The organism is Sinorhizobium sp. NG07B (assembly GCF_002532005.1).
Taxonomy (GTDB): Bacteria; Pseudomonadota; Alphaproteobacteria; order Rhizobiales; family Rhizobiaceae; genus Sinorhizobium; species Sinorhizobium fredii_C.
This window is the reverse complement of the sequence record NZ_NWTD01000007.1, coordinates 171,911-228,617: the sequence shown is the minus strand read 5'-3', so window position 1 is coordinate 228,617 and position 56,707 is coordinate 171,911. Positions and strand designations below refer to the sequence as shown.

Annotated in this window: 52 protein-coding genes and 1 pseudogene (1 of these 53 only partly in view); 23 read left to right on the top strand and 30 right to left on the bottom strand. The window is 61.5% G+C overall.

Translation table 11 applies throughout. From position 1 onward, the window contains the following. Positions 1 to 60: 60 nt before the first annotated feature. Positions 61 to 519 carry a (2Fe-2S)-binding protein gene (locus CO664_RS22090; RefSeq protein ID WP_097527448.1) on the top strand — a complete coding sequence of 153 codons (459 nt, stop codon included), beginning with the start codon at positions 61 to 63 and terminating at the stop codon, positions 517 to 519. A 3-nt stretch (positions 520 to 522) separates the two neighbouring features. Further along, positions 523 to 2,739, top strand: a complete 2,217-nt coding sequence (locus CO664_RS22085) for a xanthine dehydrogenase family protein molybdopterin-binding subunit (protein ID WP_097539909.1) — start codon at positions 523 to 525, stop codon at positions 2,737 to 2,739. A gap of 73 nt (positions 2,740 to 2,812) precedes the next feature. Here CO664_RS22085 and CO664_RS30790 read toward each other — a convergent pair whose 3' ends face one another. The 3 genes from CO664_RS30790 to CO664_RS22070 form a co-directional block, all read right to left on the bottom strand. Beyond that, complete coding sequence (locus CO664_RS30790; protein ID WP_097539908.1) at positions 2,813 to 3,628, bottom strand: helicase; 816 nt, start codon at positions 3,626 to 3,628, stop codon at positions 2,813 to 2,815. 56 nt (positions 3,629 to 3,684) lie between these two features. Next, on the bottom strand, positions 3,685 to 5,898 hold the full coding sequence (locus CO664_RS22075; RefSeq protein ID WP_097539907.1) for a polysaccharide biosynthesis/export family protein: 2,214 nt from the start codon (positions 5,896 to 5,898) through the stop codon (positions 3,685 to 3,687). 253 nt (positions 5,899 to 6,151) lie between these two features. Then, on the bottom strand, positions 6,152 to 7,174 hold the full coding sequence (locus tag CO664_RS22070) for an AraC family transcriptional regulator (protein ID WP_037415937.1): 1,023 nt from the start codon (positions 7,172 to 7,174) through the stop codon (positions 6,152 to 6,154). 142 nt (positions 7,175 to 7,316) lie between these two features. On the opposite strand from CO664_RS22070, the gene CO664_RS22065 reads away from it, so the two are divergent. Continuing rightward, on the top strand, positions 7,317 to 8,384 hold the full coding sequence (locus CO664_RS22065) for a dienelactone hydrolase family protein (protein WP_097539906.1): 1,068 nt from the start codon (positions 7,317 to 7,319) through the stop codon (positions 8,382 to 8,384). A 2-nt stretch (positions 8,385 to 8,386) separates the two neighbouring features. Here the strand turns inward: CO664_RS22065 and CO664_RS22060 are convergent, their stop codons facing one another. Beyond that, positions 8,387 to 9,274 carry an SMP-30/gluconolactonase/LRE family protein gene (locus CO664_RS22060; protein WP_097539905.1) on the bottom strand — a complete coding sequence of 296 codons (888 nt, stop codon included), beginning with the start codon at positions 9,272 to 9,274 and terminating at the stop codon, positions 8,387 to 8,389. 162 nt (positions 9,275 to 9,436) lie between these two features. On the opposite strand from CO664_RS22060, the gene CO664_RS22055 reads away from it, so the two are divergent. After that, entirely contained in the window at positions 9,437 to 10,387 is a 951-nt protein-coding gene (locus CO664_RS22055; protein ID WP_097539904.1) for a dihydrodipicolinate synthase family protein, read from the top strand. A 235-nt stretch (positions 10,388 to 10,622) separates the two neighbouring features. Here the strand turns inward: CO664_RS22055 and CO664_RS22050 are convergent, their stop codons facing one another. Continuing rightward, a complete protein-coding gene (locus CO664_RS22050; RefSeq protein WP_037416018.1) occupies positions 10,623 to 11,345 on the bottom strand; it encodes a FadR/GntR family transcriptional regulator in 723 nt (240 codons plus the stop codon). A 77-nt stretch (positions 11,346 to 11,422) separates the two neighbouring features. Between CO664_RS22050 and araD the strand changes: the two genes are divergently transcribed. Further along, the gene (gene araD, locus CO664_RS22045; RefSeq protein ID WP_097527442.1) at positions 11,423 to 13,147 is read left to right on the top strand and encodes an L-arabinonate dehydratase; all 1,725 of its coding nucleotides are present in this window, start codon (positions 11,423 to 11,425) and stop codon (positions 13,145 to 13,147) included. Between the two features lie 10 nt (positions 13,148 to 13,157). Then, on the top strand, positions 13,158 to 13,949 hold the full coding sequence (locus tag CO664_RS22040) for an NAD(P)-dependent oxidoreductase (RefSeq protein WP_176536643.1): 792 nt from the start codon (positions 13,158 to 13,160) through the stop codon (positions 13,947 to 13,949). A gap of 51 nt (positions 13,950 to 14,000) precedes the next feature. Here CO664_RS22040 and CO664_RS22035 read toward each other — a convergent pair whose 3' ends face one another. The 9 genes from CO664_RS22035 to CO664_RS21995 form a co-directional block, all read right to left on the bottom strand. Beyond that, on the bottom strand, positions 14,001 to 14,381 hold the full coding sequence (locus CO664_RS22035) for a DUF3307 domain-containing protein (protein WP_097527440.1): 381 nt from the start codon (positions 14,379 to 14,381) through the stop codon (positions 14,001 to 14,003). Then, entirely contained in the window at positions 14,317 to 16,239 is a 1,923-nt protein-coding gene (locus CO664_RS22030; protein WP_097539902.1) for an adenylate/guanylate cyclase domain-containing protein, read from the bottom strand. Before CO664_RS22030 ends, CO664_RS22035 begins: the two co-directional genes overlap by 65 nt. A gap of 2 nt (positions 16,240 to 16,241) precedes the next feature. Then, positions 16,242 to 17,558, bottom strand: coding sequence for an NAD(P)/FAD-dependent oxidoreductase (locus CO664_RS22025; protein WP_097539901.1), 1,317 nt, complete (start codon positions 17,556 to 17,558; stop codon positions 16,242 to 16,244). Between the two features lie 3 nt (positions 17,559 to 17,561). Further along, a complete protein-coding gene (locus tag CO664_RS22020; RefSeq protein WP_037415906.1) occupies positions 17,562 to 18,035 on the bottom strand; it encodes a DoxX family membrane protein in 474 nt (157 codons plus the stop codon). Continuing rightward, positions 18,032 to 18,832 carry a putative DNA-binding domain-containing protein gene (locus CO664_RS22015; RefSeq protein WP_097539900.1) on the bottom strand — a complete coding sequence of 267 codons (801 nt, stop codon included), beginning with the start codon at positions 18,830 to 18,832 and terminating at the stop codon, positions 18,032 to 18,034. Before CO664_RS22015 ends, CO664_RS22020 begins: the two co-directional genes overlap by 4 nt. Beyond that, entirely contained in the window at positions 18,819 to 19,850 is a 1,032-nt protein-coding gene (locus tag CO664_RS22010; protein ID WP_037415899.1) for a DUF692 domain-containing protein, read from the bottom strand. Before CO664_RS22010 ends, CO664_RS22015 begins: the two co-directional genes overlap by 14 nt. 36 nt (positions 19,851 to 19,886) lie before the next feature. Continuing rightward, a complete protein-coding gene (locus CO664_RS22005; protein WP_018237578.1) occupies positions 19,887 to 20,156 on the bottom strand; it encodes a DUF2282 domain-containing protein in 270 nt (89 codons plus the stop codon). Positions 20,157 to 20,431: 275 nt separating this feature from the next. After that, positions 20,432 to 21,514 carry a patatin-like phospholipase family protein gene (locus CO664_RS22000; RefSeq protein WP_097539899.1) on the bottom strand — a complete coding sequence of 361 codons (1,083 nt, stop codon included), beginning with the start codon at positions 21,512 to 21,514 and terminating at the stop codon, positions 20,432 to 20,434. A gap of 28 nt (positions 21,515 to 21,542) precedes the next feature. Then, a complete protein-coding gene (locus tag CO664_RS21995) occupies positions 21,543 to 22,373 on the bottom strand; it encodes a 3-hydroxybutyrate dehydrogenase (protein WP_097539898.1) in 831 nt (276 codons plus the stop codon). 170 nt (positions 22,374 to 22,543) lie between these two features. On the opposite strand from CO664_RS21995, the gene CO664_RS21990 reads away from it, so the two are divergent. From CO664_RS21990 to CO664_RS21975, 4 genes are all read left to right on the top strand, one after another. After that, the gene (locus tag CO664_RS21990; RefSeq protein WP_097539897.1) at positions 22,544 to 23,479 is read left to right on the top strand and encodes a LysR family transcriptional regulator; all 936 of its coding nucleotides are present in this window, start codon (positions 22,544 to 22,546) and stop codon (positions 23,477 to 23,479) included. Between the two features lie 111 nt (positions 23,480 to 23,590). Beyond that, positions 23,591 to 24,085, top strand: a complete 495-nt coding sequence (locus CO664_RS21985) for a cupin domain-containing protein (protein WP_097539896.1) — start codon at positions 23,591 to 23,593, stop codon at positions 24,083 to 24,085. An 80-nt stretch (positions 24,086 to 24,165) separates the two neighbouring features. Beyond that, on the top strand, positions 24,166 to 25,437 hold the full coding sequence (locus CO664_RS21980; protein WP_097539895.1) for an MFS transporter: 1,272 nt from the start codon (positions 24,166 to 24,168) through the stop codon (positions 25,435 to 25,437). 31 nt (positions 25,438 to 25,468) lie between these two features. Continuing rightward, the gene (locus CO664_RS21975; protein ID WP_037416013.1) at positions 25,469 to 25,951 is read left to right on the top strand and encodes a DUF302 domain-containing protein; all 483 of its coding nucleotides are present in this window, start codon (positions 25,469 to 25,471) and stop codon (positions 25,949 to 25,951) included. 376 nt (positions 25,952 to 26,327) lie between these two features. On the opposite strand, the pseudogene CO664_RS21970 reads toward CO664_RS21975, so the two are convergent. After that, a pseudogene (locus tag CO664_RS21970) lies at positions 26,328 to 27,746 on the bottom strand (IS1182 family transposase). A gap of 278 nt (positions 27,747 to 28,024) precedes the next feature. Here CO664_RS21970 and CO664_RS21965 point away from each other — a divergent pair. Together CO664_RS21965 and CO664_RS31725 are read left to right on the top strand one after the other, a co-directional pair. Beyond that, a complete protein-coding gene (locus CO664_RS21965) occupies positions 28,025 to 31,246 on the top strand; it encodes an adenylate/guanylate cyclase domain-containing protein (RefSeq protein WP_097539894.1) in 3,222 nt (1,073 codons plus the stop codon). Between the two features lie 343 nt (positions 31,247 to 31,589). Beyond that, on the top strand, positions 31,590 to 32,216 hold the full coding sequence (locus CO664_RS31725; protein ID WP_337441825.1) for an NAD(P)/FAD-dependent oxidoreductase: 627 nt from the start codon (positions 31,590 to 31,592) through the stop codon (positions 32,214 to 32,216). 1,001 nt (positions 32,217 to 33,217) lie between these two features. Here the strand turns inward: CO664_RS31725 and CO664_RS21955 are convergent. The 10 genes from CO664_RS21955 to CO664_RS21910 are packed head-to-tail and all read right to left on the bottom strand — an operon-like array spanning position 33,218 to position 40,587. Next, positions 33,218 to 34,255: a Gfo/Idh/MocA family oxidoreductase gene (locus CO664_RS21955; RefSeq protein WP_097539927.1), complete on the bottom strand. Its 1,038-nt coding sequence runs from the start codon at positions 34,253 to 34,255 to the stop codon at positions 33,218 to 33,220. Positions 34,256 to 34,262: 7 nt separating this feature from the next. Beyond that, positions 34,263 to 34,712 (bottom strand): type II 3-dehydroquinate dehydratase, encoded by a 450-nt coding sequence (aroQ, locus tag CO664_RS21950; RefSeq protein WP_026617243.1) that lies wholly within the window; start codon positions 34,710 to 34,712, stop codon positions 34,263 to 34,265. Positions 34,713 to 34,745: 33 nt separating this feature from the next. Further along, positions 34,746 to 35,114: a 5-carboxymethyl-2-hydroxymuconate Delta-isomerase gene (locus CO664_RS21945; RefSeq protein WP_097539893.1), complete on the bottom strand. Its 369-nt coding sequence runs from the start codon at positions 35,112 to 35,114 to the stop codon at positions 34,746 to 34,748. A gap of 13 nt (positions 35,115 to 35,127) precedes the next feature. After that, positions 35,128 to 35,988 carry a shikimate dehydrogenase gene (locus CO664_RS21940; protein ID WP_176536642.1) on the bottom strand — a complete coding sequence of 287 codons (861 nt, stop codon included), beginning with the start codon at positions 35,986 to 35,988 and terminating at the stop codon, positions 35,128 to 35,130. 18 nt (positions 35,989 to 36,006) lie between these two features. After that, positions 36,007 to 36,780, bottom strand: coding sequence for an amino acid ABC transporter ATP-binding protein (locus CO664_RS21935; RefSeq protein WP_176536646.1), 774 nt, complete (start codon positions 36,778 to 36,780; stop codon positions 36,007 to 36,009). A gap of 7 nt (positions 36,781 to 36,787) precedes the next feature. Beyond that, entirely contained in the window at positions 36,788 to 37,612 is an 825-nt protein-coding gene (locus CO664_RS21930; protein ID WP_097539892.1) for a transporter substrate-binding domain-containing protein, read from the bottom strand. Positions 37,613 to 37,653: 41 nt separating this feature from the next. After that, on the bottom strand, positions 37,654 to 38,304 hold the full coding sequence (locus CO664_RS21925; RefSeq protein WP_037390103.1) for an amino acid ABC transporter permease: 651 nt from the start codon (positions 38,302 to 38,304) through the stop codon (positions 37,654 to 37,656). Between the two features lie 9 nt (positions 38,305 to 38,313). Next, entirely contained in the window at positions 38,314 to 38,982 is a 669-nt protein-coding gene (locus tag CO664_RS21920) for an amino acid ABC transporter permease (RefSeq protein WP_097539891.1), read from the bottom strand. 46 nt (positions 38,983 to 39,028) lie between these two features. Next, positions 39,029 to 39,850, bottom strand: coding sequence for a sugar phosphate isomerase/epimerase (locus tag CO664_RS21915; protein ID WP_097539890.1), 822 nt, complete (start codon positions 39,848 to 39,850; stop codon positions 39,029 to 39,031). Continuing rightward, entirely contained in the window at positions 39,850 to 40,587 is a 738-nt protein-coding gene (locus CO664_RS21910) for a GntR family transcriptional regulator (RefSeq protein WP_097539889.1), read from the bottom strand. The genes CO664_RS21915 and CO664_RS21910 overlap by 1 nt, the downstream gene beginning before the upstream one ends. Before the next feature lie 252 nt (positions 40,588 to 40,839). Here CO664_RS21910 and CO664_RS21905 point away from each other — a divergent pair, with 252 nt between their 5' ends. The 7 genes from CO664_RS21905 (at position 40,840) to CO664_RS21875 (ending at position 46,656) form a co-directional block, all read left to right on the top strand. After that, positions 40,840 to 41,733, top strand: a complete 894-nt coding sequence (locus CO664_RS21905; RefSeq protein ID WP_097539888.1) for an intradiol ring-cleavage dioxygenase — start codon at positions 40,840 to 40,842, stop codon at positions 41,731 to 41,733. A gap of 24 nt (positions 41,734 to 41,757) precedes the next feature. Next, the gene (hpaH, locus tag CO664_RS21900) at positions 41,758 to 42,540 is read left to right on the top strand and encodes a 2-oxo-hept-4-ene-1,7-dioate hydratase (protein WP_097539887.1); all 783 of its coding nucleotides are present in this window, start codon (positions 41,758 to 41,760) and stop codon (positions 42,538 to 42,540) included. Positions 42,541 to 42,548: 8 nt separating this feature from the next. After that, positions 42,549 to 43,340, top strand: a complete 792-nt coding sequence (gene hpaI, locus CO664_RS21895; RefSeq protein WP_097539886.1) for a 4-hydroxy-2-oxoheptanedioate aldolase — start codon at positions 42,549 to 42,551, stop codon at positions 43,338 to 43,340. Next, positions 43,327 to 44,010 carry a transporter substrate-binding domain-containing protein gene (locus CO664_RS21890; RefSeq protein ID WP_097539885.1) on the top strand — a complete coding sequence of 228 codons (684 nt, stop codon included), beginning with the start codon at positions 43,327 to 43,329 and terminating at the stop codon, positions 44,008 to 44,010. Before hpaI ends, CO664_RS21890 begins: the two co-directional genes overlap by 14 nt. Positions 44,011 to 44,854: 844 nt before the next feature. After that, positions 44,855 to 45,082 (top strand): hypothetical protein, encoded by a 228-nt coding sequence (locus tag CO664_RS21885; RefSeq protein WP_037415848.1) that lies wholly within the window; start codon positions 44,855 to 44,857, stop codon positions 45,080 to 45,082. Beyond that, the gene (locus CO664_RS21880) at positions 45,079 to 45,522 is read left to right on the top strand and encodes a TA system VapC family ribonuclease toxin (RefSeq protein WP_097539884.1); all 444 of its coding nucleotides are present in this window, start codon (positions 45,079 to 45,081) and stop codon (positions 45,520 to 45,522) included. Before CO664_RS21885 ends, CO664_RS21880 begins: the two co-directional genes overlap by 4 nt. Positions 45,523 to 46,251: 729 nt before the next feature. Further along, a complete protein-coding gene (locus tag CO664_RS21875; RefSeq protein ID WP_176536641.1) occupies positions 46,252 to 46,656 on the top strand; it encodes a TetR-like C-terminal domain-containing protein in 405 nt (134 codons plus the stop codon). A gap of 564 nt (positions 46,657 to 47,220) precedes the next feature. Here the strand turns inward: CO664_RS21875 and CO664_RS21870 are convergent. The 3 genes from CO664_RS21870 to CO664_RS21860 form a co-directional block, all read right to left on the bottom strand. After that, positions 47,221 to 47,631, bottom strand: a complete 411-nt coding sequence (locus CO664_RS21870; RefSeq protein ID WP_234820301.1) for a hypothetical protein — start codon at positions 47,629 to 47,631, stop codon at positions 47,221 to 47,223. Between the two features lie 217 nt (positions 47,632 to 47,848). Further along, entirely contained in the window at positions 47,849 to 48,970 is a 1,122-nt protein-coding gene (locus CO664_RS21865; protein WP_234820300.1) for an ATP-binding protein, read from the bottom strand. A gap of 272 nt (positions 48,971 to 49,242) precedes the next feature. Then, on the bottom strand, positions 49,243 to 49,980 hold the full coding sequence (locus tag CO664_RS21860; protein WP_050988190.1) for a response regulator transcription factor: 738 nt from the start codon (positions 49,978 to 49,980) through the stop codon (positions 49,243 to 49,245). 441 nt (positions 49,981 to 50,421) lie between these two features. Here CO664_RS21860 and CO664_RS21855 point away from each other — a divergent pair, with 441 nt between their 5' ends. Then, entirely contained in the window at positions 50,422 to 51,339 is a 918-nt protein-coding gene (locus CO664_RS21855; RefSeq protein ID WP_234820299.1) for a MipA/OmpV family protein, read from the top strand. On the opposite strand, the gene CO664_RS30990 is transcribed toward CO664_RS21855, so the two are convergent. Beyond that, on the bottom strand, positions 51,336 to 51,638 hold the full coding sequence (locus CO664_RS30990) for a hypothetical protein (protein WP_210201049.1): 303 nt from the start codon (positions 51,636 to 51,638) through the stop codon (positions 51,336 to 51,338). The genes CO664_RS21855 and CO664_RS30990 overlap by 4 nt on opposite strands. A 65-nt stretch (positions 51,639 to 51,703) precedes the next feature. Beyond that, positions 51,704 to 53,011 (bottom strand): patatin-like phospholipase family protein, encoded by a 1,308-nt coding sequence (locus CO664_RS21845; RefSeq protein WP_234820298.1) that lies wholly within the window; start codon positions 53,009 to 53,011, stop codon positions 51,704 to 51,706. Between the two features lie 264 nt (positions 53,012 to 53,275). Here CO664_RS21845 and CO664_RS21840 point away from each other — a divergent pair, with 264 nt between their 5' ends. The 3 genes in view from CO664_RS21840 to CO664_RS21830 are tightly spaced (each overlapping or abutting the next) and all read left to right on the top strand, a layout consistent with a single transcriptional unit that may run on beyond the window. Then, on the top strand, positions 53,276 to 54,721 hold the full coding sequence (locus CO664_RS21840; RefSeq protein ID WP_097539881.1) for an efflux transporter outer membrane subunit: 1,446 nt from the start codon (positions 53,276 to 53,278) through the stop codon (positions 54,719 to 54,721). Next, positions 54,721 to 55,821, top strand: a complete 1,101-nt coding sequence (locus CO664_RS21835; protein ID WP_097527408.1) for an efflux RND transporter periplasmic adaptor subunit — start codon at positions 54,721 to 54,723, stop codon at positions 55,819 to 55,821. The genes CO664_RS21840 and CO664_RS21835 overlap by 1 nt, the downstream gene beginning before the upstream one ends. Then, positions 55,818 to 56,707, top strand: partial view of an efflux RND transporter permease subunit gene (locus tag CO664_RS21830; RefSeq protein WP_097539880.1) — the start only. Its footprint extends 2,221 nt past the window's final position; only the first 890 of its 3,111 coding nucleotides appear in the window; its start codon is at positions 55,818 to 55,820; its stop codon lies beyond the right edge, outside the window. Before CO664_RS21835 ends, CO664_RS21830 begins: the two co-directional genes overlap by 4 nt.

Below are 56,707 nucleotides of genomic sequence, written 5' to 3'. Positions count from 1 at the left end.
GCGGGCAGGCATATCTGCACCTATTTTGAGGCCCCCGCGCCTCAACGCGAGGAGAACACCATGGCAATTGTGACTATCAACGGCGTCGAGCACTCGGTCGACGCCGCGGCGGATATGCCGCTTCTTTGGGTGATCCGTGATCTGGTCGGGCTGACGGGCACGAAATTCGGCTGCGGCATGGCTCAATGCGGTGCTTGCACCGTCTATGTCGATGGTTCGCCGGTCCGCTCCTGTCAGACATTCATCGGCGACATCGAAGGGGCTAAGGTCACCACCATCGAGGGCCTGAAGGGCAAGGTCGCCGAAACGGTCCAGTCCGTCTGGGCCGATCTCGACGTTCCGCAATGCGGCTACTGTCAGTCCGGCCAGATCATGTCGGCAACCGACCTGTTGGCCAACAACCCGAAGCCAAGCGACGAAGACATCGACGCCGCCATGTCGGGCAATCTCTGTCGTTGTGCCACCTACCATCGAATCCGTGCCGGCATTCACGAAGCCGCAAAGCGCCTGGAGGCCTGAGACATGATCCCCAAACTGATGCAATCGATCACCCTCCCTGCCGGACGGGTCGAGGCGTCCCGGCGGCAGTTCCTCATCGGTGCATTCGCAGCCGGCACCGGCATCGCCGTCGGCTTTCATCTCCTGCGCGCAACCCCGGCGACAGCGGGCGAGACGCCATCGGCAGAAGGCGCGCATTCCTTTTCGCCCTACCTGACCATCGACGGCGACGGAAAGGTGACCGTCCTCTCCTCCCAGTTCGAAATGGGACAAGGCTCCTATAACGGCATCGCCACGCTGGTGGCGGAAGAACTCGACGCCGACTGGTCGACCATCGACGTGAGGGGAGCTTCCGGCGATGTCAAGGCTTACGGCAATGTCGCCTTTGGTGGCACGATGCAGGGCACCGGAGGCTCGACCTCCATGGTAACCTCATGGGAGCGCTACCGTAAGGCCGGTGCCGCGGCCCGGGCGATGCTCGTCGCCGCCGCGGCGTCCGAGTGGGGCGTCGAGGCGGCGGAGATCACCGTCGAGAAGGGCGTTCTCTCCCATCCCTCCGGTAAGAGCGGCGGCTTCGGCACCTTCGCCGCCAAGGCGGCGACGCTGCCGGTTCCCGCCGACGTCAAGCTGAAGCAGCCGGGCGAGTGGAAGTTGATCGGCAATTCCGAGTTGAAGCGTTTCGACAGCGCCCGCAAGGCGAACGGCACGGAGCAGTACACGATCGACGTCAAGCTTCCCGGGCTGCTGACCGCGGTGATGATCCATCCGCCGCTGTTCGGCGCCAAGGCGAAGTCCTTCGATGCGTCGGCCGCACGCGCCGTCAAGGGCGTGGTCGATGTCGTCGAAACACCGCGTGGCGTCGCAGTGGTCGGCGAAAACATGTGGGCGGCGATCAAGGGGCGCGAGGCAGTCACCGTCGCCTGGGACGAGACGGCGGCGGAAAAGCGCGGTACCCAGCAGATTATGTCTGCCTACCGCGATCTGGCAAAGAAGGGCCCGGTAGCGCTCGCGCGCGAGGACGGCGACGCCGAAGCTGAATTCGCCAAGGCCGCCAAGGTCCTCGAGGCGAACTTCGAATTTCCCTACCTGGCGCATGCGGCGATGGAACCGCTGAACGCGGTCGCACGCATGAACGAAGACGGCACGCTGGAGATCTGGGGCGGGCATCAGTTCACCGACGTCTACCAGAAGCTCGCCGGCGACGCGGCCGGGATCGCCCCCGAGAAGGTACGCCTGCACGTCATGAAGACCGGCGGTAGCTTTGGCCGGCGGGCCGTATTCGACGGCGATGTCATCGTCGAAGCCGTGCACGTCGCCAAAGCCATCGGTTTCCGTGCGCCGGTCAAGATGCAGTGGACGCGTGAGGACGACATGCGGGCGGGCCGCTATCGGCCCGCCTATGTGCACAGCCTCAAGGCCGGTATCGACGACAGCGGGAAACTCGTGGCCTGGAACAATCACATCGTCGGTCAATCCATAGTGGCAAAGACGGCGTTCGAGGGCATGGTCAAAAACGGCGTCGACCCGACCTCCGTCGAGGGAGCAAGCAATCTTCCCTACGTCATTCCCAACCAGACGGTCGGCCTGACGAGCACGGAGGTTGGCGTTCCGGTTCTATGGTGGCGCTCCGTCGGCTCGACGCACACGGCGTTCGCGGCCGAAACCTTCCTCGACGAAGTTGCCGAGGCGGCGGGGCGCGATCCTGTAGAATTCCGTCTGTCGATGCTTGAGCCCGACTCGCGTCACGCAACTGTGCTCAAGCTGGCGGCGGAAAAGGCCGGGTGGGAGAAGCCCTTGCCTCAGGGCCTCTTCCGGGGCGTCGCGCTTGCCGAAAGCTTCGGCTCGGTGGTCGCTCAGATCGCGGAGGTCTCGACCGACGGCAATGGCCAGATCAAGGTCGAACGCGTGGTCGCCGCCGTCGACTGCGGTCTGGCGGTCAATCCGGACCAGGTCCGCGCCCAGGTGGAGGGCGGCATCGGCTTCGGCCTTGGCGCCATATTGGGCGAGGAAGTCACGCTGACGGACGGCCAGGTCGATCAGGGCAACTTCGATATGTATACGCCGCTGAGGATCGATGCGATGCCGAAGGTCGAGGTCCACATCGTCGCCTCCGCCAACCCGCCGTCGGGCATCGGCGAGCCTGGCGTGCCGCCGATCGGCCCTGCCGTCGCCAATGCCGCCTATAAGGCGCTCGGCAAACGGCTGCGCGTCATGCCGTTCTCGAAATCGCTGAACGCGTGAACTTGGTTGCCCGGTCGGCTCTGGCCGGCCGGGCAAGAGGCAATCGCATCCCGCCGGACGTACGGCGCTGCAGCTAGTTCACCGCGACGACCTTGCCGGCTGAATCGAGCCGGCACCGGATTCGCGCCTGGCGGACCTGGATGCTTTTCTCACCCGCATAGTCTATGCTGACAACGAGCGGGGCCGTGAGCGCCCCGCTGCGATGCCGGAGCAGGGAACCGGCGCTTGCCGCACGCACACGCACGCCGCCGAGGGGCGACGCAGCCGATGCTATTGCCTTTTGGCAGGCTCGAACGACGCTTTTGGGGGTCCCCGGAACCGCTGCGATCGTCAACGGCAGGCGTACGGGATAACCCCATTCGCCGCGCTCATGGGCGGACTTCTTCTTCAGCGGCCAAAGGATGCGTGGCAGAACGATGGACGTTCGCGCGTTCTTTGTCGGCGCAATGGAGATGATCCTGCCACCACCGCTGCTAGCCCCTGCGGTCAAGCCTCCGCTGGACGTCCGGGTCCCGGATCCGGGACCAGACGCAGACCCGGAACCGGGACCCGCGGCCGAACCGCCTGAAACCGCGCCGGAAGCGGGAGCTGTCCCCGCACCGCTCGACGAGCCGGCATTCGAGCCGGCACCCACCGACAGACCGCCACTTTTGTTGCCGAGATTGCCGCCAACCCCAAGGCTGGCGCCTCCGCTTCTGTTGAGCGAGGTTCCGGCCTTTGCTCCACCTACCCCTTTGACGCCGGCGCCGACCCCTGCCGAGACGCCGTTCTTATCGACCCCCACCTCGGCGCCGACGCCGACCGGGCCGACTTTTGCGTTAAGGCCTAAGGCATGAGCAGGGCCGATCGCGATTGCGATCAGGACTGTGGCAGCTAGGTACTTGCGCATAATCCGGTTCCTCATTTTGGGCCAAGTAGCCCTTGAATAGCTCGCCACCTCTTCTATCAGCGGCCACGGACCTGCGGCCGCGTGGGGAGCAGTTCCTCGGGAAGCGCAAGCGTCACCGATTGAACCGATCGCGTTGGCTTGCCGAGTTCCACCTTGCGGACTTCCACCGATCCACCGCGCTTGCGCGCGACGGGCTTGACACGTGGATTGGCGCGATCGCCGGCGCCCGCCTTCCGTCTCTGTTCCACGCTTGCCGCGGGGCGTTGAGCTTCCCGCTTCGGAAGCTCGACCTCGCTACGCTCCACCGCCGCCAAGCTCAGCGCCAATTGCTTCCTTGCCGCGTCGCGTTCCTGGCGCGCGGTTTCGAGATCGCGCGCCAGCGATCTCGCCTTCTCGCGCTCCAGGCCAAGCGCCTCGCCAGCCCGGCTTGCCGTAGCCTCGGCGACCCTTCCGGCTTGTCCGGCTTGCAATGCGGCCTCTTTTGCGGCCTGCAGCTCGGCACGAGCTTGCAAAGTGGATTGGCGAAGAAGGGCGAGTTCCCGTTCCTGGATGGCAAGCTTGCGCCGCTTCTCGTCGAGGACCCGACTGGCATCGCTCAGCGCAGCCTCCGCGGCATCGCGCGCCCTGAGCACCGCAGCCTTCGACCGGATCGCGCCGGCTGTCTCGGTCTGCAGGCGCTCAACCTCACGCTGCGCCATCGCCCGGTCGCGGGCGAGCCCCTCGGCACTCCGGAGCTCGTTCTCGAGAGCTCGTTCCTGGTCGGCCGCCATCGCGGCAGCCTTGCGCGCCTGTGCGCCTGCCTCGTCGGCGGCACGCCGCATCGCGTCGAGGTCGCCTCTCGCCGCCGCCAAATCGCGACGGAGACTGTCCTCGCGCTGACGACCTGCGAGCAGCGCGCCCCTTTTGATCGCGTCGATCTCCTTGTGCGCCGCGAGAAGCTTCTCCTCCAGGGCCGCGCGTTCGCGCGCGGCCACTTCAGCGGCCTGCTTTGCGGCTTGCAGCTCGGCACGCGCCTGCAAGGCCGATTGGCGTAGGAGGGCGAGTTCCCGTTCCTGGGCGGCAAGCTTGCGCCGCTCGTCGTCGAGGACCCCCCGGGCATTGGTCAGCGATGTCTCCGCGGCATCGCGCGCCCTCAGCGCGGCAGCCTTTGATCGGATTTCTCCGGCCGTCTTGATCTGCAGACGCTCGATCTCCCGCTGCGCCAGCTCCCGCTCGCGCGCGAGCCCTTCGCCCCTCCGGCGCTGGTTCTCAAGAGCTCGTTCCTGAGCGGCCGCCATGGCGGCAGCCTCGCGCGCCTGCGTTCCGGCGTCGTCGGCGGCATGCCGCATTGCGTCAAGGCCGCCTCTCAGCGCCGCCAGCTCGTGGCGGAGACTGGCCTCGCGCTGACGCCCGGCCAGCAGCGCACCGCTCTTGATCGCGTCGATTTCCTTGCGCGCCGCGAGAACCTTTGCCTTCAGGGCGGCGCGTTCGGCGCGTTCGCGCGCCGCCACTTCCCGAGCCTCGTTGGCGTCTGCCACCGCGGCTTCCCAATCTCGCGCCGCCTTCGCCTGTTGCTGCAGTTGAATCTTCAATGCTCCGACATCGGCCCGGGCGGCGTGGAGTTCCTGTGCCAGGGTGGCAGCCCGTCGACGCTCTGTAACGAGGCGGCGATAGTGCCGCATGGCGGCGTCACGCGCAGCCTGACGTGCCGCGCGCGCTTCTCTGCGAGCCTCTTGGAGATCCATGCGAAGAGCCGCCAGTTCACCAAGCACCGTTTCACCCCTGGACCGTTCCGGTTGTTGCGATTGCGCCGACTGAGCTGCGCGTTGCCACCCTGCAGGCGGAACCGCCGCGACATTGGTCGTCGCCAGCGATGGCGGCATTTCGGGCGCCGACATCCGTCGCTGGACCTTCGTGACCGGACGCTGATCGCTGCCGCTTCGGACCTGCAGGCGATCGGTTATCAGCTTGGCCAGTTCATTCTCGGAGAGACCTGCCGCGGGCAGGCGTCCGATGCCCGGAAGTTCGAGCGTTCCGCCTGTCCCGATCGTGAACGTGTCGTTCAGCAACGTACCCTCGGCTACCCCGCCAAGCAAGGCATGCCATCCGGAAACGCTGATCTCGACCGTGTCTTGCGGAGCAAGCCTGGCGTCGGGCGCCGTCTCGCCTTTTGCGGGAACTCCAAGGAGCAGGAAGAGGCAGAACGGAACTATTCGGAGTGTGGCCCTAAGTGATGCCCGGCGGGGTACAGCGCTCTCGCACGGCGCCTGCGACTTGTTTACGCGATCCATGACTGATCCTTCCGGACATGCGCGCCTGGCAAGCCAGTCATGGCGCACAGCGCTTATGATCTGCAAACATAACGTTCAGGGTAACAAAGCTGTTTCGCGGCGGTGAGGTTGAAATTGGGTTAGCGGCATCCGCCAATATCCTTAGCCCGTGCTCACAACCTGACCGGGCTACTCCGTTTGGATGTACAGGGCTTCCACCTTCGCCGTGAGAGTGAAGCGGTCAGAGCAAGGGGACCCGGGCAGGCGTGCCCGATCAGGACGAAGACGGTCGGTTTCGCTCGCGCCAGGAAGCCGGGCTGAGGCAGGTCACGCGTCGGAATTCCCGGTTGAAGTTCGACTTCGTCTGGAACCCGGACTCGAGCATCGCGGCGGTGACTGACATGTCGGTCTCCCGCAGCATCCGGCAGGCTTCGGCAATCCGGAAATCGTTGATGTATTGGGAGACGTTCTTCTGCGCCAGGCGATTGACTGCTCCGGATATCTGCCGGGCCGGCACGCCAGCGCGCCGCGCCAGCCGCGACAAGGTCAGGTTTTCGTCCCGAGACAATCGCTGCTCGGTAAGCAAATGATCGACCCGATCCAGGACCTCGCGATCCTTAGCCGCCAGCGATGCGGTATTATCACTTTTTGCCGGCAATGCGGGGAGCGGCCGCGCACGCGCTGCGACATCTGCGGTAAAGCCGAGGAAAAGCAGTTCGAGAAGACTTGCGTTGCTGACGATCAGAGCGGCATTGGCGCCTTTTGCCCACTGGAAGTCGAGGAAGATCGCGAGGTCGAACAGGGCCGAAACACAGAGCGCCGCGGCGGCGACCAGGAGGGCGCGATGTGCCTGTTGGGCGCCGTCGAGACGCGCTTCGTCCAAGGCGTCGGGGCCTGTGCGGCCGAGGTTCAGCAGCGCCAGAGCGTAGCCGACGAATAGGACGATCAACGCACCGTCGACCAGAGCCGGCGCAAGCAACATCAGCGCAATCATCCCAAGTGGCGGCGCGGCGTGAAGCCAACGGGCACCCCTTGCCCCGGCCTCCTCCCCGTGGATCAGGCAGCGGAAGCTCGCCAGCACCAGCGGCGGCAGGCAACTCGCCAGCAAGGGCAGCACGTAGCGTAGAGCCGTGATGTCATAACCCCACCGCAGGCCGACGATGATCGATTGCACGGAGCACAGGCAGAGCAGCACCAGGAACGGCCGAAGGCCTTTGTGCGGCTCGTTGCGCAGCATCGCCACAAGAAGGATCAGGAGCAGCAGGGCGACGACGAATGGCAGCGGGAGGAAAATCAAGTTCTGTCCTTCGAGGATGGCTATCGACGGTCGAATGTTGACCCAGATCGCGATTCGGGACGACCTGAATCATGATCGAGGAAGCGGAGAAGCCGGGCACGCGCAATCATTCGCAGGTCCCTTGAACCTAGCGAGATTTCCCATGATTTTTTCCCGCATCCTGGCAGCCCTTTTCTTCTGCGCGCTTTTTGCCGTACCCTGCCATGCAATCGAAACCGGCGTGCGCGAATTAAGCCTTGCCTCTCCCGAGGGCGGGCGTCGTCTTCAGGTCACCGTCTGGTATCCCGCCGAACCTGGCGGCAAAGCCGTTCTGGTGGGCGACAACCAGGTCTTCAAGGGCGCGCCGGCGCTGTCGGAAGCGCCGCTCCTCGAGGGCCGCTACCCGCTGGTCGTGATGTCGCACGGTTCCGGCGGCCGCATCCAGGGCATGAGCTGGCTCGCCGCGCAACTGGCCAGGGCCGGATTTGTCGTCGCCGGTCCCAATCATCCCGGTACGACCAGCGGCAACTCAACCCCCGCCGACACGCCGAAGCTGTGGGAGCGCACGCATGATTTATCCTTTGTGATCGACAGGCTGACGACCGATCCGCTCTGGAGCGGCGCTATAGACAAGGGCCGCATCGGCGTTATCGGCTTCTCGCTCGGAGGCGCGGCCGCCATGGAGATCGCCGGTGCCCGGGCAAACCTCGAAGCCTATGCGCGCTACTGCGATACCTACCAGACGTGGGATTGCGCCTGGTATGCAGGCGGTCAAGGCTACGTCGACGACAAAGCGATCACGGTCGACAAGGTCGACCTGCGCAAGATCGACCGGGCGCGCTTCGAACGATCGAACCTCGACCGGCGCATCAAGTCCGCCGTCCTGATCGACCCGGGCCTCGCGCAGGCCTATGACGCACAAAGCCTGAAGGAGATCGCCATCCCGATGAATTTCATCAATCTCGGCAGCGCCGGAACCATTCCCGCAGCGGTGATCGCCTCCGGGCTGGCGGCGCTGTCTCCGCATGGCTCCTACGCCACGGTCGCGCAGGCCGACCATTTCAGTTTCCTGCCCGAGTGCAAGGAGGGTGGGGCCGAGCTCTTGAAGTCGTTTGGAGAGGTCGAACCAATTTGTGACGACGGCAGCGGACGGTCCCGGGCGGATATTCATTCCGAGTTGATCATTCTCGTGCGGGAAGCTTTGCTGCGGACCCTCAAAGAGCGTTCGTGAGGTCAGAGCCGCCGGTCATCGAAGCGATGGACGGCGGCTCCTGCTAGTGGGCTGCGGGCGGCGAAGATGCTGCCGGCGGGGCTCTCCTTGGCGGTATCGGTCGGGCGCAAGGAGGTGACGAAGAGCGTCCGCCGATCCGGGCCGGCGAAGCAGGGCATGGTGGGCGCGGGCACAGGAAACAGATGCGCCTTGATCAGCCGGCCTTCCGGGGAAAAGCAATTGATGACGCCGGCCGAGACGCCGGCGCTCCAGTAGTTGCCGTCGGCATCGGTCGCCGCGCCGTCCGGCCGTCCGCGTCCCTCGTCGAGATCCGCCAGCCGCTTCCGGCCGGAGAGTTCGCCGGTCGCCGGATCGAACCGCCAGCGGTCGATCCAGGGCCCGCGCGAATCGGAGTGGAACAGGACGGTGCCATCAGCGCTCCAGGCAAGCCCGTTCGAGCAGATGATATTTTCTACCTTGCACTCGACGGCGCCTGCGGGCGTCACGCGATAAAGCGAGGCGATCGGCCGCCGGTCGACAGCGACCTCGTGCATGGTGCCGACCCAGAAGGCGCCGTCCGGCCCCACCTTGCCGTCGTTCAGGCGCGTATGTGGCCTCTCTGGCTCGATCTCTGCAATTTTGCGGACGATCGCGCCGCTTCCCGGATCGAACAGCACGACCCGGTCGCGCTGCGCCAGGACGAGACGGCCGGACCGTGCGAGCCCGAGGCTGCAGGCGCCGCCTTCCAAAGACCACTCGATGTGATCGGCCCCGGAAAGATCGGCTCGGTGAAGGGTGCCGTGACCGACGTCGACGAAGAACAGGCAGTTCCGGCGCTCGTCATAGACGGGGCTCTCGGCCACGGCGCAACGCAGGTCCAGCACGCATTCAAATGTTAAGTCGAAAGACATGTTCGCACCACGCTCTGACGCCCGGCATTTTTCGGAACGCCGTGCGAACCGACTATCTAGAGGAATTCATGAGATCTATCTCTCCTGCTTTTCTTTAACATTGCTCTTGCCCCGCCTCAACTTGTAAATTAAAAATACAGGAAACCGGCCAGGGAGATTTCCATGAAAACGACGCCCGTCACTGTCGCCGACCTCGGCGCTTCCGTCCTCTCGGTGCCGCCTCTGGCGCGTGACGCGCAGGGCGTGCCGAGCAAGGCGGAAAATCGCCGGCAGGTGGACTGGCTGCGCTCGGGCGGCGTGACGACTTATCTCTATGGCGGCAACGCCAATCTCTACAATTTCGGCGTCATGGATTTCGGCCGGCTGCTCGACATGCTCGAGGAGATCGCGCCGGCCGACGGCTGGGTGATCCCGTCGATCGGCGCCGATTTCGGCAAGGCGGCCGACCAGGCGGCCATCCTGCGAGACCGCGCCTTTCCGACGGCCATGGTCCTGCCGCTCTCCTTTCCGGCAACGCCGACAGGGCTGGCCTCCGGCTTCGCAAAGCTTGCCGACATCGGCGGCCGGCCGCTGATCGCCTATATCAAGAATGACGGCTTCATGCAGGCTTCCGACGTCGCCCGCCTGTTTCGCGACGGCGCCATCACTGCTTTGAAATATGCGGTCGTGCGTCCGGAGCCGAAGAACGACCCTTATCTCGCCGATATCCTCGACGCCGTAGGCTCCGGCGAGCGCATCGTCAGTGGCATCGGCGAGCGGCCGGCGATCGACCACATGGAAATGGGCCTGGCGGCCTTCACATCCGGCTCGGTCTGCGTCGCCCCGCATCTGTCGACAGCGATCCTGAAGGCGGGCCGCGAGGGTCGGTTCGCCGAGGCAAGGGCCCTTCGCGAAAGTTTCCTACCGCTCGAGGATCTCCGCGACGCCCACTCGCCGATCCGCGTTCTGCACGAGGCGGTGCGGCTCGCCGGCATCTGCGAAGCGGGACCGATCGGCGACTTCCTCACCAATCTCGACGGCGCCGAACGGCTCGAGGCGATCGGCAAGGCAGCGCGCGAGCTGAGAGCCAGGAGCGAGGCGGCGGCCGCGCCACGGCTGTCGGCGAGCGCCTGACGAACAATCGGCAATGGCCCTTGCCCCACCCCCCTCTGGCCTGCCGTACATCTTCCCCATAAGGGGGGAGATCGACTCGTGGCAAGGCCACCGCTTCAACAGAACGGCTTCGGCCATGCAGCGCCTCTTTATGGGTGCATCGGTCGTGCCCCACGCGCGCTCCCCCCTTGCGGGGGAAATGGCCGGCAGGCCAGAGGGGGTCAGACCGTCCGCGACGGACAACGCGGAACTTCGACTACAGGTCGCCGTAGGAGCCGGTGACGCGGGCGCGCGATTCGGTCAGGTGATAGCGCATGTGGAGGCGCGCGAGGTCGGCGTTCTGGCTGGAGATCGCCAGGAAGATCTTGCGGTGCTCCTCGAGCACCCGGCGCCGCCTATCGTCCGAGCCTTGCCGCGTGAGGCCGAGCGCCATGCGCATCGAGCCGCTCATGATGTCGCGCAGGTCCTGCAGCAGCCGCGGGAAAAGCTCGTTTCCCGCGGCTGCGGCGACGGTGAGGTGAAAGGCGAAATCCTCCTCCCAGCCCGTCTCGCCACGCTGGAAGGCCATTTCGAGCGCTTGAAGCGCCTCGCCGATCTGGTTGAGCTGCGCCTTGGTGCGCCGCATCGCGGCCAGCCCGGCGCATTCGGTCTCGAGCGCCAGGCGCGGCTCGAATGCCCTCAGATAGCTGGCGATCTCCGCCGAGGCGGCAAAGTCGGTCAGCTTGTTGGAAGGCCGCGACTTGACGAAAGTGCCTATCCCCTGACGCGACACCACCAGCCCGTCCGCCTGCAGCCGCATCAGCGCCTCGCGGACGACTGGCCGGGAGACCTGGAAGTCGCTGCAGATGCGCGCCTCGGAGGGCAGCTTCGCGCCCTCGACCAGTTGGCCGCTGGTGATCTGCTCGAGGATCTGGCCGTAAAGCACGTCGGCGAGGCGTTCGCGCCGCGCCGGTTTCAGTTTCAACGATACGTCGTTCAATAGCTTGGTCTCGCCTGTCATCTTTCTGAACAGGTCTAATTTAGCCGAGCCGATGGGGAATGCAAAGGAGGCCGCCGATGACCAAACGCAAGCACCCGGAAGATCTTAGGAGCTTCCGCTGGTTTGGCGCCAAGGACCTGCGATCCTTCGGGCACCGCTCGCGGCTCTACCAGATGGGCTATGACCAGCAGGAAATCGCCGCCAAGCCTGTTATCGCGATTATCAACACCTGGAGCGACATCAACCCCTGCCACGCGCATCTGCGCGCCCGCGCCGACGAGGTCAGGCGCGGCGTCTGGCAGGCCGGCGGCTTCCCGGTCGAGCTGCCGGCCATGTCGCTCGCCGAGACCTATGTGAAGCCGACGACGATGCTCTACCGCAACTTCCTCGCCATGGAAGTGGAGGAGCTCATCCGTTCGCATCCGGTCGACGGCGTCGTCCTGCTCGCCGGCTGCGACAAGACCACGCCGGCGACGATCATGGGGGCGATCCAGGTCGACCTGCCGACGATCTTCGTGCCGGCCGGGCCGATGCTGCGCGGCAATTATCGCGGCCAGGCGCTCGGATCCGGCTCGGATGTCTGGAAATACTGGGCCGAGAAGGAGGCCGGCCAGATCACCGAGCTGCAATGGAACGAGATGGAGCGCGGCATCGCCCGTTCCTACGGCACCTGCATGACAATGGGCACCGCCTCGACGATGACGGCGCTCGCCGATACGCTCGGCCTCTGTCTTCCCGGCGCCTCCGCCATTCCCGCCTCGGATGCCGGCCATTCGCGTATGGCGGCGCTTTCCGGGGCCCGCATCGTCGAGATGGTCTTCGAGGATCTGAAGCCCTCCGACATCCTGACCGCCAACGCCTTCGAGAATGCGCTGGCGGTGCATATGGCGATGGCCGGCTCGACCAACGCGATGATCCATCTGATCGCCATGGCGCGGCGGTGCGGCGTCCAGCTGAGCTTGGAAGATTTCGACCGCATGTCGGAAAAGGTGCCGGTGCTCTGCAACATCCGCCCGACCGGCGCATTCCTGATGGAGGATTTCTATTACGCGGGGGGTTTGCTGGCGCTCTGGAAACGGCTGGAGCCGCTGCTCAACCTCAAAGAACGCAACGTCGTCGGCACGCTTGGCAGCGCGATCGAGCGTGCCGAGGTTCACCTGCCCGAGGTGATCCGGCCGCTCGACAACCCGGTCGCCGGCCGCGGCGGCACGGCGATCCTCAAGGGCAATCTCGCGCCCGACGGCTGCGTGATGAAACCGGCCGCCGCCGACCCCGCGCTGCTCAAGCATCGCGGCCCGGCGCTCGTTTTCGATGATTACGACACCATGATGCGGGCGGTGAACGACGAGGATCTCGACGTCACCGCCGAGTCGGTGATGATCCTGCGCAATGCCGGCCCGGTCGGCGGGCCGGGCATGCCCGAATGGGGCATGCTGCCGATCCCGAAGAAACTCTTGAAACAGGGCGTGCGCGACATGGTGAGGATTTCCGATGCGCGGATGAGCGGCACCAGCTATGGCGCCTGCATCCTGCATGTGGCGCCGGAATCCTATGTCGGCGGGCCGCTGGCGGCGGTCCGCAACGGCGACATGATCGCCCTCGACGTCGCCGGGCGGACGCTGACCCTCGAGGTCGAGGCGGCCGAGATCGAACGCCGGCTTTCGGAATGGCGGCCGCCGGAGCGCGACTATTCGCGCGGCTATCTGAAGATGCATGCCGAACACATCCAGCAGGCGCCGGAGGGCTGCGACTTCACCTTCCTGCAGTCGCCCCACAAGCTGCCCGAGCCGGAGATTCATTGAGGCAATACCGATGATCAAACGACTTCTGGTGACGGGCGCCGGCGGCCGCCTCGGGCATCTTCTGCGCGAGCCGCTGAAAGGATCGGCGGAGATCCTGCGCCTCTCCGACATCGTTGACATCTCTCCTTCCCGTCCGGGCGAGGAAGTGGTGCGATGCGACCTCGCCGATCGTGCGGCGGTCGATACACTGGCGCGCGACTGCGACATGATCCTGCATCTCGGAGCGATCTCGGGCGAAGCGAGCTTCGACGCGCTGATTCAGGCGAATTTCCTCGGCACCTACAATCTCTACGAGGCGGCTCGCAAGGCCGGCGTCCGGCGCATCCTCTTCGCGAGCACCAACCATGTGATCGGCTTCCACCCGGTCGGCGAAGGGCTCGACGACAGGTCGGAGCGACGGCCGGACAGCCTCTACGGCGTCAGCAAGTGTTTCGGCGAGGACCTTTCGCGGCTCTATTACGACAAGTTCGGCCTCGAAACGGCCTGCCTCCGGATCGGCAGTTGCTTCGAAGCACCGAAGGACCGCCGCACGCTCTCCACCTGGCTCAGCCCGCGCGATTTCCTTTCGCTCGTCCGAAAGCTCATCGGGGCCCCCGTGATCGGCCATCTGGTGCTCTACGGCGTCTCGGCAAACCGCGACGCCTGGTGGTCGAACGCCCATGCCGATTTCCTCGGCTGGGAGCCGCAGGACACGAGCGAGCCCTATCGCGAGAAGATCGAGCGGCGCGAAGGCCAGCCCGCCGGTGGCAGCCACTACCAGGGCGGCCGGCTCGCGACCAAGGGGATAGTCGGTAAGCGGTGAAACACGTTTGACACTGGGGCCTAAGTACCGGTTTGGTCGTCGTCGACAGAGTCAGTACACCAGCGTGGCCAAGATCAATCCCGCATAGGTAAGTTGGTGCATCAATTGATCCGCACCATGCATAGCCCAGTAGGCGCGGGTCGAAGCGTCAGCGCTACTGCGCAGTGACAAGAACGCCTTCGCGTAATCGATGAGGTAATGAACGATGAATTCGGCAAGGACGAGAACGACAACCCGTCCCAAGTCGGCGCCGACCAGAAGCAGCGCCGGAACGGTTCCGAGCGCATGGGTCCCCGCATGGACATAGCCGCCGATCATCCGCAAATCGCCTTTGCCACGCAGAACCCAGTCCGGCTGCAGCACGTAATCAGCAACGAAATGCTTGAGCTGTAAGCAAGCAATCATCATCGCCGTGATAAGTGCCATTTCCATTGTCTCCTCCCTGAAACGCGACATCCGGCGGGTCTATCGTGTACACGGCCACTGGTTCGGCCTTGCCGCGGACCGTAGCTAGGCCGAGAGACGTCGTGTGCGCAAATGCATCGGACGCCTGCACCGTCGCGTCGCTGAGGACGATCTCGACGCCATACTCCTTGGCAACGCCCACGAGCCTGCTCGCCAGATTGACCGTGTCGCCGATGGCGGTGTAGCTCAGCCGCTCAGCCGAGCCGATATTGCCGATCAGCGCCGTCCCGCTGTTGATGCCGATGCGCACGCGGACCTCGCCATGCCCGACCGAGACGGGCGGCTCTGTGTGCATCGCATCCCGGATTGCCGTTGCGGCGCGGCAGGCCCGAGCGGCGTGATCCGCCTGCCTTCCGGGTGCATTCCAGATGGCCATAACGGCATCGCCGATGAACTTGTCGACCGTACCGCCCTCCGCATGGATGGCGGCGACCGCGGTCGTCAGGAAGCGCGTCAGGTGCGGCTCGACGGCCGGTCCGAGCCTCTCGGTCAGTTCCGTGAACCCGGGCAGGTCGGCGAACATCACCGTAATGTCGCAAAGCTCACCGCCCGGCTTCGGCTCGATGCTACCTTCGACGAGCGGCCGCACGACGTCGAGCGGCATGTAGCGAGCAAAGGCCGAAAGCCCGATCGACATACGCTTCAAGGCGTCGGAGAAGTCGTTGAGCTCGGCCAGAAAGGTCGGGTGATGCCGGACGCTCTCAAACGAGAAGTGCTCGACCGCACGCAACTGTACCGCCAGCCGCGCGAGCGGCCGAGCAAAGAGCAAATTGGCGAAGACGACGGCCGTGGTTGCCGCGAGACCCGCAATTGCCAACACTGCGATCGGAATGCGCCGGATATTCTCGTCGATGCCGCTTGCGAAGGTCGACCGAGGCGTGGCGGTGATGAGCCGCCATCGCTCAAACGGAAGGCGCGACGACGACACAAAGACGGGTCCGAGTGCGGCGCTTTGCGTGACGGCACGAAACGCAGCTCCTCCGTTGAGAGCCACCGCCTCTGCCGCGGCCGCCGTGACGGCATCAGACTTCGGGAAATCGGAAAAGTGCGCCGCCATCACACCGTCGGAAGGCTGCGAGTTGGCCAGTACGCGGCCATGCTCATCGAGAACGAAGGCCTTGCTGCCGACTGGCATGTTGACCGCCTTGAGCGCTTGCGACAGGCGTCTGAGACTAACCGCCACCATCACCACGCCGGCAAACTTCCCGAACATGTCGACGCGCGTCGAGAGGACGATGGATGGCTCGAACCCGTTCGGCAGAACATTGGTGACCGTCCAGACAGGGTCACCTCCGTCCCTTCCCAGACGATACCAGGGCGCGCCGAGCGCCACATAGGCGCTTTCCGCCTTGATGCGCTGCTCGAAAAAGATGTCTCCGGGGATCGGCCGATAGCGGTCACGCCTGAGTTGACGCAATTCTCCCGGCTCGGCGACGCCGATTTCGACCATTTCGATCCGCCCGTCGGCAGTCGCATGCGAACCGAAGAAGCGCCCATCCGGAAAGCCGAAGCCAATCCAGGTGATCGCCGACTGTTCGCGTAACAGGGAAAGGAACAGGAACTCGCGTTTCACCTCGTCGCCGGCGCTGATGGCACCCTGGAAAAAGATGGATCGGACGATCTCAGCCGTGCTCGAAACGAGGGCGAGCGTCGAGGTGAGATCATTGCGGACGGACCCGGCCGTCTGCGTATCGAGACTGGCTACGACCTCGTCGATGTTCTCGCTGGCGGCACGCTGCCAGATAAGATGGATGAGCGCGGCAGTCGACAGGACCGCGAGCAAGAGCAGAAGCACGACGACTTGGGCGAGCTTCGGGCGATACATCGCTAGCCCTCGTTTCTGCCGGTGATCAAACGGGCGGCCCGATCGTTGCGGACATAAGCATGGGCCCAGTCGAGAAAGACCACGAGGCGATTACGGAAGCCGACGAGGAACCAGAGGTGGGCGAAGTTCCAGACGAGCCATGCGGCATAGCCGGAGAGCCTGGCATTGCCGAAATCCGCAACTGCTGCCTTGCGGCCGATGGTCGCGAGATTGCCGTAGTCACGGTAACGGAATGGCGTCGACTGCCGTCCCGCCACGTCGTCGAGAATGGCGCGCGCCGCGTAGCGACCCATCTGCTTGGCCGCCGGTGCCACGCCCGGTACAGGGCACCCGTCCACACCAGCGACTGAAGCAGTGTCACCGATGACGAATATTTCGCCGTGCCCCGGCGGATTGAGGCGCCCGTCGACCAGGACCCGTCCGGCACGGTCGGCCGGCGCGGCGATCCACTTGGCGGCGCGCGAAGCCATGACGCCTGCGGCCCAGAGAATGCAGGCGGAGCCGATTTCAGTTCCGTCCGCCAGCCGCACGCCGCTGTCGTCGCAGTCGGCGACGGCATTGCCGAGCAGGACCTCGACGCCAAGCCTTTCGAGTTGTCTCTGGGCTTTCCTCGAAAGGCAGGGCGGCATCGCTGGCAGTATCCGCTCACCCGCCTCGACGAGCACGACCCGGGCGGAGGACGAATCGATGCGCCGAAAATCACGAACGATCGTCCTTCGCGAGAGCTCGGCGATGGCGCCGGCCAGTTCGACACCGGTCGGCCCGCCGCCGACGACAACAAAGGTCAACAGCGTCTGACGCAAGCGGGGGTCATCGGTCACCTCCGCCCGTTCGAAGGCGGAGAGGATGCGCGCCCGGATCGCCGTCGCATCCGTGATCGTCTTCAGGCCCGGGGCGTGGTCCGCCCAAGTATGGTTGCCGAAATAAGTGTGGCGGGCGCCGGTCGCGACGATCAGGTAGTCATAGGGGATGCGCCGGCTACCGGTCACGACGCATCGCGCGCCGGTATCGACCGCCTCGATCTTGTCCATCAGAACCGTGGCATTCGACTGCCGTGAAAGAATGCGGCGGATGGGCATGGCAATCTGCGCCGGCGAGAGTCCCGCGGTCGCCACCTGATAAAGGAGAGGCTGGAACAGGTGATAGTTTCGCCGGTCGATGACGGTGACTTCGACCGGCGCGCGGCGAAGCGTCAACGCTGCATTCAGGCCGCCGAAGCCCGCACCGAGAATGACCACGCGCGGCCGGTGCATTGTCGGCTCCACGCCGGCCGCGATCTTGCCCGGCGCGGAGCCGCTCTGAACAGGCGTCACCGACATCGCTCAGCCTCCGGCACGGATGCGTCGGGCGACCAGATGATCGACGGAAATGACGCCGGCGCCGCGCGATAGGATGAGCAGGAGCAAGCTCGTCCACATCAGATGCTCGACCCAATGATCCGGGTAGACGAAGATCTGGATGGTGGCGACGACGCCGAGCAGCATCAGCGACGCGAGCCGCGCGAGCAGTCCCAGGGCGAGCATCGCCGCGCCACTGAGTTCCGCCGCTGTTGCCATCAGGGCGGCCAATCCGGGATCGAGCAGCGGCACGCGATATTCGAAGGCGAATAGCTGGAGCGTTATCGGCCAGGATGCAAGCTTCGTCTGAGCGGATTGCCAGAAAATCTCTGCGATCGCCGCGCGGGATGCGAGTTGCACGATCGATAGCGGCAGGGCGGTCGCCAACGCCACGACAGTGTCGTGAAGCCTGTATATCGTTTTGGAAATACTGACGGGTGTTGCGCGCATTGTGGTCATGACACTCTCTCCTGTTGGTTGGAAGACCGCTTCATGCGATGGATGCCGATGACGAGTTCGCTGACGAAAAGGCCCGTCAGCGCGCGGGCAATATCGAACTCAGGCGAATGGCGGCAGGCGCGAGCGACCGCAGCCTCGATTCCGCTGCCCCGCATCAACATGTGCCAGAACGCAAACTCCGCGGCGTCGAGGCGCAGGAAGCGAACGGTGTCGGCACGTCTCCACAGCGCAATGCGTTCCGGCTCCCGTTCGAGATGGGCGAGTTTGTCGGGATTGCCTCCCTGCTGGTGCGCCGCCCATATGCTGAGGGCGGGCCAGCGGCAGAGAACAAGTCGCAACGAGGGCTGTAGGAAAAGCGCGAAGGACCCGCTCGAAAGCCCTTCGTAGAGCTCGATGATTGTGCTTGGCCGCTCCAACGGAGCGTCGAGCGCTTCGGCGATCTTCCACTCCAAACGCGCCACCTCGGAAACGAACGGCATATCGGCGGTTCCCTCGAAGCGCGCGAGGAATGGCGCAAATCCTGCGCCGTAACGCGAAAGGCGCGGCTCTTGTGGCGGGCTGTTCCGGATGAAGCAGCCGGCTAGGTAAGTGAAGTAGCGCTCGTCGAGCAGCCGCACCGTCACGGGAAACACGGCCTTCAACGTCGTCGTGAGCGAGACCAACGTATTGTTGCGGTAGATATTGAGCCGCCTTGCGGGATCGAAACGACCCCGCTCGAGGAGCGGCAGGATATCGGCGGGACCGGTCGTCAGAACCGCACGCGCGACGACGCTCTGCAAGGCTTCAATGGAGGACATGGCCGTCCCTCCTGCAATGGTCCGTTGGGCACTTGCCGCAAGCGGCTCTAACTGCTGCTATGGCAGCGAGCGCCGGGAAACGGATGCCACTGGCGTTGTCGCGGCGGGGTAGCGTCATTGTCTCGAAACGGCTGTCCGGCACGGCGACCGGCAGCTCCTCCGGGCGCTCGCCGAAAGCGATACTGCGGGCGAGCATGTCTGCCCACATGGCTTCGCCCAATAGGACCTCGAGCGGCGGCACATCCGTGTCCCATTCGATCAGTGTCGGTCGCGGGCCGATCCTGCGGAGAGCGTGGGCATAGAGCGACCAGACGGCCGGCGGCACGCGCGACCCATGGTCGTCGATGAGAATGACGTCGCCGTCGACCTCGTTGACGGCGTGGCCGGCAAGGTGAATTTCACCGATCGCTTCGGCAGGCAGGGCGTCGATAAACTCCAATGCATCGAAATCGAGGTTGCTTGCGGAGACATGCACGTTGTTGACGTCCAGCAGCAAGCCGCAACCCGTCCGGTTGACGAGCTCGCTCAGGAACTCGGCCTCGGTCATGCTCGATTCTGCAAAGGCCAGGTAGGCCGAAAGGTTTTCGATGAACACCTGACGCTTGAGCGTGTCCTGCAGCCGGCCGATGTTCCCGGAAACGATGGCGAGCGCCTCGTCATCGTAACGGAGCGGCAGGAGGTCGTTGAGGTAGGCGCCGTCGGCGACGCTCCAAGCAAGGTGCTCCGAGACGATCGCCGGCTGGAAGCGCTCACAGACGAGACGCAGCCGCTCCAGATGAGCTCGGTCGAGACCCGAGGCGCTGCCGAGCGACAGTCCGACGCCGTGCACCGAAAGCGGATAAACCTCGCGCAGCTTCTCGAGCGCATCCACGGCCGCTGATTGGCCCATGTAGTTTTCGGCATGGACTTCCAGCCAACCCGCAGCAGGCCTGCGGGAAAGCACCTCGGCAATGTGTATCGAACGGAGGCCGATGCCCGCAGCGCACGGCACCGGGTGGGTTGGAAACGTCTTGGGCATCGGTCTACTCCCTTTTTGCTTGTTTTCCGGAGGCCGTCAGGCCTTGGGGGCGTTGCTGCCGCCGGCGATCTTTCCGCAGGTGCCGGCAGGCACGTAGATCCAGGCATCCGCCTGGTCGTCCATCGTCGAGGTGCCCGCGCAGGAATGCGTGGCTGTCTGGCAGTCGTTCTGCCCGGCCTTGACGATCCCGTAGCATTTCTCGAACGAGAACTCCGGCTGGGCGGCCGGTCCTGCCGATGCGGTCGACGCCGAGACGGAGGCGATCGCGGCAAGCGCGGAACTGATGAGCGTACGAGTGTTGATCATTGAACATCTCCTGGATTTGACGTTGTTCAAACCGGGTATCGGCCTGATACCGACAAGCTTCGCAGACCGCTCGAGCTCTTTGAAATGCTGTTCAGGCATGGTTTCGATAGGCCGAAATATCCGCCGGTGACGGGCGCACCTGAGACGAAAAAAGCCCCCCGGATCGGGCCTATCGGGCCGTATCGGGAGGCAGGACTGCCGCGGGAGGGAGATGGCAAGGGAGGTGCGCTCGACCGGTGGCGACGCGCCTGATTGGTCGGGAAGCGTCGAACCGCCTAGAGGTAACGCGTACTGATATCGACGCTCGAACGCTTCCCTATCGCGTCATAGTTCGCCATCAGCCAGTCCTCCGCGCATTGTCGACCGCGGTCACGGAGGTCCACGAGGGCTCCCCACTCGGCATTCAGCTTGCTTGAGACGCTGAGGTTTCTCATTGTCTCGTCGTCGGAGATGCCGTGCACGAATATCCGTTTGAGCCCGAGGGAATTACCCGTCTCGGAATCGATCAGTTGCGTCACGAAAGCGATTGCTCGCATCTCCCTGAGCAGCGACGAATTGAAGCTGATTTCGTTGATCCTGTTCAGGATTTCAGCCGCAGTCCGCGGCAGTTCCGTTCGCTCGAGGGGATTGATGTGCACCACCAGCACATCCGGAGTATCGCAGCCGTAGATCAAAGGGAAAATTGCCGGGTTCCCCATGTAGCCGCCATCCCAGTAGGCCTCGCCATCGATCTCGACGGCCTGGAAGAGGAACGGCAGACAGGCGGATGCCATCACCGCATCGATCGAGATCTCGTCATTGGAAAAAACCTTCACCTTGCCGGAGCGCACGTTGGTGGCGCAAATGTTCAGCTTCACGGGACAACGGGACATGCGGATCGCATCGAGATCGATCGACTGTTCCAGAACCTGGCGCAGCGGATTGTAGTTCAATGGGTTGAACTGGTAGGGCGATAGCAGCCGCGTCACCATGTCGAACACGACGAAGGCGGGCGAATACTCCAAGGATTTCGCCCCGGTCAGGCGGTCGAGCAAACTCGGCTGCAGAGGACTGAAGGCTGCCGCATGGCTGATGCGACGCCAGAAATTGGCGAGAGCCCTTTGCGCGCCGCTGCGTCCACCCTCCGCAAGCCCATAGGCCAGGACGGCGGCGTTCATCGCGCCGGCACTGGTCGCAACGATGCCTTCGAAGGAAAGGTTCGCCTCGTCGAGCAGCCGGTCGAGCACGCCCCAGGTGAATGCGCCATGCGCACCGCCGCCCTGAAGCGCCAAGTTTATCGTTCGTGGTGGACGGACGTCCACGGACGCCCTTTCATGGTCGTGAGACGCCGGCAACTTCACGTTGGCGTGCTTGTTCATGGCTCTCCTCCTTTTTTGCCACGGGCAATCAATGCGCTGTCCATCCGCCATCGACGGGGATCGCCGCCCCGGTTATGGAGGCTGCGGCACTGGTGCACAGAAAGACGCTCAGCGCCCCCATCTCCTCGACGGTCGCGAAGCGCTTGGTCGGCTGGTTCTTCAGGAACACATCGCGGATGACGGCATCGCGCGCGATGCCGTGGGACTTTGCCTGGTCGTCGATCTGCTGTTCAACGAGCGGCGTCCACACATAGCCAGGGCAGATCGCATTCGCCGTTATGCCGAACTCGGCGCCCTCCAGAGCTAAGACCTTCGTCAGACCGACGAGGCCGTGCTTGGCCGCCACATAAGCCGATTTGAACGGAGATGCGACGAGCCCATGAGCCGAGGCGATGTTGATGATCCGTCCATACCCGCGGGACTGCATTTGGCCATAGGTCGCCTGAACAAGATGGAACGCGGCGGAGAGGTTGACCGCCATGATCGCGTCCCACTTGGCGGCCGGAAATTCGGCAAGCGGCGCGACATGCTGGATGCCGGCATTGTTGACGACGATGTCGACCTGGCCGAAGCGTGCGACGGCGCGCGCCACCATCATCCGAATCGCCTCGGGGCTCGACATGTCCGCGCTGTCGAACGCGACGTCGACATCGTTTTCGTCCGCCATCGCAGCTCGTTGACCCTCGATCTCGGCCGGGTTGCCGAAACCGTTGAGCATCACCGCGGCACCCGCCCTTGCCATTGCCTGTGCGATGCCGAGACCGATACCACTTGTTGAACCGGTCACGATGGCACTGCGGCCCTCGAGCGTCCTGCGCCCGAACATTGAATCGATCTCTGCGTCAGTTGCCTTGAGCATGTAACGTCTCCTCACGTCTCGGCCGAAGAGCCTTTTCGAGTAGAGGATGCCGCCATATTCATTCCAACTGAAATGCTACTGTGCTATGAAATCGATAGGTGAATTGCATTGGTACAGGCGCCACGCGCGTAGGAAGTTGGCCGCCTCGACAAAACCTTGCGGGGGCGGGCATGGACATTCACCACGTGCGGTATTTCCTAGCAGTCTGCGAGACGCGGAACTTCACGCGGGCGGCAGAAAAGTCCAACGTGACCCAGCCAGCACTCAGCCGGGCAATTCAACAGCTCGAAGACGAGGTCGGTGGGCTCTTGTTTCGGCGGGAACGGAACCTGACCCACCTTACGGATCTCGGAAACCTACTTCGACCACGATTCCAATCAATTCTCGACGAACTATCCGGCGTTAGGCAGGAGGCGTCGCGCTTCCTGTGCCTTGAGGATGCGCATGTGAAGGTCGGCATCATGTGCACAATCGGGCCGCGTCGGTTCACCGGTCTCCTGACCGACTTCAACATGCGCCACCGAGGCATCCAGCTTCAGCTCGTCGAAGGCGTGCCGTCCAGGCTTTCAGAGCTGCTTGAAGAGGGAGAGATCGATGTCGCTGTCATGGCGAGCAGCGACCGCTTTCCCGAACGCTTCGACGTGACGCCGCTGTTTCGTGAAAGATTCATGCTTGCCTTTCCCGCCGGTCACCGTCTCTGCCAATACGAGGCCGTTCCCATCACCGCGATAGATGGTGAAATTTACCTAAGGCGCGTGAACTGCGAATATTGGGATTATTTGACGGACTTATGCGAGTCCTCTGGCGTGAAGACGCGCATCTCCTATTCGAGCGAGCGGGAGGACTGGATTCAGAACATGGTGGCCGGTGGCCTCGGAATCTGCTTCATTCCCGAATACAGTGCCGTCATTCCTGGCCTCCAGGTCCGCCCCGTAACCGAGCCGGAGGTTAGTCGGGAGATCTGCCTCGTTACCGTCGCGGGTCGTCGGTTCTCGCCGGCCGTTGCCACCTTCGTCGCAGCCGTCAAATCTTACGGCTGGGCCACACCGCATTCCGGCATAGACATGCGCCGGTCGGCCGCCGATACCTCACCTCTTGCGCAATAGCTCTGAGCTATGGAATTCAAAAGCAGGCGGCATTTCTTTGTCGCCTGAATGTCCCGCAATCTCCTCATGCCGGCGGAATGTCTCCGGCCGGACCATAAAGGAGAAACGGACATGACCCAGAAATCCCTTGCAGGTCGCCCCTCGTTGGTCGCCGCCGGGGCGCTCGGCCTCTTTGCAAGCGCACTCGCGTCGCCGTCGGCCATGGCGGGCGAATGCCCTAAGGATCAAGTAGCGGCGGATGCGATGGCGCCGGGCGCGACTACGCCGGAAGGTGTTACCGACGAAGTCCTCGCCTCCATCGATCTTTCGTCGAAGGGCGGCGACTGGAAAGGCAATGCGCTCAGGCTGCGAAAACTGGTTGTGCAGCCGGGTGGCGTCGTTCCGTGGCATGCGCATGATGCGCGCCCTGCCAATATCCTGATCCTTGAAGGCACCATCACCGAATACCGCAGCAGCTGCAAGGTGCCGATCGAGCACAAGGCGGGCGAGGTTACCGCAGAGTTCGGCGATCTTGCCCATTGGTGGAAGAACAACGGCAAAGAGCCGGCCGTGCTCTACTCCGCCGATATCCTGCCGCCGATGGCAGACAACGCCGACACCATGTGAGCACGGCGACAGCACAACTTCCCTAACTCGGACGTTTCCGGCCACCGGCGGGAAACGTCTCCGCTCCAGGAGAAAAGGCGATGACGAATCTCGATCGCGCCGCGCCTGCGCCCGTCTCCATTCGGACGACCCCGGCGGCAGAACGCTTGCACTTCGGCATCATTTCACTCATCGCATTTCTGACGCTCGTCGATCTTTTCGCTGCCCAGGCGATTTTGCCGTCGCTACAGAGACAGTTCGCGGTCAGCCGTGCCACGATGGGCCTCGCGGTCAACGCCAGCACCTTGGGCATGGCGGTCGCTGGCCTGGCGGTCGGCATATTCGGACGCTCGCTCGACCGGCGCAACGGGATTTCGATCAGCCTGACCTTGCTTGCCGTGCCGACGGCGCTGCTCGCTGTCACCCAAGACATAATGCTTTTCGCCGGCCTTCGCGTGGCGCAGGGCCTGTGCATGGCCACAGCATTCACACTCACCATGGCTTATCTCGCGGAACACTATCCGGCCGACCGAGCAACGGGTGCGCTCGCCGCCTATATCACCGGCAACGTCGCAAGCAATCTCTTCGGCCGCACCCTGTCGGCTTGGGTGGCTGATACCGGCGGTCTGTCGATCAACTTCCTGACCTTCGCCGTCCTCAATCTGGCGGGTGCGGCGTTGGTCTGGACCACATTGAAGCGCACGGAACACATAATGCCGAACCGACAGATGCGCAGCATCAACGGGAGCTGGCGCTGCGTGCTTGGCAACCGGGGGCTGCAGAGCATGCTTGCTGTCGGCTTTCTGATCCTCTTCGTGTTCATTGGGACCTACACCTACGTGAATTTCCGGCTCGTTGAGCTGGGTCTCTCGCCCATGCAGCTCGGGCTCGTCTATTTCGTCTTCCTGCCGTCACTGTTTACGACGCCACTGGGCGGGGTGATTTCGCGCCGCCTTGGAGCCGCACCGGCGATCACGCTCACCCTCTTTGTCGCGATCCTCGGTCTCATCGCCTTGTTGAGCAGCGGCCTTGCCGTGGTGCTCTCCGGTCTCGCGCTAATCGCCGTCGGCACTTTTCTCGCCCAGGCTCTGGTCACAGGCCAGGTGGGCCACATCGCCGACATCGAAAAGGCGGCCGCGAGCGGAGCCTATCTCGCCTCCTACTATACGGGAGGCCTGTTCGGCAGCCTGGTGGTCGGCCAGATCTACGATCATCTTGGATGGAGCTTTTGCGTGCTGGCGTTGGTGTTGACACTCGTGATCGCCATCCTGATGACGCTTCCTCTGCGAACCGAGCCACAAACCATAAAATCCGATTATCGAAACGGACACGAGACGGCATTACCAAAATCCAGCGGCCGCACGCATCCTTGACATGCCGCTTGGCAACACAGAGGAGTTTCAGATGATCACGATCAGCAATGGAATACGGTCGGCCGCCCTGATTGTCACGGCGGTCGCGGCGTCGGCTCAAACGTCGACAGCACAGGCAGGTAACAGCGACGGGGTTGTCACCGTCAAAAGCCGCTATTCGGTCGGCGAAACGGTAGACCGGATCAAACATAGCGTCGAGGAAAAGGGCATCACGCTGTTCAGCGTCATCGATCAGGCGAAGCTCGGCAACGCCGCCGGCAACAAGGTACTTCCGTCGCGCCTGGTGACATTCGGCAATCCAGCGCTTGGCACAACATTCATCACCGCCAACCCTCTCGCGGGTCTCGATTGGCCGGTTCGCGTTCTTGTCTACGAAGCAGAGGATGGATCCGTCTACGCTGCCTATACCGACTTCGAATGGATCGCCAAGCGCCATCGTATTGCAAACAGAAAACACGAATTCGTCATGGCGTCGGAGGTGATCAGGGCCGTTACCGATGACGTGAAGAAATAGTAACCCTTTAAGCGCTCGCCTAAGCTCTCTGAAATGAGTTGGCGAGCGCATGATCCGCATTGGTCCGCACTGAGCTTGCGATCTGAGCGTCGATTCCCGCTTGCCGAAATGCGTCGCTGGAAAGTGTTCCCGTCAAGCATATGGGATCTTTTTAGCCCGAACGTGAACATCCGCGCGGCGTGCACATGGCTAGTGAAGAACGGCTCTCGACCCTGGCTGTGTAAAAACGCTGATGCCATGGCCAATTGTGGGATATGAGCGTTGCTCAAGCGTCATGGTAGGCGGTTTTTGCCTTCGAGCGCCCTCCAGATGCCGAATTGGCCTCTATGCCGGCGTTTGACGGGAGCGTTTCATGCAATCGTGATGGGCGAGGCTATTACCCCTGTATTGCCGCCACCAGTGCCTTGGAGCGATGATGTTCATGACCCGGGTCATGTTATAGGCGAGTACGTGCAGCGCCATTTCCGCGCGCACGTTCGGCAGCCGCTTGGTGAGGAAGTGCGTGGCTCCCATCCATGATTTGATCGTCCCGAAGGGGTGCTCGGCGGTCACGCGGCGTTGCCGCATCTTATCAGGATCAGCATCAAGCCTTGCCTGCATCGCCTCAAGGTGATGCTCCCAACGCTGAATGCGCCGATACTTGCTGGTCGTGCACTTGGACCGCATGGCGCAGCTTGGACAATTGCTCGACCAGTAGCGCCGGATCATCAGGTCCGCCTCTTCTCGCGTGTACCGATAGATCAACCGTTCGCCGGCCGGGCAGAGATAGACATCCTCGTCCTTGAGATACCGGAAGTCCTGCTTGACGAAGAGCCCCTTGATCCGATTGGCCGACGTCATGGGCTTGGGCATGGTCACCGTGATCTTCTGCTCGACGCAGGCGAGGACCTCTTCGCTGTTAAAGTAACCGCGGTCAGCCACGACCTCGAGATGGTCTGCCTCAAAGGCTTGCTTGCTGGCCTTGGCCATGTTGGCAAGTTGCGCCCGGTTGCCGACATTGGTCACCTCATGGGCAACGATAAGGTGATGTTCGGTGTCGACTGCGGTCTGAGTGTTGTAGCCGACCATGCCCGAGCCTCGGCCGCTGGTCGCCATTGACCGGCTATCGGGATCGGTGAACGATACCTGCTGGTCGGGCGTTTCCAGCATCTCCTTTTCGATCTCCTTGAGCCGAACCATCTCCTGTCGAAGCCGTTCAACCTTCTCCTGCAGGCGCTCGATCTTGGCGGAATGAATGTCGTCGCGCTCCTGCCGGTCGGCGCCGTCCATCTGGTGGAGATAGCGGGCAACGCTCTCTTCGATCTGCGCCATGCTTGCCCTTGGTGAAGTTCCGGTCTCGGTTGTTGACCGCCTTGAACTTGCTGCCGTCGATCGCAACACTCGGCTTGGCGAGAAGCCCTATCTCGCGGCACAGCCGCACAAAGCCGGTACAGACCTTCTTGATGGCACCACCGTTATCGCGTCGAAAATCGGCGATGGTCTTATGGTCAGGCACAAGACGCCCAACCAGCCACATCACCTCAATGTTGCGTCCAGCTTCGCGTTCGAGACGTCGGCTCGACTGGATTCGGTTCAGATAGCCGTAGATGTAGAGCTTGAGCAGGATCGAGGGATGATAACCGGGGCGCCCGGTATTGCTTGGCTCACAGCGTACAAAACCGAGATCGGCCAGATTGAGCTCATCAACGAAGACGTCCACCACCCGAACCGGGCTATCCTCATGCACCCAGTCATCCAACTGCTCGGGAAGCAGTGTACTCTGGCTCCTGTCGACACCCTCGATATACCGCTTCATGAATCCCCCTCGACTCATGTCAAAGGCTATCATGTTCGGCGTTTTCACACAGCCTGGACCCGTAGCGGTCGCCGGTGATGGGCAAAGAGAACGTCGCAACTCCACCGCAAAGCGGATCTCGCAACCATCCTTTGTTCGGCGTTCCGTGACCATGCTAAAATGCTAATTTACGGAGCTTCGCGAGCGACAAGCCGGGCGTTGTCTTGAGAACGCGAGCTTGCTCGCTTTCAGACGTCGGGAAAAATGCAAATGTCGCCTCAACCTGAAAGGACAGGCAGGTGGACGTTGTCAGTTGGTTGCGCTCACTAGGGCTCGAGCAGTACGTCGGTTCGTTTCACGACAACGCAATCGATGGCGATGTCCTGCGCGACTTGACAGACCAGGACTTGCGCAACCTGGGCGTTTCTGCGCTCGGGCACCGAAAGAAGCTTCTTGACGCAATCAGGAGATTGAAAGCGTCTGGCGACGACAGGTGGCCCGCCCCGGCAGTGCATAGCCCCGCGAGCGAGCGTCGGCAGGTAACGGTCCTCTTTGCAGATATAGCCGGATTTACGGCCCTCAGTCGCGAACTCGATGCCGAAGAGCTGCACAAGGTTGTGGGCGGTTTCTTCGAGCGTGTGGATCCGATCGTCGTGGCTCACGGCGGCTACCTGAACAAGCACATCGGTGACTGCGTGATGGGCGTCTTCGGCGCACCCATATCCTATGGCAACGACGCCGTTCGTGCAGTCCATGCAGCCTTGGAGATACGCGATGCTGTTTCAGAACTTGCCGACGTCCATGGTCGGAGGCTCCAGATTCATGCTGGAGTCGCCGGAGGTCAGGTCGTCGCAAGCACGACTGGCAGTGTCAGCCACCACGAATACACTGTGACAGGCGAATCCGTAAATCTCGCCTCCCGACTCGCGGCCGCGGCGCCGCCCGGAGACATCCTTATCTCCGATGCCGTGATGAGGATGACACGCGGCAAGATAGACTGCGTGGACGGGGGCTGGCTGAACGTGAAGGGCTTCGCAGAACCTGTACGGGCGTGGCAAGTAGTGCGATGCAGAACGGAGGCTTCCACTGACGCAGGCCCTCTCGTTGGCCGCCAGGCAGAGCTTCAGATATTCGGGGCGGCAGTGGCATCGTGCCGAGCGTCAGGCAGAGGTCAGGTGTTTTACGTTCGCGGCGAAGCCGGAATCGGCAAGACCCGCCTAGTCGAGGAGTTCCAACGCGTCGCCCGCGACGGCGGGTTTGATTGCCACGCCGCCCTCGTGCTCGACTTTGGGGGCGGCGCTGGCCGTGATGCTATCGGCGCCCTGGTGCGCAGTCTTCTGAACATCTCCTTGACCGATGGACCTGCAGCAAGCCAAGCCGGGCTCGATTCAGCCTTGGCCGCAGGACTGGTGAACCAAGACGAGCTCGTTTTCCTGGACGATCTCCTTGACCTACCGCAGCCGCCCGACCTTCGAGTACTTGTGGATGCTATGGACAACGAGGCTCGGCGAGCCGGCAGGATAAGGGTTCCCGCCAGTCTGGTGCAGCGTGCGAGCCGCGCCCGGCCGATTCTCATTATCGTCGAGGATGTTCATTGGGCCGATGAGACAACGCTGGCACAGCTCTCGGAGATCGCACTCGCGACTGCCCGCAGCAGGTCCATTCTCGCGATGACGTCGCGCGTCGAGGGAGACCCTTCTGGTTCCGGGTGGCGTGAGGAGGTTGCCGAAGCCTCCCTCGTCACGCTCGACCTTGGACCTCTGCAACTCGAAGACGCGCGTGCACTCGCGAGCGGACTGCTGGCCGCCAGTAGCAGCTTCGTGGAACGCTGCGTCGCGCGTGCAGCAGGCAATCCGCTGTTTCTGGAGCAGCTCCTGGCCGAGACGCAGCAGAGTCTTGGCGCACAAGAAGTTCCCGGTTCGGTGCAGAGCTTGATGCAGGCTCGCGTCGACCGTGTTGACCCTGTAGACAGGACCGCGCTCCAGGCTGCTTCCATCTTGGGCCTCAGGGTCGAGCTTGGGGCCCTGCGGTATCTCATAGGTAAGCCACATTACCAGCCGAACCAGCTGATCGAGCACCGTCTTCTCAGATACCATGGCGAGGCGATCATGTTCAGCCATGCGCTAATCCGGGATGCGGTATACGAGACGTTGCTTCGGAATCGGCGCCGTGATCTCCATCTTGCGGCTGCCGAATGGTTTGCAGCCAGTGACGATCCAGTTTTGCGGGCGGAACATCTCGATCGCGCAGAAGACACCAGGGCAGCCGCCGCCTACCTGTCGGCAGTGCAGCTGCTGGTCGGGAGCTATCGGTACGAAAACGCGCTCCGCCTCTCAGACCGGGGCCTCGAGATTGCCGCCCTCCCTGTCGATCGGTACGAGCTAGCGCAATCGAGGGCCGAAATCCTGGAGCAACTGGGCCGGGTCCGGGACGCGGTGGCGGCCTACGACCTCGCACTGACGGCAGCGATCGACGATCGGGCCCGTTGCAGCGTACTGATCGGCCGTGCAGGAGCGAGGCGCACCATTGATGACATGGACGGAGCCTTCGCTGACCTGGAGCAGGCAGAGAACACCGCTTCGCAGCTTGGATTCACGGCGGAACTGGCCCGCATTCACTTTCTGCGCGGCAATCTCTATTTCCCGAGTGGCAACGCCGAAGCCTGCAGTCACGAGCACGAGCAGGCTCTGGAGTTGGCGAAGAGGGCTGGCTCGGTCGAGCTCGAAGCCATGGCGCTAGGCGGCCTCGCCGACGCGCAGTTCATACGCGTCAGAATGGTGTCTGCTTACGAGCTGTTTGAGCGCTGTGTGAGCCTCGCCCAAGAGCATGGGTTCGCCAGGATTGCTGCGGCGAACCGCCCGATGGCGGCCATGGCGCAATTCTACTCAGGAAGCGCGGCGGCGGCTTTGGAGATCGCCTTGCTGGCTATAGCCGAGACAGCAAAGATTGGCCACAAAAGGGGGGAGATACTTGCCCAAAACGCCGCCGCCCTCTGTTATCGCGAGCTGCAACAACATGGCAAAGCGCTCGATCACACGCAGGCAGCCTTGAATCTGGCGATCTCGGTCGGTGCAAAGCGATTCGAAGCTCTCAGCTTATATATACACGCCAGCCTGTTGCGCCTTTCGGGCGACAGTGATGGCGCGCTTGATCAGGTGAAACACGCGCTCGCAATCGCACGCGAGACAGGAATAGGTTTCGCGGGGCCGCGCGTTTTGGGCGAGCTGGCGTTGATCACGGACGATCCGGAAGTCCGGGCATCGTCGCTCGGCGAGGCAGAGGGACTACTTGCGAGAGGAGCGGCCGTGCTTAACCAGCTGGAGTTCAGGAGGTCTGCCATCGAGGCCTGCATCAAGGGCGGCGATTGGGACGCGGCGGAGCACCATGCCAAAGTGCTTGAGGATTATACCCGTGCAGAACCCCTTGCCTGGGCAGAGCGGGTGATCGCACGAGCGCGTGAGAGCGTCGCGGACCATCGCTTCCGAGCCATGTCCACACCTGGCAAAGGGGAGCAGTCCTAAGCAATCAAATGCTGGGTTGAATAAGCCGGTAAGCCGTACTGTCGGCTTCATGCGCGTTTTTCTTAATGGAGCCAGAGCCTTTCCCGGCAAACTCCTTGGAACTCATTGCGGAGGCCGCGTCGTGCCGCGGCAAGTTACCCACAGACAACACTTGAACGTCGATTTCGTCCGCTACCAAGCCGTTCGGTAGAACCGCCCCGAACGGCGATTTTCCACCCTGTTGCGAATTTGGGAGAACGGGGAAAGCGACCCCATCGCGGACCTCTCATGTGCAACTGTAGCCTTGCCAGAAGCCGAGGGACACGATGATATAGACCTATAGTTTGGCAGGGGGCGCGGGCGCATGAGCGAGGTACTCGATGCCATTGTGGTTGGCGCCGGCTCGGCGGGTCTCGGCGTCAGCTATCTTCTAAAACGGCTGGGCTGCAATCATCAGGTGCTCGATCGAGGCCGGATCCGCGAGACCTGGCGAACGCGGCGATGGGACTCGTTTCGACTGAACTCGCCGACAATCCGCTCCATCTTACCCGGTGACTCATACGGGGGACCCGATCCATGGGGCGCAATAACCCACCACGAGTTCGCGGCATATCTCGAAGGCTATGCCGAGCGACACTGCTTGCCGGTAAGCACCCAAACCCCAGTGAAGGAGCTGACGAAAGACAATGGGATCTTTCGCGTCACAACGGCGGGCGGCGCGCTTCTGGCCCGCAATGTGGTGATCGCCACCAGCGATCAAAATCAACAGGTCCGGCCACCAGGGTCAGCGGATTTGCCAATCACCATTCACCAGGTAGATTCTTCGGCGTATCGCAGCGCAGCCGATATAGAGAATGGCGCGGTGCTGGTGGTCGGCAGCGGACAATCGGGCGGCCAGATCGCCGAGGAGCTGGCACTAGCTGGGCGCGTGGCCTTCGACCAGTCGCAACGGCCGTTGGGTGCGGCACTATCGCGGCGGCAACATACTTAATTGGCTGAACGCTGGCCGGCTTTCTCGATGTCCCCCGCAAGGAACTCGTCCTCCCCTCCGGCAAGCTTCCAGCCCGCGCGCTGGTCGGTGCGACCCACACGATCAGCCTGCAATCGCTTGGCGCGCAAGGGGTGGTGTTGCTTGGCCGTTTCAGGGGCGTGGAGAATGGCAGCCTCATCTTCGGCGACGAGCTCGAAACCAACATGCGGTTTGCTGACGAAATTTCCGCGAACGCGAAGCGGCTGATCGACGAATACATCAAGCGTGCCGGGCTCGATGCGCCCCCAGCCAAGGACGATCCCGCCGAGACGGTTGAACCGCGTCCGCCCGATCCTCCGATCCGGTCCATCGACTGTACCGCCAGCGGCATCAGATCGGTGGTCTGGTGCACGGGCTTCACCGGCGATTTCTCATGGGTCCGGCTCCCTCGCTCTCGACGCAGCCGGTCAGCCCGTACACGAGGATGGAGTCGCCACCAATCCGGGGCTGTCTTTTGCCGGCCTCGATTTCGGATCGACGCGAAAATCAGGCACCATTCCCGCTATTGCAGAGGAGGCTGCTCGCCTGGTCGAGCGACTCGTCAGCAGTAACGCGGCCGACTTGCGGCAGAGGGGCGCCTAACGGTTATGCATGAGAATGCGGGATAATTGTGCTGAGAACAATTCAGACTTGCGACCCGCTGGTCCACTGTTTCCACCCTACCGCGACGAGGGGGAACGGGGATGGTCGACCCGTTGCGCTAATCCGGCCCAAGTACCGAAAGACAAAAAAGGCACGTCAAGCCGGACTTTGATTTCTGCCCTAAGTCGGCTTCAAGCAGTCACCCCGAAATTCGATGAAGCGTTGCGTCGTTGCCATTCGATGGCGGGCGAAGACAGAGCGGCGGCGACGATTCCCTCCGCCAGAAGCGCGATGCCTAACGTCGGTGTTGAGCCGGCGCTCTCATCGCATCGGATGCAAGGAGACGCGAAGGGCGAGCAGGCGGTCACATTACTCAGGAGTCAGTTCAACTCGATACGTTCACCCGTTGCCGCAGAGCGTTTTACCGCATCGACTACCCTCAAGGCTTCGAGCCCCTCACGCCCGCTGACAAGCGGCGGTTCGTCTCCGCGGATCACCTTGCAGAATTGCCTGATCTGCAGAACGAGCGGGTCCTCGTCGTCTACCTCGATACGCGTTTGGTCAATTGGCTGCCACCAACTCCGTTTACCAGGATTGCGCCAGACCTCGAGCGACGGAACAGCCAACGACCCGTGCGTTCCTCCGATCATGTAACAGGATTGCTCGGTTTTGGGGTAAGCCGGATTCTCTCCGGTTGTCATCTCCCAGCTCCACGGTGCGACCACCGCGTCCGAGACTGTCGCAGTTCCCAAAACTCCATTCTTGAACTCGATCAGGATCACAGCCGTTTCCTCAACTGCGTTGCCGCGCACCGCGTTGGACTCGCGTGCCTGAACCGCAGCCACATCGCCGAAAAGGTAGCGCAGATTATCGACATCGTGGATGAGATTGAGGAAAACCGGCCCCGCACCGCGCTCACGACGCCACGAGACGTCGAAGTACTCGTCGGGCTTGAATAGCCAAAACATCGCATTGACAACAAGAACGCGGCCGAGCTTCCCGCTTTCGATGATTTCCTTTGCCTTCTGCGTCACCGGATTGTGTCGGCGATGATGGCCGGTCAATAGAGGAACACCTTTTTCCTCAGCCGCTGCGATCAGCTTTTCCCCGGATATAATGTCGTCGGCGATAGGCTTCTCGATGAGTGCGGGAACGCCGGCTTCAACGGCTTCCAACCCGTTCTGGACGTGAGCCTGGTTGGGCGTAGCCACGATTATCCCGTCAGGTCGGTCTGCGGCAATCATGTCCGCGAAGCTCGTAAACCACTTCACGCCGGCTTCCTTGGCAATAGTCTCGCCAACCGGCGTGGGATCGACCACCGCAATGAGTTGCGCCAAGGGCTCGGCCAGGACGTGTTGAATATGGCGCTTACCGATGAGGCCTGCGCCAAGTACGGCCAGCTTAACCCGTTGGGTCATGGTCAACTCAGCTCTTGCTCGCCGCCTTGATCATTGTCGCGGCGCGCCGGATGCCAAGCTGGTATCCTTCTGTTCCAAGGCCGCAGATCACGCCGTCCGCGCGGTGCGAAACGAACGAATGGTGTCGGAAGCTTTCGCGCTTGTGCACATTGGAGATGTGGATCTCGATCACAGGTCCTTCAAATGTGTTCAGAGCGTCGAGGATGGCGAGTGAGGTATGGGTAAAGGCTGCCGGATTGATGACGATGCCCGCACCGTCCTCGCGCGCCTCATGAATCCAATCGATGATCTCGTATTCCCGGTTGCTCTGATGAAAGCGGATTTCATGACCGAGTTCGGCTGCCAGTTTGCGGCAGTCCGCCTCTACGTCTGCGAGCGTTTCATGCCCGTAGATGTGCGGCTGGCGTTTGCCAAGCAGGTTGAGGTTTGGTCCATTGAGAACGTAGATCAGGCTCATAGCATAGTGTCCTTCTCGAGCACGTCGTCCTGGTCAGACGAACGTGATTGCTTGAACAGCAAAATCAGGGTCCGACTCGTAGAGATCTGCGCGCAAGCCGAGCCTTCCCGCTTCGAGAGCAGGCGCGGCGATCGTCCGCGCGGCGTCGAGAACGGCAGTGAGGAGCTTCTGCTTGGTCTCTGCAGTACGACCCGGTGCCATCCGCACGATGATTTGGATGAAATGACTATCGACATGCTCATCGCCCACGCAGGAGTATGTCGCCTCCCGCGCAAGCGTGCGCACGGCGGAAGGTTTCACTAGGCCGCCGTCGCGAACGCAGCGATGCACGGTCAGCGTGAGCCGGTCCATGGCTACGTGCTCGCCTGCGCCCCGACTATAATCGATGATGATATGCGGCATTGGGATCTCTCCATCAAGCCGACAGGCGGCACAAGTCCATAAAGTGACGGGACATGCGCTCTGCGTCGGGTGCTATCCCGGTGAACAATTCGAAAGCCGCTGCTGCCTGGTAGACGGTCATGCCGCCGCCACGAAGGGTCCGGCAGCCTTTTCTTTCGGAGAGAGCAAGGAGCTCTGTGACGAGCGGCATATAGACGATGTCGGCGACCCAATGCCGTGGCAGAAGCCATTTTGGGTCGATCGGCAAGCCAGGATGGCTCTTCATACCCGTGGGCGTCGCGTGGATAAGGCCGTCCGCGGAGCCCAGGGCGCTGCCGACATCCGTCGTGGCGCGCGCACAACCCCTTGAGAACCGATCATTCAACTGCCCAGCCAAGTTTTCTGCCCGTGTCGAATCCTGGTCGAAGATCGATAGTCTCTCAATACCGAGCTTCATTGCGGCATGCGCCACGGCGACACCGGCGCCGCCGGCGCCAAGCAGGACGGCATGCGACTTCGCGACGTCCGGAAGGCCGCGCCGGAAATTCTCGTAGAAACCGTACCAATCAGTGTTGTGGCCGATCCTCTCGCCGTCACGAAACACCACGGTGTTGACCGCACCGAGCATCTCTGCATCCTCGGAAAGGCGATTGAGGTGGGCGATCACCGACTGCTTGCACGGATGTGTAATGTTGCTCCCGGCAAAACCGCGCCGCTCCTCCTCGTCTAGGAGGTCCGGCAACGCCGAGGCAGGAAGGCCTCGCTCGGCCAGGTCGAGAAGCTCGTAGCGGTAATCGAGGCCCTGATGTCGAGCTTCCGTTTCGTGGAGAGCCGGGGACTTCGACATTTGAATGTCGGCCCCGATCAGTCCCACGAGGAATTTCTTGTCGCGCATTGGTATCGCCTTCGGACGTCAGTGGTGGGCAAGGATTTCGCCGAGGAAGGTTTTTGTGCGTTCGTGCTTGGGAGACTTGAAGAAGACCTCCGGTTCGGCCTCTTCGACGATTTCTCCGGAGGCCATGAAGATGACGCGGTCAGCGACCTGACGGGCAAAGCCCATTTCATGAGTGACACAGATCATCGTCATGCCGTCACGGGCGAGGCCGATCATGGTGTCGAGCACCTCCTTCACCATTTCGGGATCGAGGGCAGAGGTCGGTTCGTCGAAGAGCATGACCTTCGGCTCCATGCAGAGCGCGCGAGCGATGGCAACGCGTTGTTGTTGCCCGCCGGATAGCTGCGCAGGATACTTTTCAGCCTGGTCAAGGATTCGAACGCGCTCGAGATATTTTCGAGCCAGTCGCTCTGCGTCAGCGTGGCTTGTGCCTCGAACACGCATCGGGGCGAGTGTACAGTTCTGAAGTACGGTCATGTGCGGGAAGAGATTGAAGCTCTGGAAGACCATTCCCACTTCGCGCCGTATCGCATCGACGGATTTAATGCTTCCGTCCAGTACCTGACCCTCGACGACAATCTTGCCTTCCTCGATCGTTTCGAGGGCATTTATGCAGCGGATTAACGTCGATTTTCCGGAGCCTGACGGCCCACAGAGGACGATTTTTTCGCCTTTGCGGACCGACAGACTGATGGATTTCAAGGCATGGAAAGCGCCGTACCACTTCTGCACATCCTCAAGGGAAATCAGCGTCGGTTGATCGTTTGCGGAATTGAGCACGGAACCCTCCATTTGGGCTTTAATTGACGGTGAACGGGATGTTCGGAATGGATTCAGGGAACTGCGGCAGATCGATCGCCATCCACTTCTTGGTGATGGCGGCAAGCTCACCATTGGCCTTGATCTTCTCGATGAAGGCGTTGACGGCTTCGTTCCAGTCCTTCTCGCCGAGACGGGTCCCGACTCCGTTGTAGGTCGTCAGAAAGTTAATCTTGCGCTCAAAGGTGCCGGCACTCGCCGCATCCAGCCGCTGACCATAGAACTGGTTGCCGCCAACCGCCTTTACCTGTCCGGAGATCAAAGCCTGGATGGTTGCGGCGTCATCATCAAACCGGCGAACCGTTGCGGTGGATCCGACGGCGTCGGTTACTGCCTTATCCTGCGAACTGGACTTCGGAACGCCGATCTCCCATCCCGCAACGTCTTCAGGCTTCGTAACCGTGTCGGATTTCGCGGCATAAAGCGAAATCGTGTTGGCGGCGTAGGGCTTGCTGTATTGAATTGATTTCGCACGCTCTTCCGTCATTGCCATCGTTGCGAACAGGATGTCGACTTTGCCGGTCGTTAGCGCGGGAATGCGGTTGGCAACGGCGAGCGGCTGGAATTGAACCTTAACGCCCAACTCCTTTGCAAAAAGGTTGGCGACGTCAGCGTCGAAGCCGTCCTGCTGGCCGCTCGTATTGACGAAACCCCAAGGCGCGTTGTCGCCCTGGATGCCGACGACCAGCGTGCCCTTTGCCTTGATTTCTTCTACAGTTGCCGCAGAGGCGGCGGCAGCGCCGACGGTTGTGAAGGCAACAGTTGCCAGTGCAAGTCCGAGAAAATTCCGACGATTGGTATGCATAAGTATGCTCCTCCTCCAGGGTTTTGCTTCCAGCGAAGCGGTTAGCGGGCGGCTTTCGCCATCCGTTTTTCGAGGCCACTTCCGGCATGGGAGAGGGGCCAGCAAATGATGAAGTAGATTGCGGCGACGATCCCGAAGACGAGCAGCGGACGATAGGTCTGGTTTGAAATGATCTGGCCGGCGCGAGTCAGTTCAATGAAGCCGACGATTGCTGCGAGCGACGTGCCCTTGATGAGCTGGACAAGGAAGCCGATCGTGGCCGGCATCGAGATTTTCAGGGCCTGCGGCAGGATGACGTCTTTCATCCGCGAGACATAATGCAGACCGAGGGCGTTGGCGGCTTCCGTCTGGCCCTTCGGCACAGCCTCGATGGAGCCGCGCCAGATCTCTCCCAGGAAAGCACTGGCATGGAGCGTGAAGGCGATTGCGACCGCGATCCACGCGTTGACTTCGATGCCCAACAGCGCAACGCCGTAATAGACAACGAAGAGCTGCATCAGAAGGGGCGTGCCCTGGAAGATGCCGATATACCCTGCGGTGATCGTCCGGAAGACCTTCTTCTTCGAGGTGCGCAGCAGCGCTATCAGGATTCCGAATATACCCCCACCGATGAAGCCCACGATCGCGAGCAACACGGTCCACTTCAAACCCTGCATCAAAAAGAAGAATTCATTTTCGCCGATGGGACCCATGGCTGCCTCCTATCGCGTCGGGTAGTTGAAGTAGTGGCGAGAAATGAGGGCAAAGAGGCCCATCATCAGCGTCGAGATAACCAGGTAGATTGCGGTCACCGTGAAATAGACTTCGAAGCTGCGGAAGGTGTCAGATTCAATGCGCTGAGCGGCCGAGGTCAGTTCGTAGGCGGCGATTGACGTGCAGACAGACGTTGTCAGTGTCAGCATGATGAACTGGCTTGTGAGCGAGGGATAAATCGCCCGCAGCGCCGGCTTGAGCACGATGAGCCGGAAAACGTCCGCCTTGTGCAGACCAAGTGCGAAACCTGCCTCGATCTGGCCGCGCGACACGCTCTCGACCCCGCCTCGGATGATCTCGATTGCGTACGCCCCGCCATTGATCCCGAGGGCAATGATCGCAGTGACGGTCGGATTGAGGCGTATGCCCATGAGAGGAAGGGCAAAATATATGAAGAAGATCTGCACCAGGAATGGCGTATTACGCACGACCTCGACGAAGAGGATCACGGGAGTGCGTGTCATCTTGCTCTTGGAAGACCTTGCAACAACGCCCAGGATTCCTATGACGAGTGCGAGGACCATCCCAGCCAACGCAAGGCCAAGCGTTCCAAGCGAGGCCCATAGCAATTCCGGGGCGCGGTCGAGGACCGCACCGAAATCAAACGTATAAGTCATGTAAGACTTCCTCCCTCCGACCGGCTTACGCCGCGTCGGCGCCGGATCAATGATCCGGTTTCAAAATTCCCAGTGCGCTGTCATGCAGATGTTTTAGATGTGCCTCCGGGTCCACCGGCCCGACGAGTGGCACTTCAACCGAGATAGCAGCGCCGTATTCGGTTGCCGCCCAGAGGTCCTTCAATGGCAATTCGCCTTCTCCAGGAGCGAGCCTACCGCTTCTCGCCTCGGCGATCATTGCGTCCGATGTTTTGGGAGCAGGCCCGCGGACGTCGCAAAGCTGGACGTGTTTTACCTTCCCTGCATTTCCGCGAAGCTCGTCGATCGAAGCGCCGTTTCGGAAGAAGTGAATCCCATCAACGAGGGCACCGGCGTTCTCTGCTCCACAGGAATTCACGACCGCAACACTGTCGCCAAAGGTTCTTACCGTCCGCCAGCCCATGTTTTCGATGTCGACTGACATTCCATATCGCGCCGCGAGGGCGCAAAACTCAGAAAGGTTTGTGGCAAGACGGCCGCCGTCTCGATCATCGCCGCAAACACTCAGCCGGCGCGCTCCTATGTTCGCAGCGGCTGCCACGGTCGCCTCATGGGAGGCCGCAACGAAGCTCTCATCGATCACGAAGAACTCGATATCAAACACCTTGATGCCTTCGCCATCGGCAATTGCCTTGAACTCCTGGGCACTTTGGCTGCCCACCGGCAACTCGTAGAAAGGGGCTCCGGGAAAGGCGGGGTGCAGACGCAGACCTATCGACGCAAAACCCGCCCGAGCAGCTATCACGGCGAATTCTTTGGGCGGCAGCGCGATGGATGAAAAATGCGCCACGCCCAGTTCAAGGCCCGGTCTTGGCTTCGCGACGGTCATCACAAGATCCCCTTTGTCGCGAGGTGATTGCGCAGATTGGTTCCCGTGCGGTGAATATGTTGACGCAACATATCGCACGAATAGTCCAGATCCCGCGCGACGGCTCCCTGAGCGATCTCGCTGTGCTCCTGGCTGACGTTGCGGTCACCCGACGTGCGGGTCAGAAACACCCGGCGATAACGGTCGTTGAGATTAAGAAGCAATTTGCAGAAATGGAGCAGGATCGGCTTCCCGCAGCCAGATATGAGTATCAGATGAAATTCGCGGTGGAGCTCTTCCCAGCGCTCCAGTGTCTCTGGCCGAGCCGCGTCACGCTCGGTGCGGTTAAGGCGATGCAGCGCGCGCATGACGTTGCCTTCCCACTCCACATCGCCGAGCCGCATGGACTCGCGAAGCGCAAAGACTTCAAACTCTTCGCGCAGGGTGGTGATCTCTTCCAGATTGGCCAAGGAAATTGATGAAACGCGGTAGCCGCGATTGTCCTCGAACTCCACTAGACCGTCCGATATCAGCCGCGCCAACCCTTCACGCAGCGGACTGAGGCTTACGTTGAACGTCTTGCGCGCCTTGTCGAGATTGATCTTGCTGCCGGCCTGAAGCTCGCCGGAGATGATCGCTTCACGAAGACGGGATGCAAGCTGGCTCCCAATTGTGTTTTTGCCGTCATCGAGAAAGCCAGAAGACGATGGAGCATCTTCTGCCGTCGGAGCAAATGCGCCGTCGTCATCCGGTATCATTGTTCCTCCCAAAGCTCCTGAACTAATTGTCGATGATCGATATAATAAACGATTATTCGTGTCAATCTGAGTGCACTGAAATCTGCAAAAAAGTCAAGCCTACCTTCCCTGATGCAGATAATATGTAATAATATCAACGCATCGCGTGCCGCTGTGCTTCTTCTCTCGGCTTATTGGCGCCGCGATAATGTACGGAGCGCTTGACAGATAATCGATTATTCGGATAGTCGGGGAAATCGGGAGGTAGCCCACATGGTGATCAAAACTGAGAGCGATCTGACGCCAGCCGTCATTGCTGTGATGCATCGCACTGAAGACCCCCGCCTGCGAGAAATCCTTGTGGCGATCGTCAAGCATCTTCATGCCTTCGTGCGCGAGGTTCGACTGACGGAGGTCGAGTTTCGGGAGGCGACAGCCATGCTAAATGAGATCGGGAAGCTGCATACTGATCACCACAACGAGTTTGTGCTGATGGCCGGTTCTCTTGGCGTGTCTTCACTTGTCTGTCTGCTGAACAATGGCGACAGAGGACAGACTGAGACCTCCCAGTCGCTGCTCGGCCCATTCTGGCGCCTCAACTCTCCGCGAGTCGAAAATGGCGGGACGATTATCCGATCCGAAACGCCGGGCACTCCCTTGTTCGTGCATGCCAAGGTCGTTGACCGCGACGGTAAGCCAATTGCCGGCGCCGAAGTGGATGTGTGGCATGCATCTCCCGTCGGTCTTTATGAAAACCAGGACCCGGACCAGGCCGAGATGAACTTGCGCGGCAAATTCATGACCGACGAGCAAGGCCGGTTCTGGTTCAGGACCGTCAAGATGGTTGGCTATCCGATACCGGTCGATGGCGTGGTCGGACGCCTGCTCAAAGCTCAGGGACGCCATCCATACCGACCAGCGCACCTGCACGCACTGATCTTCAAGCACGGATACAAGACGCTGATTTCCCAAGTCTTCGACCCCAGCGACCCGAACATCGACTCCGATGTTCAGTTCGGTGTCACGGCAGCGCTGACCGGCGACTTCACTCGTCATGAGGAGCCTCATCCGACCGAAACGGATATTCCTGGTCCGTGGTTCTCGCTCGACTACACCTATGTCATGGAGCCCGGCGAAGCCGTTTTGCCGCGTCCCCCGATCAAATAAATCACAATCAGCAGAGCAAACGATATGATCACCGAAGAAGAACGCCGGGCCGCGGCAGACGCGCTGCTCAAAGCTGAAATCGAGCGCAAGCCGATCATACAGCCTAGCGAGACCTACCCGAACCTCGAACTCGAGGACGCCTACCGGATTCAGGCGTTGTGGGCGGAGGCGAGGGTGGCCAAGGGCGCACGGATCGTCGGGCATAAGATCGGCCTGACGTCACGCGCCATGCAGATGGCTTCGAAAATGACGGAGCCGGACTACGGCTGCATTCTTGACGATGCGCTTTATAATGACGGAGCGCAGATCAAGGCTGACTTGTTTATCAAACCGCGCCTGGAGGTCGAGCTGGCCTTTGTTATGGGTGAGGATCTCCTCGGGCCCGGCACCAGAATCTATGACGTCCTGCGTGCGACCGAGTTCGTTGTCCCGGCACTCGAGATTATCGACTACCGAACCGAAGTCCCCCGAGCGATCACCGACACCATTGCGGACAACGCGGCTTTCGGCGCCATCGTCGTTGGCGGTCGTATAATTCGCCCGATGGACATTGATATCCGCTGGGTCGGAGCGACTCTTTCCAAGAACGGCATCATCGAGGAGTCGGGCGTGTCGGCGGCGATCATGGGACATCCGGCAGCCGGCATCGCTTGGCTGGTCAACAAACTTCATGCTGTGGGCGGTGGCCTGAAGAAGGGACAAATAGTCCTGGCCGGCTCCTTCACGCGTCCTGTCGATATCGCAAAAGGTGATGTCATTCAGGCCGACTATGGCCCTGTTGGCTCCATCGGCGTGTCATTCGTGTGAGGTGCTAGATGGAACATCCTGTCAATCGGTTCAAGCGGAAGCTCCTTGCCGGTCAAAGTCAGATCGGCCTGTGGTGTGGCTTGCCGGGAAGCTACGCCGCAGAAATCGTCGCGCCTTCAGGTTTCGATTGGCTCCTGTTCGACACGGAACATTCTCCGGCTGACGTTCTGACCGTCCTGCCGCAATTGCAAGCGGTCGCACCATACGACGTTTCCCCAGTCGTCCGCCCGGCCATCAACGACCCCGTTCTCATCAAGCGTTTCCTGGATATTGGCGTTCAGACACTGCTCATTCCCTACGTTCAGAACGCGGAAGAGGCGAAAGCCGCAGTCGCGGCCGTGCGATATCCTCCGGATGGTATCCGTGGTGTTTCTGCCTTGACGCGCGCCACTCGTTTCGGCCGAGTTGCGAACTATGCGCAAAATGCGGAACGGGAAATTTGCCTGTTGCTGCAAGTTGAGACGCGGGAAGCGCTTGGCAACCTCGAGTCGATTGCGTCGGTAGAGGGAGTGGACGGCGTATTCGTAGGACCGGCAGACCTGGCAGCGAGTTTCGGACACAGGGGCCAACCGAGCCACCCGGAGGTGGTCGATGCAATTGTCGACGCGATTGAACGCCTGAAAGCGTTGGGCAAGCCTGCGGGCATTCTTACCCCGGATGAAAAGTTCGCGGCACGGTGCATCTCGCTCGGAACACTATTTACTGCCGTTGGTGTCGATGTCGCTGTTCTAGCAAGGGGATCGGAAGCACTCGCCGCACGATTTGCATCTCAGGGAGCGTCCCACGATGTCGCAACGTGATGAACTCCTTACTGAAATCGCACCGACAGGAGTCATCAGAGCGGCGGTCAACATGTCGAATGCCGCACTTGTCCAACTCGATCCAGTGACAGGCGTTCTAACAGGGCCGAGCGCGCAGATCGCGATCGCACTTGCGGCAGAACTCGACTGCAGTTTGTCGCTGGTCCGATACGGATCGGCAGCTGACATTCTTGCGGCTGCCGAAGACAATGAGTGGGACGTTGCATTCATTGCTTCCGATCCGTCACGTGCCGACAGGTTCTCCTTCTCGCCCCCCTATACCACGGTGACCGCCAGTTTTCTGGTGTCAGACAGTAGCCCGCTAGGCAGCGTCGAGCATGTCGACGTCAAAGGAGTACGCATTGCCGCCGCCAGAACCGCTGCTTATACAAAGCAGCTTGAGCGACAGGTTAGAAATGCAATTGTCCTCCATGCCGAAAATCCCGCCTCCGCCCTGGACATGCTTGTATCCTTCCGGTGCAATGCGGCTGCGGGCTTGACCGAGTCTCTGTCACGCTTCTGCGAAGAGAATCCAGGTTTCCGCATTGTTGATGGGACATTCTCGAAGGTGCCTCAGGCGATCGCTGTGCATCGGAGGTGCGTTCACGCTTCAACCTTCCTGTCGGACTTCATCCAACAGCATTGCCGTGCGGGTAAGTTTAGCAATTGAAGCAGTTGGCGGCACATGCGAGGGAGCCAGGTCGAGGGGACGCGACACGTTAACTCCCGAATAGTCAATTGGAATCCTCTTCCCTCTCAAGCGTTCAGACTCGGAAGTTCATGTTTCGTTGAGCCTTTGAGTAGGATGTCGAGCAACTCTTGTCCCTAAGGGTTGGCGGTGGCCGCCCCCTTGGGCGTGTGCTTCGTGGTGCTGGCGCAGCAAATCCTTGCCTAGTCGTTGCCATACGGCGGTCATGACGACTGCATGGATGTGCCCGCGCGTCGGCCACGCCCCGCCGCGAGAATGGCCTAGATCGGCGCTCCTCCCCCACAGCACCATGACCGCGCCAGGTAAACTGCGAGCTCCATCCGACCGACTGGATGAGCATCATCAGGCGACGCGCAAGCCGGTCGGCGGTTTTTTGCCGAGTTGTACCATCCCGTCAGGAGTACCAGCTTCATGCCTGGACGATCACTACCGCCATCAGCTTGCCGGGAAGAGCTTCGACGCAAGCAACAGGGCGGCAGTTAAGATTCGTCCTAGTACGGCCGACACGAATGGCTGAAAGGTCCCCGCTTAGCGGCCGATTCGCTCGTTCGCTCGAATTTCGGCTCCCCACCCGACTGAGACAATCGAAAGCCGGCAACATGCCAAAAGCGGGATGTCGACTTCTATCCTTCGCCGAGAACGGATTCGGACCGGCGACCGTGGATGAATTGAGATTGTGATTTCAACCCTCTGCGCCGGCGGACAGATTGGAGCGATGACTGCATCTTCGTTCGCCATCAACCTTGAGAAGCCCGCCCTGTTGCTCTATATGATGCGTGATGATTGATGCGTAAGTGGAGCGGATATGAGAACGACCCTGGCGATCGACGATGATGTTTTGATCGCAGCGAAGGCGATGGCAGCCCAGCAGCGTCGAAGCGTCGGCGAGGTCATTTCCGAGCTGGCGCGGCGTTCTCTGCGCCGGCCGCGCGGTGGCGGCGAGCGCAATGGAATTCCTCTCCTGTCACCCCGGCCGAATGCGCCACCGGTGACGCTCGAAATCGTCAACGCCTTGCGTGACGAACTGCCGTGACTTTCCTGCTCGACGTCAATGTGGTGATCGCCCTAATCGATCCGGGTCACGTAGCGCATGATGACGCGCACGAGTGGTTCGCGTCCAATGGACAGACCGCGTGGGCCACTTGCCCCACTACCGAAAATGGTGTCATCCGGATCGTCGGAAACCCCAAATATCCCAATTCTCCCGGTTCGCCGTCACTCGTGATGGAGGTAGTCGGAAAATTGCGGTCGCTCCCCGGTCATAGCTTTTGGCCGGATGATGTGAGCCTTGTCGGGTCAGGTGATATCGCTCCCGCGAAGATCCTGACTTCGGAGCAGGTAACTGACACCTACCTACTTGCCCTCGCCAAGGCGCGTGGGGGCAAGCTGGCGACATTCGATCGCAAGCTATCAGCAGCGGCGGTCACAGGGGGCAATTCCGCCTTGCACCTGATCACTACGAAGAGGTCGTGAGTTCCCGTTGAGACGTTATGCAATCTTCTGTAACGGGCTTTGCGTCAATCCCTTGTGAGCCTAGTCCCTCGCCGAGTGCTTTCTTCTGTCCGCAGTCGGCGCCGGGCAGCTGCTCTATGGGTCAGCTGAGGACCGGTTGGCCAATCTTTTTTGAGGCGCAGTCACCGCGTGCCGCCTTGCGGCTTTGACCGAGGCGGACGTCACCCCAGAAGTCGCCACAGCTCTCCTCGACATGTATGCATCGCGCGCGGGCGCGTCACCCGCCAGGAGAACAATGAGCATTGGCACGGCTCAACACCTTTGGCAGTCGCGCTCAAGCCACAGACGCTCGCTCAACCCGGGGGATGTGCCTATCGAAGATGGAGCAGCGACGGATTTGAATTCGACGTGATCGAGCATGGCCCGATATTCGGCGCCGTGATCCGTTTTTAGCTGCGCTATGGTTGGTGTACGCATTTTCGGCTGCACGCCTGTCGACTTGGCTCTCCGCTCATTCGACTGAGGAAAGAGCCGACCCATCCCGGTTGTTGCGATGTACGAGGGCCTGGGCCATTAGTCGACGATACCCGATGGCGAAGGACCAAGTGATTGTGATCCTATGTTCGCTCTGAAAAATAGCATAGCTGCTCGACGCCCGGACGTGTGATGCGGATCGACTTTTAGCAGCGGGCCGCGTTCCGTGGGCAAGCCAACGATCTACAGGCATTGGCGAACGCCTCCGAACTCGCTATGGCCGCCTTGATGTCCGGAGATCCGGGCATCTTCTCAGGAGTCGGGACAAGCCTGCGAGCGGCGCTCGCGGGGCAGATGCGATCGCTGAACCAGGCCTTTAAGACCACCAGAGGGGCGCCAAATCGCCACGACGCTCGTGCCCGCCGACTCCAAAGCGAATTCACCAAAACCTTCCGCAACCAGGTCATCCTCTCGAGCCGCGAGGCCGGTCGCGCCTTGTTGCCCCAGGCTGCCGCGCGAGGAGAGATTATGTTGCAGCACGACCTCGAGATACTGCTCGACATGAATTACGGACCCGTCTTCTACCGGCTGCTTGTCGGGCATCGTTCACTCGACACGGGCTTCGCCAACAGCATCGTCGCGATTGCCTTGGAAGCAGTGGCGACCCGCGAAGAAAGGTAGAAAACGAAGCGGAACCAAATCCGCTCGCACAACCGATATTACCGGCCCGTTGCGGCGAGTACCGACTAAAAGGCAACCGATGACTTCCCCGTAGATCGTGCAGAGCGCGTTGCCTTCGTTGAGATCCAGGTCCGTCAAGGCCAGCAGCGAGGCGCGGACAAGCGTCCTGGTTGGAAAGTCTCAGCTTCGCTTCTGGACAGAAAGCGTAAAGCTCGTCGTCGGAACGGCACCGCGCGTGGCTCCCTCGAGCAAGGCTTCGTATACTCCGCATTGGACTTATATTAGACCCCTCATGGTGGCGGATGGTTCCAATCAAAACGGCGACAGAGCCTGCACAGAGGGGCTAGTCATGGCGGGCTAGTAAAGCCGCGCAAGTCCTCCCGTTCCCCGCCAGCAATTTGGATGCTGCCGGCGACGTGGCCAACCGGTTATTTATTTTGATCTTCGGCGCGGAGCCGATGCTTTCGTCGCCAGTCGGCGGGCAGCCGGCTCAACCGCTCTGGCTTGTTCGGCGTCCCCGCTAGCGGCCGCCATCTCGGTGTGCGCCTCGGCCATGATCTCGCCTTAGCCTTCACCGAGGTCCGCAACAGCGACCCTGCCTTGATCATAGGCAACCAGTCCGGGCACAACTCTTCTACCCGTAGGCTGAGCAAGGAACTCGATCCGTTTCATAAATGCGCTTCCGTCGAACCTTTTGGACATTGTCAATGGCCCGTCGCCGGAAGGCGCTGCGTGGAAGAAAATCTCAAGATTGACTACAGGTATCGGACGCATGCTGCGCAGAAGATCAATCTCCGGTCGCGTCGTTACGGCCAAGGAGCAATTATCAGAACGGAGTGCTTCAAAGACTTCCGGCACCGTCGACACTGCGATCGACTCATGCCCACGCTCCGCCAGTTTCGTGGCGATCATATTGGCCGCCGCCTTGGGCAGAAACACAAGGATTTTGTTGGGACGAATGGCTTCCAAAGACATGGCGAGTTCCTCATACGGAGACGAAGAATTTAGCCTTTGCCTGTGCAAGAGTGTGTTTGGTTTTGTGTGATTTTGTTGCGGGCCTCGCCCACTCGTCCCAAAAGACGGGACCTGGCGACTTAGCGGGCTCGATGATTTGCCACCCCGAACCGCTCCGGAAGCACCCGGTCGCTCTCGCGCGCCTCGTTGACGCGATCGGGTATAGGGGCTTGTGGAATCACACAGCGCAGCCAACGTGGCCAGTCGTTCGCTTAGGCGCGGCGCCGCTCGCCGCATGCCCTTCGGTAGGAAAATCCATCTGTGCCGCGAGACCTTGCGGCGCTCTGTTCAGGAGTTCGATCGTGCCGCCATGTGCCCGCACGATGTCGTCGACGATCGAGAGCCCGAGACCGAACCCACCGCGGTCGGTCGATGTTCGCGCCGTATCGGCCTTGAAGAAAGGTTCGAGCACCCGGGTACGCAAACTGACGGGAAGGCCCGGGCCGTCATCGATGACGCATATTCTCAGGCTCCCATTTCCAAGGATCGAAAGCTCCACCGATATTTCGTGAGCGAACTTGGTGCTGTTTTCGACGAGGTTGGTGATCGCACGTGCCAGTGATCTCGGCTTGCAGCGATAGGCAAAGCGCTCCGGTCCCACATATCTCACATTGAAGCCGACGTCGGAGAAATCGGAACAAACAGTCGTCAACAGACTGGGCAGGTCGGCATTGACCGGTTTCTCGGCCGCCATCTCCTTGCTGAGATAGCTGAGCGTATCGTTGACCATGTCGCTGAGAGCTGAGATATCGTTCAGCAACGCTGCTTTCAGCTCCGGCTGCGTCGAGCGCTCCGCCCGCAGCCGCAGTCGCGTCAGTGGTGTACGGAGGTCGTGGCTTATTGCGCGCAGCATGCGCGTGCGGTCATCGATCATGCTGCGAACGCGGCTGCGCATGTCATTCAATGATTTCGCTAGGGTTCGGATTTCGGCCACTCCGCCTTCGTTGAAAGGCCTGTCGGGCCCGTCATCGGGCTTCAAGGTTTCTGCGGCCTGCGCAAATTTAAGAAGGGGAGCCGCAATCACCCGTGCCGCATAGAGCGACAGAAGAATCACGGGCAGGACAAGACCCATCAGTTGCAGGACGATGCTGACTTGCTGATCGCTGATCCATGCATCCGGAGGCGGTGGCGCAGGGAGGAACGCCAGAGCCCGGTCATCACCGACCCCGACGACCAGCACATCGTGTAGTTTTCCAGCGGAAGTCTTCGCCCGGAAAGCCGTTGCGAAGCTGGCTGGCAGATTGTTCTGCACAAGATGGCGGACATCCTCAAAGGAGATGTCCGTATCTGCCTGCTTCAAAAGCTCCGCTGCCGAGACCTGTTCGACCCGAAGCCCTGTCCCGGACGTGGCGTCTAGAATCGCCGCTCGTTGCTCTGCGGACGTGGACGCTCGAACCTGATCGACGACCGTCTCGATCTTCAAGGCCGTCGTTCTGGCATACGAAACACTCTCCAGATCGTCACGCAAGAGCAATTCGGAAATTACACCCAGCATGACGAGGCAGACGACGGGGCCGACAGCCAAGGCCGCAATCTGTCGGCGGATCGACCCAGCTTGAAAGCGTGCAAACATCAGTACGCCTCGACTTTGGGCGTGAACACGTAGCCGCCGAGCCGGACCGTCTTGATCAGGGTCGGCTCCCGAACATTGAATTCGATTTTCTGGCGAACTCGGCTGATGTGAACATCTATACTGCGTTCGACCGGACCTGCAGCACCGGCATGGGTCAGTCGGAGAAGCTGCTCACGCGTCATGACGCGACCGGGATTCTGGCAGAATGCGAGGAGAATATCGAACTCGGCCGTCGTCATCGAAACGTGCACGCCCTCCGGATTCACGAGTTGCCGCAGGATCGGATCGATCTGCCAACCGGCGAACTGCATGGCTGTCTGCTGCGGGGGGGAGATCGCTCCGTATGAGGCGCGCCGCAACAGCCCTTTTATTCGCGCCATCAATTCCCGCGGATGAAACGGCTTGGTAATGTAGTCGTCAGCTCCAAGCTCGATGCCTACAATGCGATTAATTTCATCGCCAAGTGCTGTGAGCATCACGATCGGAATGGTCGACGAGGCCCGCAGCCGCCGGCATATGCTGAACCCGTCTTCTCCCGGCAGCATGCCATCGAGCACAACCAGATCGAAGGACTGCTTCTTCAGGATTGCATCCATGTTAGCGGCTGAGCCAACCGCAGCAGCTTCGAAACCATTCTCCGTCAACATTTCGATGACCATCGCAGCGATCTCGTCGTCGTCCTCGACAAGAAGAATGCGAGGCACTGTCTCTGGCGCGATGAGATGTTGAGCTGTCATGTGGTTGCTCTTCAAGGGTGTGATCGAAAGCTGGGTTGAGGCACGATGTTTCATTGTCGCCAAAACACACCCAAAGTCACGGGTGAAGATATTTTGATATGTTAAGCTAAAGCTGGACCGTAGCGAGGCGCCACCACTCCGTCGGCCGCGCGACGATCATCGATACCGAAATCACCGGCTGGCCACACCATGACGAGTATTGGACCGAGCTTGTCTGAACGGATGGCTGGCCTTGAATTGTTCGGGTGCAGACAACTGGTCTGCACACTCACGCGGAAGCTGTGCGGACTGTTGCGAATGAGTGTCGTTCTGCACTCATTATCTGCGTTTCGCTCTGTTAGGCAGGACCCGCGGGGCCAGCGGCATCGCCACGCCAACATTTCTTAACATCAGAAAACCCAAGTTAACGACGTCATCCGGGATAGTGCGGCCGCGAGAGGTATGACGCATTCCGCGTTGAACACTCTCTCGATCAGCCCCCAGGAGCGAGTTCGAATGTCATTGACCAAGTCCTTTTTAATCCGGCCGCGTGTCGCCATAGCTGCGGGTTTCGCGGTGTTTGCTTGCCCCCTGTTGCAGGCACGCGCTGCCGACCTTTACGAGAGCGAGGCGGCCGCCATTCCACCGTCAGGGAGCTTCGACAACGGACGCTTCGGTGGGATACGCCAGAAGCTTTCGGACTGGGACGTTATGGTCGGCGCCGGAGCCATCTATGCGCCAAAATTCGAAGGATCCGACGAGTTTGAACTCGTCCCCATTCCTATGATCTCCGCAACCTTCGGTGATCGCGTCACCGTCGATCCTGGCGGGGTGGCCGTCGACGTGTTCAAGTCCAACGGTTTCAAGTTCACGGTGAAGGGCGGCTACGACATGGGAGGGGGGCGCGATGAAGACGATTCCCCTCACCTTAAGGGCGTCGGTGACATCGACGCCGGCGCTGTCGTTGGAACGCAGATCTCGTATGAACTGGGGCCGATGGAACTTTATGCGTCTGTCGACAAAACGATTGGCGGCAGCGACGGTCTGCTCGGTGAAGTCGGAGCGAATGTCTCCCATCACCATGATCGCTTTATCCTTTCCGCGGGCGCTTCCGCGACATTCGCCGACGACAACCATATGGAGAGCTACTTTGGGGTAACGGCTGCCCAGTCCGCACGGTCAGGCTTGCGGCAATACGATGCAGGCGCGGGTCTCAAGCGCGTCGACCTCGAAGCCTCCGTGACCTACATGGCGACGGAAAACTGGCTGATCCGAGGCCAAGCAGGTGTCGGCTTCCTGACCGGCGACGCGAAGGACAGCCCGATCGTTCAGGACGATGTGCAGCCGTCAGCGATGTTGGTCGTCGGTTACAAGTTCTAGGAGACCAGCAGACAACAGCAATTCCGCTGGTCTCCCTGCATCGGGATCGGCGGAATTTCTGTGGCCGGCACAGCGCGACCCGGATCGTCGCGTTCGGCGACCAGCGTGCCTGGCGTCCCTGCCTTCGGCCTCCACAGAAAGACCGCTAGCCGTGCGGCAGTCTCCGGACGAGCACCGGAACCACGAACGAGGCTGCGAGCCGCAGTCGACAGACCGGCGACCGTGGCGTTGGCCGGCACGATGCGGGTGATGGTCGCGTGAACAACGAGATCGATATTCTCTTTCCTTTCCAATAACACGGTTGAATACTTATCAGGGCAATGCGGGGAAGCGCCCCCTGCTAAGTGAGGGAAGACGGGTGCGGCTATCGCCACTGCGCCATCTGTGTGGCTGCCGGCGTGTCGGTGAACGAGGGCCTGTCTTTCCACAGGCTGTCGCTTGCCATTCTTGCGTACCCCAAGTTGTAGACCGAGCGCATGTAATTCGTATTGAATGGGTCGGTCATGTCGTAGGAAACCTGCGCATCGATCGAAGCCATCCGAAACCGAATGCCGGTCTTTTGGGCATAGGCGTAGGTAGCCAGCAGCGCGCTGCGTGTCTGTGCTTTGATGAGGAGTGAACTCGCCCTCGCCATGACGATCAACGTATTGTTTGTGGTCATGGCGAATTCCGGCATGAGGGCGTTGTTGACGAGAATGTACATGTTGAACTTAGGCCCTTTGGGCCATTCGTCCTCTTCTGCATTGGCAATCCACCCCTCCGGGATGGTCAGGATCTGGGAGGCTGCGCCTCCGTCGGAGTGCATCTCCTCAAACATTCGCCCACCGGCTTGGGCCTTGATGAGCACAGCGGGATAGAGGCCCGGGATGCTGGCCGATGCGATGATGATGTCCCGGAAGAGTTGCAACGCGTCGGGCCGGTTGCTGTCGGCGATGGCACCCATGTTCCAGATCACCGCTCTTTGGAAATCGAGGTTCGAGGTCAAAACGAGCAAGCGCCGTCCTTTGCGATGCTCCACGGCGATTCTCGCCAGTGTGTCGTGCGTCAGATACCGTTCGACCATTTTCCGAAGCGGTTCCTGGTTGAGGAGACTTGCGCCCAGCAGCCCCCTGGGCAGAAATCTCACGTCGACCAACTCCTGGGCGACGCCGCTTGTATAAAGATCGACCAGCGCCTTGTCGTAGGCCGGCCCGAGAAAGGCATAAGGTGCAATCAACGCACCCGTGCTGACGCCGCTGACCATGTCGAATTCGGGCCGTTGTCCCTTGTCCGACCAGGCCTTCAGCGCTCCGACACTGAACGCGCCCCCGGCCCCTCCGCCCGACAATACGAGGTAGTTGATTTCCTTGTGTCTCAGGATAGGAAGCCAAGCACGTCCCTGGGGCAAACTTCCACGCGAATCCGCGTAAATGCGGATATCGCCAAACCCCTCGACACTGGCTGCCGATGCGGCTTTTGGCCCGTAAGGAATACGGCCCGGCGCCATACAACCAGCAAGAAACGCCAACAGGAGGATAGCCAGCAGTCGAGGCATATCTGTAGCCTCTACCTGCAATTCCGACGAGACATCAAAGCGTCCGCCAGCCGTCCACCAGCCGCCGTGAATGCCGCTTCCGCTTCGAAGCCTGTTCGCCCGACTTGGTGACCGCAGTAGCAAACCTTCATAGTTCACAGCCAGAATTCTTCGAGATATCTCTGGCGGAACTAATCGATTCTGTCGTTGGCTTGGGTTTCCTCTTGTTAAGAGTTGTTAAGCCGCATCCGCAGGAGCAACGGCGGATAATACGATTGCACGAGTAACTCTGGAGCCCGGAGTGCCTTTCTGCCCGGTAACGCCCGACATCAAACTTAATCTATCTTAATCGATCTTCGACCCCGCCTCACATTCGATCCGCTACATCCCGTGCAGGAAAGTAAGGGATTGTGAGTGCAGTAAATGAAGGCGGCCCATCGTAGAATCGTCGACATCGGCAGCATTGCGGCCTGCCTAGTCGTCTCAGGCTGCACGGTCGTAGCCGATCTCAGGAAACCCGACGTTGAGATCGCAAATGTCTGGCATGCGACTTTCCCGCATGGCGGCCGGACCAGTGATCTTGTGTCCTGGTGGTCGACCTTCAGCGATCCGTCGCTGACAACGCTCGTCGCAATGGCACAAGCCAAAAGCCCCGGCCTGGAAGCCGCAGCAGCTGAGATCGAGAGCGCCCGTGCCACGCTGGCGTCCGCACAATCGAACCTCTTTCCGGGGCTCAGCGGCTCGGCTTCGCTCGCGCGCTCGGGCGCTGGCGGCAACGGTGCCAGCGAAGCTGCGGCCTCCACAATGACGAGCGGCAGCCTCGACGCCGCCTGGGAGCTCGACCTGTTCGGCAAAGTGCGGCAGAAAAGCGAGGCAGCACGGTTGAGGGTTGACGAAAGGATCGCCGATTGGGACGGCGCGCGCGTATCGCTCGCCGCCGAGGTGGCGGACTATTATGTGCAATACCGTGCCTGTCGGCAGCTAGAGCGTACCTATACTGCCGAAGTAGCCTCGCAGCGCGAGACGATCCGGGCAACCGAGACGGCGGCGGCCTCTGGCTTCACGTCGAGCAGCGACCTTGCACTGGCCCGGGCGAGCGCTGCGGCCTCAGCCTCGACACTCACTGCGCAGCGCGCCGAGTGCGAACTTCTCATCAAGTTACTCACCCGCCTTACCAGCGGCGACGAGCCTCGTGTGCGCAATCTTCTGGCGAAAGGCTGGTCGGACATTCCGACGCCGATGACCTTCAGCGTCGCGGCCGTGCCAGCCGATGCCCTGCGGCAACGCCCTGACATCAACGCGCTGGAACTCGAGGTCGCCGCTTCACTCGCCGAGGTCGGAGCGGCCAAAGCAGACCTCTATCCGAGCCTCAGCCTCGGCGGCTCCGTGACGATCGGCAGTTCTTCGCTGACGGGAACTTCGGCGCCCTGGTCCTTCGGCCCGGCCCTTTCAATCCCGCTCTTCAACGGCGGTTCGCGCCGCGCGGCGGTGGCAAGCGCGGTAGCCGCCTACGATCTGGCAGTGGCCGCCTACAAATCAGGCGTGCTGGATGCAGTCGCCGAAGTCGAAGCCGCGCTCGTGCGGATCAACAGCACGCGACGTCGCATCGGCGACGCGACGGTCGCGGCGCGCAACTACCGCGCCTATTTCAACGCCGTGGATTCAAACTGGAAAGCGGGCGGCGCGAGCCTTCTCGAGCGTGAGACCGCCCGGCGGTCGGCGCAGTCGGCAGAACTCTCGCTCATCGAGATCCGCCGCGACTCGGTACGCTCCTGGATCGCACTCTACAAAGCACTCGGCGGCGGCTGGAATACGAGCGCCGCGGCCTCCGGAACTTTCCAGAAAAAATCAAAAGGAAATCAGCTCTGATGCGAGCGAAACCCCTTGTTGTTGCCCTTTTCCTCGGTGTGAAGCTCGTTTCGGCCGCGGCGCCTGTGCTCGCGCAACAGAACGAGGCAGCAGCGCTTACCGTCGCCGTAGCAAAGCCTGCAGAACGCCAGTGGCCTGAGACGATACCGGCCAGCGGCTGGCTGAAACCATGGCACGAGGCGGTCATCGCTGCGGAGATCGATGGCCTGCGTGTGACCGATGTCCTTGTCGATGTCGGATCGGTCGTCTCTCGAGGTCAGCCCCTCGGCCGACTTGCCGACGAATCGGTGCGCGCTGAACTGCATTACCAGGAGGCGGCGCTGGCAAGCGCCAGGGCCGACCTCGCCAAGGCGAGGGCGAATGCCGGCCGGGCACGCAAGGTGGAGGGAAGCGGCGCGCTTTCGGATGAGAAGATCAACGAATACCTGATCGCCGAGCAGACGGCGATCGCCGGTGTCGAATCCGCCGAAGCCTCGCTGGAAAGCCAAAAGATCAAGCTTGCCAAGACAACCATCCTGGCCGCGGACGATGGGCTGATCACATCCCGCTCGGCCCAGCTTGGCGCGGTCGTCTCCTCCGGCACGGAACTGTTCCGCATGATCCGCCAACAGCGCGTCGAATGGCAGCCGGAAGTGTCTGCACGCTATTTGCCGCGCATCAAGGAAGGCTTGGCCGCTACATTCGTCGGTCCCGGTGACCGACGCGTCAAAGGGACAGTTCGGCTCGTCGGCCCGACCGTCAGCACCGATACCGGACGGGCACTCCTCTATGTGGCGCTGCCGCAGGAGGCGCGCCCTCCCATCGGCCTTTACGTCACCGGTCAGATCGAACTTGACACCACGGCGGCGCTAACCGTGCCCGAGACGGCGCTGATCCTGCGTGACGGCATCTCTTACGTCTTCACCGTGGACGCAGATAAGCGCGCTTCCCGCGTTCGTGTGGAAACCGGCCGCCGCAATGGTAGCGAAGTGGAGATCCTCTCGGGCCTCGACCGCTCGGCCGAGGTCGTGATGGCGGGCGGCGCTTTCCTTTCAGACAAGGCCTTCGTCCGCGTGGTCGGTGACGCGCTCGTTCAGCTCGAAGAGGGAGAAGCCCGATGAACTTTTCCGCCTCGTCGATCCGCAATCCGGTTCCCGCCATCCTGCTGTTCATCCTGCTGACCGTCGGCGGCCTGCTCGCCTTTGACCGGCTCGCGGTGCAGAATTTTCCCGACATGGACCTGCCGACCGTTCAGGTCAGCGCCTCGCTTGACGGTGCCGCGCCGGCCCAGCTCGAAACGGAAGTCGCGCGCAAGATCGAAGACAGGCTCGCCTCACTGAGCCTCCTCGACCACATCACGACGAAGGTCTCGGACGGGAGCGTCACCATCAATGTCTCGTTTCAGCTCGGAAAGAGCAGCGAGGAAGCATTGAGCGAGGTGCGCGATGCCGTCGACAGCGCGAGCGGCGACCTGCCTTCCGAGATGCAGGCACCGGGCGTGACCAAGGCGACGGTGCAGGGCTCCGCTCTCCTCACCTATGCTGTGCGCTCCACGCGCCTCAACGAGACGGAACTCTCCTGGTTCGTCGACAACGACATGACGAAAGCCCTGCTTTCCGTACCCGGCGTCGGCGAGGTCAGCCGGATCGGCGGCATCGACCGTGAAGTGCACATCGACCTCGACCCCCAGATGATGAGCGCGCTCCGCCTCAGCGCGGCGACAGTTTCCACACAGCTCAAGTCCGTGCAGTCGGACACATCGGGCGGCCGGGCCGAGATCGGCGGCGGCAAGCAGGGGATACGCACGCTCGGCGCGGTTTCCTCGATCGAGGAACTGAAGGCGCTCGCGATCCCGCTTCCGAGCGGCGTGTTGGTGCGGCTGGACGAGATCGGCGCAGTGACGGACAGTTTTGCCGACCGGTCGTCGATAGCCTATCTCGATGGCGAACCCGTGATCGCTGTCGAGGTCAAACGATCGAACGGCTTTTCGGACACGGGGGCTGCGGC

What these genes read in the sequence shown, in the direction of transcription:
- CO664_RS21980 (WP_097539895.1), top strand. Translation starts at nt 24,166, where the DNA reads ATGACGAATCTCGATCGCGCCGCGCCTGCGCCCGTCTCCATTCGGACG.
- CO664_RS22090 (WP_097527448.1), top strand. Translation starts at nt 61, where the DNA reads ATGGCAATTGTGACTATCAACGGCGTCGAGCACTCGGTCGACGCCGCG.
- CO664_RS21910 (WP_097539889.1), bottom strand. Translation starts at nt 40,587, where the DNA reads ATGATACCGGATGACGACGGCGCATTTGCTCCGACGGCAGAAGATGCT.
- CO664_RS22025 (WP_097539901.1), bottom strand. Translation starts at nt 17,558, where the DNA reads ATGTCGGTGACGCCTGTTCAGAGCGGCTCCGCGCCGGGCAAGATCGCG.
- CO664_RS21925 (WP_037390103.1), bottom strand. Translation starts at nt 38,304, where the DNA reads ATGGGTCCCATCGGCGAAAATGAATTCTTCTTTTTGATGCAGGGTTTG.
- CO664_RS21985 (WP_097539896.1), top strand. Translation starts at nt 23,591, where the DNA reads ATGACCCAGAAATCCCTTGCAGGTCGCCCCTCGTTGGTCGCCGCCGGG.
- CO664_RS22085 (WP_097539909.1), top strand. Translation starts at nt 523, where the DNA reads ATGATCCCCAAACTGATGCAATCGATCACCCTCCCTGCCGGACGGGTC.
- CO664_RS22020 (WP_037415906.1), bottom strand. Translation starts at nt 18,035, where the DNA reads ATGACCACAATGCGCGCAACACCCGTCAGTATTTCCAAAACGATATAC.
- CO664_RS21915 (WP_097539890.1), bottom strand. Translation starts at nt 39,850, where the DNA reads ATGACCGTCGCGAAGCCAAGACCGGGCCTTGAACTGGGCGTGGCGCAT.
- CO664_RS21930 (WP_097539892.1), bottom strand. Translation starts at nt 37,612, where the DNA reads ATGCATACCAATCGTCGGAATTTTCTCGGACTTGCACTGGCAACTGTT.
- CO664_RS21860 (WP_050988190.1), bottom strand. Translation starts at nt 49,980, where the DNA reads ATGACAGCTCAACATCTCATCGCGCCAGAGACAGTGCCTCGCATTCTT.
- CO664_RS21870 (WP_234820301.1), bottom strand. Translation starts at nt 47,631, where the DNA reads ATGTCTTTGGAAGCCATTCGTCCCAACAAAATCCTTGTGTTTCTGCCC.
- CO664_RS22075 (WP_097539907.1), bottom strand. Translation starts at nt 5,898, where the DNA reads ATGGATCGCGTAAACAAGTCGCAGGCGCCGTGCGAGAGCGCTGTACCC.
- CO664_RS22060 (WP_097539905.1), bottom strand. Translation starts at nt 9,274, where the DNA reads ATGTCTTTCGACTTAACATTTGAATGCGTGCTGGACCTGCGTTGCGCC.
- araD (WP_097527442.1), top strand. Translation starts at nt 11,423, where the DNA reads ATGACCAAACGCAAGCACCCGGAAGATCTTAGGAGCTTCCGCTGGTTT.
- CO664_RS21990 (WP_097539897.1), top strand. Translation starts at nt 22,544, where the DNA reads ATGGACATTCACCACGTGCGGTATTTCCTAGCAGTCTGCGAGACGCGG.
- CO664_RS22010 (WP_037415899.1), bottom strand. Translation starts at nt 19,850, where the DNA reads ATGCCCAAGACGTTTCCAACCCACCCGGTGCCGTGCGCTGCGGGCATC.
- CO664_RS30790 (WP_097539908.1), bottom strand. Translation starts at nt 3,628, where the DNA reads ATGCGCAAGTACCTAGCTGCCACAGTCCTGATCGCAATCGCGATCGGC.
- hpaI (WP_097539886.1), top strand. Translation starts at nt 42,549, where the DNA reads ATGGAACATCCTGTCAATCGGTTCAAGCGGAAGCTCCTTGCCGGTCAA.
- hpaH (WP_097539887.1), top strand. Translation starts at nt 41,758, where the DNA reads ATGATCACCGAAGAAGAACGCCGGGCCGCGGCAGACGCGCTGCTCAAA.
- CO664_RS21885 (WP_037415848.1), top strand. Translation starts at nt 44,855, where the DNA reads ATGAGAACGACCCTGGCGATCGACGATGATGTTTTGATCGCAGCGAAG.
- CO664_RS21905 (WP_097539888.1), top strand. Translation starts at nt 40,840, where the DNA reads ATGGTGATCAAAACTGAGAGCGATCTGACGCCAGCCGTCATTGCTGTG.
- CO664_RS21890 (WP_097539885.1), top strand. Translation starts at nt 43,327, where the DNA reads ATGTCGCAACGTGATGAACTCCTTACTGAAATCGCACCGACAGGAGTC.
- CO664_RS21935 (WP_176536646.1), bottom strand. Translation starts at nt 36,780, where the DNA reads ATGGAGGGTTCCGTGCTCAATTCCGCAAACGATCAACCGACGCTGATT.
- CO664_RS22040 (WP_176536643.1), top strand. Translation starts at nt 13,158, where the DNA reads ATGATCAAACGACTTCTGGTGACGGGCGCCGGCGGCCGCCTCGGGCAT.
- CO664_RS22030 (WP_097539902.1), bottom strand. Translation starts at nt 16,239, where the DNA reads ATGTATCGCCCGAAGCTCGCCCAAGTCGTCGTGCTTCTGCTCTTGCTC.
- CO664_RS21835 (WP_097527408.1), top strand. Translation starts at nt 54,721, where the DNA reads ATGCGAGCGAAACCCCTTGTTGTTGCCCTTTTCCTCGGTGTGAAGCTC.
- CO664_RS21940 (WP_176536642.1), bottom strand. Translation starts at nt 35,988, where the DNA reads ATGCGCGACAAGAAATTCCTCGTGGGACTGATCGGGGCCGACATTCAA.
- aroQ (WP_026617243.1), bottom strand. Translation starts at nt 34,712, where the DNA reads ATGAGCCTGATCTACGTTCTCAATGGACCAAACCTCAACCTGCTTGGC.
- CO664_RS22035 (WP_097527440.1), bottom strand. Translation starts at nt 14,381, where the DNA reads ATGGAAATGGCACTTATCACGGCGATGATGATTGCTTGCTTACAGCTC.
- CO664_RS21995 (WP_097539898.1), bottom strand. Translation starts at nt 22,373, where the DNA reads ATGCTCAAGGCAACTGACGCAGAGATCGATTCAATGTTCGGGCGCAGG.
- CO664_RS21855 (WP_234820299.1), top strand. Translation starts at nt 50,422, where the DNA reads ATGACGCATTCCGCGTTGAACACTCTCTCGATCAGCCCCCAGGAGCGA.
- CO664_RS22055 (WP_097539904.1), top strand. Translation starts at nt 9,437, where the DNA reads ATGAAAACGACGCCCGTCACTGTCGCCGACCTCGGCGCTTCCGTCCTC.
- CO664_RS31725 (WP_337441825.1), top strand. Translation starts at nt 31,590, where the DNA reads ATGAGCGAGGTACTCGATGCCATTGTGGTTGGCGCCGGCTCGGCGGGT.
- CO664_RS22065 (WP_097539906.1), top strand. Translation starts at nt 7,317, where the DNA reads ATGATTTTTTCCCGCATCCTGGCAGCCCTTTTCTTCTGCGCGCTTTTT.
- CO664_RS22005 (WP_018237578.1), bottom strand. Translation starts at nt 20,156, where the DNA reads ATGATCAACACTCGTACGCTCATCAGTTCCGCGCTTGCCGCGATCGCC.
- CO664_RS21920 (WP_097539891.1), bottom strand. Translation starts at nt 38,982, where the DNA reads ATGACTTATACGTTTGATTTCGGTGCGGTCCTCGACCGCGCCCCGGAA.
- CO664_RS22000 (WP_097539899.1), bottom strand. Translation starts at nt 21,514, where the DNA reads ATGAACAAGCACGCCAACGTGAAGTTGCCGGCGTCTCACGACCATGAA.
- CO664_RS21955 (WP_097539927.1), bottom strand. Translation starts at nt 34,255, where the DNA reads ATGACCCAACGGGTTAAGCTGGCCGTACTTGGCGCAGGCCTCATCGGT.
- CO664_RS21945 (WP_097539893.1), bottom strand. Translation starts at nt 35,114, where the DNA reads ATGCCGCATATCATCATCGATTATAGTCGGGGCGCAGGCGAGCACGTA.
- CO664_RS21975 (WP_037416013.1), top strand. Translation starts at nt 25,469, where the DNA reads ATGATCACGATCAGCAATGGAATACGGTCGGCCGCCCTGATTGTCACG.
- CO664_RS21875 (WP_176536641.1), top strand. Translation starts at nt 46,252, where the DNA reads ATGGCCGCCTTGATGTCCGGAGATCCGGGCATCTTCTCAGGAGTCGGG.
- CO664_RS21840 (WP_097539881.1), top strand. Translation starts at nt 53,276, where the DNA reads ATGAAGGCGGCCCATCGTAGAATCGTCGACATCGGCAGCATTGCGGCC.
- CO664_RS22015 (WP_097539900.1), bottom strand. Translation starts at nt 18,832, where the DNA reads ATGTCCTCCATTGAAGCCTTGCAGAGCGTCGTCGCGCGTGCGGTTCTG.